Annotated in this window: 53 protein-coding genes (1 of these 53 running past the window's edge); 5 read left to right on the top strand and 48 right to left on the bottom strand. The window is 29.8% G+C overall.

Annotation, left to right across the window (positions count from 1 at the left end; translation table 11 throughout):
- From RWQ73_RS01475 to clpX, 9 genes are all read right to left on the bottom strand, one after another.
- On the bottom strand, positions 1-510 hold the 5' portion of the coding sequence (locus RWQ73_RS01475; RefSeq protein ID WP_314406362.1) for a thymidine kinase. 69 nt of this gene lie to the left of the window's left edge; 510 of the gene's 579 nt are visible here — the first part of the coding sequence; the start codon lies at positions 508-510; the stop codon falls past the left edge of the window.
- An 87-nt stretch (positions 511-597) separates the two neighbouring features.
- Positions 598-843 carry a type B 50S ribosomal protein L31 gene (locus tag RWQ73_RS01470; protein WP_314086282.1) on the bottom strand — a complete coding sequence of 82 codons (246 nt, stop codon included), beginning with the start codon at positions 841-843 and terminating at the stop codon, positions 598-600.
- Between the two features lie 249 nt (positions 844-1,092).
- Positions 1,093-1,929, bottom strand: a complete 837-nt coding sequence (locus tag RWQ73_RS01465; RefSeq protein WP_314406361.1) for an amino acid ABC transporter substrate-binding protein — start codon at positions 1,927-1,929, stop codon at positions 1,093-1,095.
- Between the two features lie 11 nt (positions 1,930-1,940).
- Positions 1,941-2,570, bottom strand: a complete 630-nt coding sequence (locus tag RWQ73_RS01460; protein ID WP_314406360.1) for an ATP-binding cassette domain-containing protein — start codon at positions 2,568-2,570, stop codon at positions 1,941-1,943.
- A 3-nt stretch (positions 2,571-2,573) separates the two neighbouring features.
- Positions 2,574-3,218: an amino acid ABC transporter permease gene (locus RWQ73_RS01455; protein ID WP_314406359.1), complete on the bottom strand. Its 645-nt coding sequence runs from the start codon at positions 3,216-3,218 to the stop codon at positions 2,574-2,576.
- 136 nt (positions 3,219-3,354) lie between these two features.
- Entirely contained in the window at positions 3,355-3,627 is a 273-nt protein-coding gene (gene rpsP, locus RWQ73_RS01450) for a 30S ribosomal protein S16 (RefSeq protein ID WP_314086294.1), read from the bottom strand.
- 458 nt (positions 3,628-4,085) lie between these two features.
- On the bottom strand, positions 4,086-4,682 hold the full coding sequence (yihA, locus tag RWQ73_RS01445) for a ribosome biogenesis GTP-binding protein YihA/YsxC (RefSeq protein WP_399540955.1): 597 nt from the start codon (positions 4,680-4,682) through the stop codon (positions 4,086-4,088).
- Between the two features lie 2 nt (positions 4,683-4,684).
- Complete coding sequence (lon, locus tag RWQ73_RS01440; protein WP_314406358.1) at positions 4,685-6,982, bottom strand: endopeptidase La; 2,298 nt, start codon at positions 6,980-6,982, stop codon at positions 4,685-4,687.
- Between the two features lie 22 nt (positions 6,983-7,004).
- On the bottom strand, positions 7,005-8,213 hold the full coding sequence (gene clpX / locus RWQ73_RS01435; RefSeq protein WP_314406357.1) for an ATP-dependent Clp protease ATP-binding subunit ClpX: 1,209 nt from the start codon (positions 8,211-8,213) through the stop codon (positions 7,005-7,007).
- A gap of 353 nt (positions 8,214-8,566) precedes the next feature.
- On the opposite strand from clpX, the gene RWQ73_RS01430 reads away from it, so the two are divergent.
- Positions 8,567-9,808: an aminotransferase class I/II-fold pyridoxal phosphate-dependent enzyme gene (locus tag RWQ73_RS01430; RefSeq protein WP_314406356.1), complete on the top strand. Its 1,242-nt coding sequence runs from the start codon at positions 8,567-8,569 to the stop codon at positions 9,806-9,808.
- A gap of 71 nt (positions 9,809-9,879) precedes the next feature.
- Here the strand turns inward: RWQ73_RS01430 and RWQ73_RS01425 are convergent, their stop codons facing one another.
- From RWQ73_RS01425 to RWQ73_RS01385, 9 genes are all read right to left on the bottom strand, one after another.
- Entirely contained in the window at positions 9,880-10,608 is a 729-nt protein-coding gene (locus RWQ73_RS01425) for a glutamine amidotransferase (RefSeq protein WP_314085560.1), read from the bottom strand.
- A 4-nt stretch (positions 10,609-10,612) separates the two neighbouring features.
- Positions 10,613-11,914 carry a Mur ligase family protein gene (locus tag RWQ73_RS01420; protein ID WP_314406355.1) on the bottom strand — a complete coding sequence of 434 codons (1,302 nt, stop codon included), beginning with the start codon at positions 11,912-11,914 and terminating at the stop codon, positions 10,613-10,615.
- An 11-nt stretch (positions 11,915-11,925) separates the two neighbouring features.
- Entirely contained in the window at positions 11,926-12,642 is a 717-nt protein-coding gene (locus tag RWQ73_RS01415; protein WP_314085564.1) for a response regulator transcription factor, read from the bottom strand.
- Positions 12,643-12,666: 24 nt separating this feature from the next.
- On the bottom strand, positions 12,667-13,398 hold the full coding sequence (locus tag RWQ73_RS01410; protein WP_314406354.1) for a pseudouridine synthase: 732 nt from the start codon (positions 13,396-13,398) through the stop codon (positions 12,667-12,669).
- Positions 13,399-13,407: 9 nt separating this feature from the next.
- Complete coding sequence (gene scpB, locus RWQ73_RS01405) at positions 13,408-13,956, bottom strand: SMC-Scp complex subunit ScpB (protein ID WP_314406353.1); 549 nt, start codon at positions 13,954-13,956, stop codon at positions 13,408-13,410.
- A 1-nt stretch (position 13,957) separates the two neighbouring features.
- Positions 13,958-14,659 (bottom strand): segregation/condensation protein A, encoded by a 702-nt coding sequence (locus RWQ73_RS01400; protein ID WP_314406352.1) that lies wholly within the window; start codon positions 14,657-14,659, stop codon positions 13,958-13,960.
- Between the two features lie 12 nt (positions 14,660-14,671).
- Entirely contained in the window at positions 14,672-15,571 is a 900-nt protein-coding gene (locus RWQ73_RS01395) for a tyrosine-type recombinase/integrase (RefSeq protein ID WP_314406351.1), read from the bottom strand.
- Positions 15,572-15,748: 177 nt separating this feature from the next.
- Entirely contained in the window at positions 15,749-16,453 is a 705-nt protein-coding gene (locus tag RWQ73_RS01390) for a YoaK family protein (RefSeq protein ID WP_314406350.1), read from the bottom strand.
- A gap of 27 nt (positions 16,454-16,480) precedes the next feature.
- Positions 16,481-17,365, bottom strand: a complete 885-nt coding sequence (locus tag RWQ73_RS01385; RefSeq protein WP_314406349.1) for an NUDIX hydrolase — start codon at positions 17,363-17,365, stop codon at positions 16,481-16,483.
- A gap of 246 nt (positions 17,366-17,611) precedes the next feature.
- On the opposite strand from RWQ73_RS01385, the gene RWQ73_RS01380 reads away from it, so the two are divergent.
- The 3 genes from RWQ73_RS01380 (at position 17,612) to RWQ73_RS01370 (ending at position 18,768) form a co-directional block, all read left to right on the top strand.
- The gene (locus tag RWQ73_RS01380; protein WP_314406348.1) at positions 17,612-17,803 is read left to right on the top strand and encodes a DUF2929 family protein; all 192 of its coding nucleotides are present in this window, start codon (positions 17,612-17,614) and stop codon (positions 17,801-17,803) included.
- A gap of 88 nt (positions 17,804-17,891) precedes the next feature.
- Positions 17,892-18,365: an 8-oxo-dGTP diphosphatase gene (locus RWQ73_RS01375; RefSeq protein ID WP_314406347.1), complete on the top strand. Its 474-nt coding sequence runs from the start codon at positions 17,892-17,894 to the stop codon at positions 18,363-18,365.
- 16 nt (positions 18,366-18,381) lie between these two features.
- Positions 18,382-18,768, top strand: a complete 387-nt coding sequence (locus RWQ73_RS01370; protein ID WP_314406346.1) for a thioesterase family protein — start codon at positions 18,382-18,384, stop codon at positions 18,766-18,768.
- An 83-nt stretch (positions 18,769-18,851) separates the two neighbouring features.
- Here the strand turns inward: RWQ73_RS01370 and codY are convergent, their stop codons facing one another.
- The 8 genes from codY to RWQ73_RS01330 all read right to left on the bottom strand — a co-directional run bounded on the left by codY (position 18,852) and on the right by RWQ73_RS01330 (position 27,582).
- Positions 18,852-19,634 carry a GTP-sensing pleiotropic transcriptional regulator CodY gene (gene codY / locus RWQ73_RS01365; RefSeq protein WP_314085583.1) on the bottom strand — a complete coding sequence of 261 codons (783 nt, stop codon included), beginning with the start codon at positions 19,632-19,634 and terminating at the stop codon, positions 18,852-18,854.
- Positions 19,635-19,713: 79 nt separating this feature from the next.
- On the bottom strand, positions 19,714-21,018 hold the full coding sequence (trmFO, locus tag RWQ73_RS01360; RefSeq protein ID WP_314406345.1) for an FADH(2)-oxidizing methylenetetrahydrofolate--tRNA-(uracil(54)-C(5))-methyltransferase TrmFO: 1,305 nt from the start codon (positions 21,016-21,018) through the stop codon (positions 19,714-19,716).
- A 20-nt stretch (positions 21,019-21,038) separates the two neighbouring features.
- Positions 21,039-22,289 (bottom strand): tRNA uracil 4-sulfurtransferase ThiI, encoded by a 1,251-nt coding sequence (thiI, locus tag RWQ73_RS01355; protein ID WP_314406344.1) that lies wholly within the window; start codon positions 22,287-22,289, stop codon positions 21,039-21,041.
- Positions 22,279-23,430 carry a cysteine desulfurase family protein gene (locus RWQ73_RS01350; RefSeq protein ID WP_314085588.1) on the bottom strand — a complete coding sequence of 384 codons (1,152 nt, stop codon included), beginning with the start codon at positions 23,428-23,430 and terminating at the stop codon, positions 22,279-22,281. The genes thiI and RWQ73_RS01350 overlap by 11 nt, the downstream gene beginning before the upstream one ends.
- A gap of 202 nt (positions 23,431-23,632) precedes the next feature.
- The gene (locus tag RWQ73_RS01345; RefSeq protein WP_314085590.1) at positions 23,633-24,064 is read right to left on the bottom strand and encodes a hypothetical protein; all 432 of its coding nucleotides are present in this window, start codon (positions 24,062-24,064) and stop codon (positions 23,633-23,635) included.
- A gap of 1 nt (position 24,065) precedes the next feature.
- Entirely contained in the window at positions 24,066-24,653 is a 588-nt protein-coding gene (locus RWQ73_RS01340; RefSeq protein WP_314406343.1) for a lysophospholipid acyltransferase family protein, read from the bottom strand.
- 19 nt (positions 24,654-24,672) lie between these two features.
- Positions 24,673-25,344 (bottom strand): (d)CMP kinase, encoded by a 672-nt coding sequence (cmk, locus tag RWQ73_RS01335; RefSeq protein ID WP_314406342.1) that lies wholly within the window; start codon positions 25,342-25,344, stop codon positions 24,673-24,675.
- 129 nt (positions 25,345-25,473) lie between these two features.
- On the bottom strand, positions 25,474-27,582 hold the full coding sequence (locus tag RWQ73_RS01330) for a DNA topoisomerase III (RefSeq protein WP_314406341.1): 2,109 nt from the start codon (positions 27,580-27,582) through the stop codon (positions 25,474-25,476).
- 166 nt (positions 27,583-27,748) lie between these two features.
- Between RWQ73_RS01330 and RWQ73_RS01325 the strand changes: the two genes are divergently transcribed.
- The gene (locus tag RWQ73_RS01325; RefSeq protein WP_314406340.1) at positions 27,749-28,207 is read left to right on the top strand and encodes a nucleoside 2-deoxyribosyltransferase; all 459 of its coding nucleotides are present in this window, start codon (positions 27,749-27,751) and stop codon (positions 28,205-28,207) included.
- Between the two features lie 76 nt (positions 28,208-28,283).
- Here the strand turns inward: RWQ73_RS01325 and RWQ73_RS01320 are convergent, their stop codons facing one another.
- From RWQ73_RS01320 to RWQ73_RS01215, 22 genes are all read right to left on the bottom strand, one after another.
- Positions 28,284-28,916 (bottom strand): ABC transporter ATP-binding protein, encoded by a 633-nt coding sequence (locus RWQ73_RS01320; protein WP_314406339.1) that lies wholly within the window; start codon positions 28,914-28,916, stop codon positions 28,284-28,286.
- Between the two features lie 13 nt (positions 28,917-28,929).
- A complete protein-coding gene (locus tag RWQ73_RS01315) occupies positions 28,930-30,189 on the bottom strand; it encodes an FtsX-like permease family protein (protein WP_314406338.1) in 1,260 nt (419 codons plus the stop codon).
- A 15-nt stretch (positions 30,190-30,204) separates the two neighbouring features.
- The gene (locus RWQ73_RS01310) at positions 30,205-31,590 is read right to left on the bottom strand and encodes an ABC transporter permease (RefSeq protein ID WP_314406337.1); all 1,386 of its coding nucleotides are present in this window, start codon (positions 31,588-31,590) and stop codon (positions 30,205-30,207) included.
- 243 nt (positions 31,591-31,833) lie between these two features.
- Positions 31,834-32,763, bottom strand: coding sequence for a helix-turn-helix transcriptional regulator (locus RWQ73_RS01305; RefSeq protein ID WP_314406336.1), 930 nt, complete (start codon positions 32,761-32,763; stop codon positions 31,834-31,836).
- Positions 32,764-34,458: 1,695 nt separating this feature from the next.
- Positions 34,459-35,385, bottom strand: coding sequence for a helix-turn-helix transcriptional regulator (locus RWQ73_RS01300; protein WP_314406335.1), 927 nt, complete (start codon positions 35,383-35,385; stop codon positions 34,459-34,461).
- 180 nt (positions 35,386-35,565) lie between these two features.
- Positions 35,566-36,495, bottom strand: coding sequence for a helix-turn-helix transcriptional regulator (locus RWQ73_RS01295; protein ID WP_314084219.1), 930 nt, complete (start codon positions 36,493-36,495; stop codon positions 35,566-35,568).
- 90 nt (positions 36,496-36,585) lie between these two features.
- A complete protein-coding gene (locus RWQ73_RS01290) occupies positions 36,586-37,512 on the bottom strand; it encodes a helix-turn-helix transcriptional regulator (RefSeq protein WP_314406334.1) in 927 nt (308 codons plus the stop codon).
- Between the two features lie 301 nt (positions 37,513-37,813).
- The gene (locus RWQ73_RS01285) at positions 37,814-39,100 is read right to left on the bottom strand and encodes an adenylosuccinate synthase (protein WP_314084215.1); all 1,287 of its coding nucleotides are present in this window, start codon (positions 39,098-39,100) and stop codon (positions 37,814-37,816) included.
- Positions 39,101-39,343: 243 nt separating this feature from the next.
- Complete coding sequence (locus tag RWQ73_RS01280; protein WP_314406333.1) at positions 39,344-40,999, bottom strand: formate--tetrahydrofolate ligase; 1,656 nt, start codon at positions 40,997-40,999, stop codon at positions 39,344-39,346.
- Positions 41,000-41,037: 38 nt separating this feature from the next.
- Complete coding sequence (gene purB, locus RWQ73_RS01275; RefSeq protein ID WP_314084211.1) at positions 41,038-42,342, bottom strand: adenylosuccinate lyase; 1,305 nt, start codon at positions 42,340-42,342, stop codon at positions 41,038-41,040.
- A 49-nt stretch (positions 42,343-42,391) separates the two neighbouring features.
- Positions 42,392-43,627 carry a phosphoribosylamine--glycine ligase gene (gene purD / locus RWQ73_RS01270; protein ID WP_314406376.1) on the bottom strand — a complete coding sequence of 412 codons (1,236 nt, stop codon included), beginning with the start codon at positions 43,625-43,627 and terminating at the stop codon, positions 42,392-42,394.
- 1 nt (position 43,628) lies between these two features.
- The gene (purH, locus tag RWQ73_RS01265) at positions 43,629-45,149 is read right to left on the bottom strand and encodes a bifunctional phosphoribosylaminoimidazolecarboxamide formyltransferase/IMP cyclohydrolase (protein ID WP_314406332.1); all 1,521 of its coding nucleotides are present in this window, start codon (positions 45,147-45,149) and stop codon (positions 43,629-43,631) included.
- A complete protein-coding gene (purN, locus tag RWQ73_RS01260) occupies positions 45,146-45,709 on the bottom strand; it encodes a phosphoribosylglycinamide formyltransferase (protein ID WP_314406331.1) in 564 nt (187 codons plus the stop codon). The genes purH and purN overlap by 4 nt, the downstream gene beginning before the upstream one ends.
- Complete coding sequence (purM, locus tag RWQ73_RS01255) at positions 45,706-46,710, bottom strand: phosphoribosylformylglycinamidine cyclo-ligase (RefSeq protein ID WP_314406329.1); 1,005 nt, start codon at positions 46,708-46,710, stop codon at positions 45,706-45,708. The genes purN and purM overlap by 4 nt, the downstream gene beginning before the upstream one ends.
- The gene (gene purF, locus RWQ73_RS01250; RefSeq protein WP_314406328.1) at positions 46,710-48,161 is read right to left on the bottom strand and encodes an amidophosphoribosyltransferase; all 1,452 of its coding nucleotides are present in this window, start codon (positions 48,159-48,161) and stop codon (positions 46,710-46,712) included. The genes purM and purF overlap by 1 nt, the downstream gene beginning before the upstream one ends.
- Positions 48,154-48,855 (bottom strand): phosphoribosylaminoimidazolesuccinocarboxamide synthase, encoded by a 702-nt coding sequence (gene purC, locus RWQ73_RS01245; RefSeq protein WP_314406327.1) that lies wholly within the window; start codon positions 48,853-48,855, stop codon positions 48,154-48,156. Before purC ends, purF begins: the two co-directional genes overlap by 8 nt.
- Positions 48,855-52,532 carry a phosphoribosylformylglycinamidine synthase gene (locus tag RWQ73_RS01240; RefSeq protein WP_314406326.1) on the bottom strand — a complete coding sequence of 1,226 codons (3,678 nt, stop codon included), beginning with the start codon at positions 52,530-52,532 and terminating at the stop codon, positions 48,855-48,857. Before RWQ73_RS01240 ends, purC begins: the two co-directional genes overlap by 1 nt.
- Positions 52,525-53,568: an ATP-grasp domain-containing protein gene (locus RWQ73_RS01235; RefSeq protein WP_314406325.1), complete on the bottom strand. Its 1,044-nt coding sequence runs from the start codon at positions 53,566-53,568 to the stop codon at positions 52,525-52,527. The genes RWQ73_RS01240 and RWQ73_RS01235 overlap by 8 nt, the downstream gene beginning before the upstream one ends.
- Positions 53,565-54,041 (bottom strand): 5-(carboxyamino)imidazole ribonucleotide mutase, encoded by a 477-nt coding sequence (purE, locus tag RWQ73_RS01230; RefSeq protein WP_314406324.1) that lies wholly within the window; start codon positions 54,039-54,041, stop codon positions 53,565-53,567. The genes RWQ73_RS01235 and purE overlap by 4 nt, the downstream gene beginning before the upstream one ends.
- Before the next feature lie 409 nt (positions 54,042-54,450).
- Positions 54,451-55,194: a DeoR/GlpR family DNA-binding transcription regulator gene (locus RWQ73_RS01225; RefSeq protein ID WP_314406323.1), complete on the bottom strand. Its 744-nt coding sequence runs from the start codon at positions 55,192-55,194 to the stop codon at positions 54,451-54,453.
- Between the two features lie 9 nt (positions 55,195-55,203).
- Positions 55,204-56,013 carry an HAD family hydrolase gene (locus RWQ73_RS01220; RefSeq protein ID WP_314406322.1) on the bottom strand — a complete coding sequence of 270 codons (810 nt, stop codon included), beginning with the start codon at positions 56,011-56,013 and terminating at the stop codon, positions 55,204-55,206.
- Positions 56,014-56,186: 173 nt separating this feature from the next.
- A complete protein-coding gene (locus RWQ73_RS01215; protein ID WP_314406321.1) occupies positions 56,187-57,560 on the bottom strand; it encodes a glycine--tRNA ligase in 1,374 nt (457 codons plus the stop codon).
- Positions 57,561-57,671 lie beyond the last annotated feature (111 nt).

Here is a 57,671-nt window from a genome sequence, read left to right as displayed (position 1 = left end):
TGGATCATCATACTTAGCAGGTTCTCCATTTATCAATCTTTGGCTTCTACTTGCTTCTTTACCACACTTATTACAAACTGCATGAAGTTTTGTAACCATTTCGCTAATAGCCATAATTTCTGGCATTGGATAAAATGGCTCGGCCTTAAAGTCCATATCTAATCCCGCAACAATAACACGAATTCCATTATCAGCAAGATTATTAATTACTTCAACAATTTTTTTGTCAAAAAATTGCACTTCATCAATACCTATAATATCATAATTTTTATTTTTTATATAGTCATAAATTTCTTCAGCTTTATCTATATTTACAGATTCATAAGTGTTACCATTATGAGTCGATACTTTATTTTCTTCATATCTATTATCAATAGACGGTTTGAATAAAAGTACACTTTGTTTAGCAATTACCCCACGTTTAATACGTCTTAATAATTCTTCTGATTTCCCAGAAAACATACTACCACAAATACATTCTATCCAACCAAATTTTCTATTTTCTACCATTTCTAATCCCCTTGGGCTTATATTATATACAATTACTAATAGAATAAAAACAGACAATCCAATAAAGATATGCCTGTTTTATTTTTCTTACTTGATACCGTATTTTTTGTTGAAACGTTCGATACGACCATCTGCTTGAGCGAATCTTTGACGCCCTGTGTAGAATGGGTGTGTATCTGAAGAGATCTCAACTTTTAATAATGGGTATGTATTTCCATCTTCCCACTCGATAGTTTCTTTAGATGGTTTAGTTGAACCACTTAAGAATTTGAAACCACTTGTAGTATCTAAGAATACAACTTTACGGTAATCTGGGTGAATTCCTTCTCTCATTATTATCGTCTCCTTCTGCCCTGAACGCTTTTAATACGAACAGAGTTATTTTTCAGTGAGTTAATCACATACCTATTTATTATAAATAATAATTAGGAAAAAATCAAGTACTTTTACTAATATTTGTAAACTTTTTTTGTTGACACCTATTACAACTATATTATACTTAAATGATTGAATTTCAAATAAAAATTCTATAAAAAGGAGGTTCACTACATTAAATTTTAATGATAGTCACCTCCTCATAACTTATTTACTTTTAACTTCTTTTGTTGCTACATCTTCTCCAAACCATTTCTTAGAAATTTCTTGGAATTTTCCTTCTTTATATAACTCATAAAAAGCGTCGTTAATCTTGTCGACAAGTGTTATATCTGCTTTTCTTGCGCCTACCGCAAAAGCTTCACTATCAAATCCAGCATCTAATATATTGAAATCTTCAAGTTTATTTTGTTGTTTTAAATAGTAATTCGCGTATACCCTGTCAATTAATAAGGCATCTATTCGGTCATTTTCTAGGTCTATTAAAGCTTCATTAAAACTCTCATATTGGGTAGCATCGTTATTTTTAACTATATTCTTAAGTACCTCAGGCTTTTCATTAAATGTATCATATCCTGAAGATCCATTTTGAGCTCCTAGTATTTTATCCTTCAATTCAGAAATAGATTTAATATTTTTTGATTTTTTTACAACAATAACTTGTTCATTAATCATATACTGTTTTGTGAATTGAACAACACTTTCTCTTTCTTCAGTTTTTGAATAACCATTCCAAATCAAATCAATGTTACCATTTTTTAATTCAGTTTCTTTTAAATCCCAGTTAATAGCTTGCCACTCAACTTTAATTCCATATTTTTCAAAAACTGCATTCGCTAAATCAATATCGAATCCTACATTTTTACCACTTTTATCTTGGAATCCCATCGGAACAAATGTATTATCAAAACCGATAATAATTTTCTTATCAGTTTGGAAATTATTCCAATTATCTTTTTTAGGTTTATCTTTTCCTCCTGATGCACAACCAGTGATTATTAGAACAGTCATAATTAGTGTAATAAGGAATTTCAATTTTCTCATATTTTCACCTCTTATCTTGGTTCTACTTTCAGAATATTATCTGCTATGTTCTCAGCAAACTGCAAATCGTGTGTTACGACAATCTGAGTTATACCTAGTTCTCTATTCTTCAAAATTAATTTTTCAACTTCCAATCTAAGTTCAGGGTCTAAAGCACTAGTAGGTTCATCATATCCTATTATTTTGGGTTCTATCATCATCGCACGAGCTAATGCAACACGTTGTCTTTGACCACCTGATAAAGAAATAGGATAATTATTAACCTGTTTTTCTAAACCAAGTTTCTCTAATAATTCTAATGCCTTTTTCTCAGCATCGTTTTTTTCCATACTCATTGTTTTTATTGGTGAAAGTACTAAATTTTCTAATACAGTAAGATGTGGAAAAAGTTGAAAATCTTGGAATACAAAACCTAACAGATTTCTTTTTTCCAATTCATCTATAGGAAGCGACTCACCATTATAAATAATTTCACCAGAATCTATTTTTTCAAGTCCAGCTAACATCCTTAATAAAGTAGTCTTACCACCACCAGAAGGCCCAACTATTGCTAAAATCTTATTTTCTTCAACTGTCAAATTGAAATCAGAGAGTATTTGTCGATCTTTAAATTTTTTACTAATATTTTTTAATTCTAACATAAGTTACCTCCCATCATAATTATAACGTTTTTCTACTCGTTTAGATATAATTGTTACAATACCAATTAATATTAAATAAATTGCACCCGCTACAAACATTGGTAATAGACTAGCATCTCTGTTCGCTGCTGTTCTACTAGCTAAAATCAAATCACTAATTCCCAAGGCATATACTAATGATGTATCCTTAACTAAACTCATTATTTCGTTAAATACACTAGGTAAGACAATTTTTATTACTTGTGGTAAAATCACATACCTAATAGTTTGAAACTGAGTAAATTTTAATACCTTTGCCGCTTCATATTGTCCTTTTGGTATAGAGTCAATACCTCCACGGAATATTTCAGCAAAGTACGCTGCATAATTTAAGGTGAATGCAATTATAGCTGCAGGTAATCTATCAAAACGTATTCCTACTGAAGGCAGTACATAATAGATAAAAATTAACTGTAATAATAACGGTGTTCCACGCATAATCCAAATATAAATATTAATAAAATAATTTAGTATCTTTATATTAAAACGCATTATGAATGCAACAAAAATACCTAATGGAATAGATAAAATTAGTACTAAGAAGAATACTTCTAAAGTTATTAATGCACCATTCAATAAACTAGGTAATATTTCAATTAAATATTCCATATATTATCCTCCTTTTTTATATTTTTTACTCCACTCTACAGCCATATAGTTGTGTTGTGTTTAGATTTTTTATATTATATTATAACACAATTTAAAACAAACAAAAACCCCTTATTTTACTAAGGGGCTAAATTTCTTATTTATTTAATTTTGATTCGTGGAATTTTTTCATAATTCCTTCTTTTGATAATAAACTTCTAACTGTGTCAGAAGGTTGAGCTCCATTACCTAACCATTTTAATGCTAACTCTTCATCGATTTTAACTTCTGCTGGTTCTTTAACAGCATTGTAAGTACCGATAGTTTCGATAGAACGTCCATCACGTGGAGATCTTGAATCAGCAACAACGATACGGTAGAAAGGTGATTTTTTAGCACCTAATCTTTTTAAACGGATTTTTACTGCCATGTTTGTACTCCTTATGTTTCAACTTTTTATTAATTTTATGTGTGTGTGTTTATGAAGTGTTTTAATGAAAAAGTTGAATCTATAACGCTAAGTTTTCTAAGCTAGATATTATTCTAACATTAAAATAAATGTATGTCAATAGTTTTTGGTGAAAAATGTCAACTTTTTTTGTTGACTCACCTAAACCTTATTATAACAAGTTTTCTTTAGTATGTAAAGATAAAATATTTATAAATAGTTCACCATATATCCTGTAAAGATAATCAAAAATAGGACTGAACCAAAAATCTAAATTCATAAACATTTTAAATGAGAAATCATAGATGTAGCGTTTTATTGATATCTACATACGTTTATAAAACTTTTTTATATCTAAAACACTTTGTGGGGATGACTCTACAAAATCAATTTTCTTCAAAATTATGATTTTAAGGTCATTCCCCACCACTTTTTTTATACTAATCTTCTAATACCTTAGCTATTTCTTTTAGAACCTGTTCTTTTCCTATCTTCGTAACAGAAGAAAATGGAATAATTGCCATATTATTTGTTAAGTCTAATTCACGCTTTATAATTCCTGTATTTTTAGCAAGTTCATTTTTAGATATTTTATCAATTTTTGTCATGACTATAACAAATGGAATTTCATAATAATTAAGAAATTCATTCATTTCTATGTCATCTTGAGACGGTTTATGTCTACTGTCTATTAAGTGTAAAACAAAACCTAGATTTTCACTATTAGTGAAATATTCTACAATCATATCATACAGTTTTTCTTTTTCTGGTTTAGATAACTTAGCATAACCATAACCTGGAACGTCCACTAAAACAACTTTATCATCTACATCAAAGAAATTCAATGTACGTGTTTTACCAGGTTTTGAAGATACACGTGCATAATTTTTTCTTTCTAATATTGTATTAATAAAAGATGATTTACCAACATTAGATCGACCACACATTGCAACTTCGGGTTTATCATGCTCGGGATATTGTTTTCTTGATACTGCACTAATAAGTAGATCAACATTATGTGTATTTAACTTTATCATTACTATTCTCCAAATACTATTTTAAACACTTCTTGAATATTATCAACTGTATGAATAGTTAATTTCTCAAGAACTTCTTCTGGAATATCAATTAGATCTTTCTTATTCTTAGTTGGAATAATTATAGTATTAATATTCATTTTCTCTGAACTTAAGATTTTTTCTTTAACTCCGCCTATTGGTAAAACTTTCCCATGTAATGTCATTTCACCAGTCATAGCAATATTATTATCAACAGCTTTTTTAGTAAGAGCTGAATATACTGAAGTAGTAATTGTTATACCCGCAGAAGGACCATCTTTAGGAACTGCACCTTCTGGAACATGTAGATGAATATCAATTTCTGAAAAATTAATATCTTCAATTCTTAGCTTTTCAGCATTTGAACGTAAGAACGAGATAGCCATTTGAGCTGATTCTTTCATTACATCTCCTAACTTACCAGTTAAGATAATTTTACCTGTACCTTTTGAAATACTCGTTTCAATTTCCAATGTATCTCCACCTACTACAGTATAAGCTAAACCATTAACTAATCCAACCTCAGGTTTTACATTCTTATCTTTAGCGCTATATTTTTCTGGACCAGCAAATTCTTCAAGATTATTAACGCCAACCTTGATTTTTTCTTCACCCTTAAGAACTTTTAAAGCTGCTTTTCTACAAACCGAACCAAATACACGCTCTAAATTCCTAACACCAGCCTCATAAGTGTATCCATTAATTATTTTATTAATAGCTTGCTTACTAAATGTAATTTGATTTTTCTTAAGTCCATTTTCTTTAATTTGACGTGGAATTAAATATTTAGCCGCAATATTTTCTTTTTCTTTAATTGTATAAGACTCAAGTTCAATAACCTCCATTCTATCTCTAAGAGGTGCAGGGATTAAACTTAAATTATTCGCAGTTGCAATAAATAAAACTTTAGATAAATCAAATGGAATATCCAAGTAATGATCCACAAACTCATTATTTTGAGCTGGATCTATAACTTCAAGCATAGCCGCAGCCGGATCACCTTTTATATCTGAAGCCATTTTATCAATCTCATCAAGAAGAATCACAGGATTCTTAGTTTTAATTTTTTTCAAAGATTGAATAATTTTTCCAGGTAGAGCCCCTAAATATGTTCTTCTATGTCCACGAATCTCTGCTTCATCATGTACTCCACCTAAAGAAATACGAACAAAGTTTCTTCCCATTGACGAAGCAATTGACTTCGCTAATGAGCTCTTACCAACCCCAGGAGGACCTGATAAACATAATATTGGAGACTTCATATCATCTCTTAATTTTTTTACAGCTAAGAATTCCAAAATTCTTTCTTTAATTTTTTCTAAACCATAATGGTCTTCATTAAGAATTTTTTCCGCGTTCTGTATATCAATCTCATCATCAGTTAATGTATTCCATGGTAAAGCTACTACTGTATCCAGGTAAGTTCTAATTATAGAATGTTCTGGACTCATCACCGGTGTTTTTTCTAATCGATCAACTTCTTTTAATAATACTGCTTTATCTTCTTCTGATAACTCAATAGCATTAATAGCCTGACGAATTTTCTCAATATCATCATCTTCAGGTGCAATTTGTTTCAATTCATCTTGCACTACTTTCATTTGTTCTCTTAAGAAATACTCTTTTTGTTGATTATCTATATTCGCACGGACTTTTTCATCTATTTCACGTTTATAACTATTACCAACTAAAAACGCTTCTAAACTTCTATTCAAGAAAATTGCTTTCTTCTCTAAATCTAATAAAAACAATACTCGTTGTTTTAGCATTTTATCGATTGGGAAGAACTTAATATTTTTATTTATAAACTTCTCTAAATCGTCAGTTTTGTAATAATCTATATCAAAGTTTTCTCTTTTTAAATAATTAAGAAAATTAGTTCTAATACTATTTAATAATCCAGTTTTATCAAAACCATTATCAACTATTTCTCTTATGTTAATATCTAAGTGCTCTACATGATTATTATTGTATACTCCACTTTTTACTTCTGCGATACCATAACATTGATATTCATATTTTTTATTTTTTTTATCAATAGTTAATTGTCCATAAGTTCCAAAGAAAACGTTAAAGCCATTACTATCGAATACATCTTCTTCAGAAAAAGAATCATCATAACTATCAATAGGTTTTCTTTTATAAGTCACAAAAACTGGAATCTTATCTTTTTTAACAGTCTTTATTGTTTTTAAAAATTTTTTGTCCGTTACATCTATTGTATAAGTATTAGACGGAAAGAATAAATCTCTATTCTCTAATAAATAATATTTTGTCAAAACGAACTCCTCTCTAACCTAATTATTTTAATGTTGGTTTTGTTTTATTAATTACATTGTCACGTGTTACTGTACATGTCTTAATATTTTTATTACTAGGAATTTCAAACATTACATCCAATAATAATTCTTCAATAATAGAACGTAATCCACGTGCACCTGTTTTTCTTTTAATCGATTCTTTAGCTATTTCTTCTAAAGCTTCTTGTTCAAATACTAATTTAACTCCATCTAATTTAAACAAATACTCATATTGTTTAACTACAGAATTCTTCGGCTCAGTTAGTACCCTAACTAGATCCTTCTCATCTAATTCTTCTAGATAACAAACAACTGGAATACGACCTATAAATTCTGGAATCATACCAAATTTAACTAAATCTTCATGTTTAACTTTAGAGATAATATCTTCATTATCATTCAGCTCATCACTTTTAGAAAAACCAATAACTTTTTCTCCAAGACGACGTTTAATAATTTCTTCAATTCCAGAAAAAGCTCCACCAATGATAAATAGTATATTCTTTGTATTAATCTTTATCATTTCTTCACCAGGATGTTTTCTACCTCCTTGTGGTGGTACACTAGCTACAGTCCCCTCTAAAATTTTCAGAAGTGCTTGCTGAACTCCTTCACCTGAAACATCACGAGTAATTGATACATTCTCACCTTTTTTAGCGATTTTATCAATTTCATCGATATAAATTATTCCTTGTTCTGCTCTTTCTATATCATAATTAGCACTTTGAATAAGTCTAAGTAAAATATTTTCAACATCTTCTCCCACATAACCTGCTTCAGTTAATGTAGTTGCATCAGAAATAGCAAATGGAACATCTAGCATTTTCGCCAGAGTTTGCGCTATTAATGTTTTCCCAGATCCAGTACTCCCTATTAACGCTATATTACTTTTTTGCAATTCTATATCATGATTTTCTTTTGCTATAATTCTTTTATAATGATTATAAACAGCTACTGCTACAGATTTTTTAGCTTTGTCTTGGCTAATTACATACTCATTCAAATGTTTCATAATTTTTTGAGGCTCTAATAACTTAAATACCGGTTTGTTTTTAGCATTTCTATATTCAATTTCTTCATCTATAATATCAGAGCATAAATCAACGCATTCATCACATATAAATACATCGTTTCCTGCAATCATTTTAAAAACTTCATTAGTATTTTTCCCACAAAATGAACATCTTACTTCATCTTTATTTTTAACCATAATTACACCTCACATTATTGAACTTTTCCTATATCTTATTATCTTTTTATTATCAAATCGATACAAAGCTCAAAAAGATACAAATAATTATACCATATTTCCACTCTATTTTCTAGCAAAGACCATTATAAAATATTTACTATAGAAAGATTTATAATACTATACAATGATAATCTAAAATACATACTTAAGCTTTAATTTTCAACAAAATTAAAACTTAAAATATTATATCTTATTCAATTTATATAATTTTATCTTTCATTATAATTTGATTATTAAATTTCTATGTTCTACCTTTAAGTAATTGATTTTTAGTGGTATAATTATTTTATACAATCAACAGGAGGGATAACATGTCATTTTTTTCAAAATTAGGGGAAAACATTATTTTACCTCAAGACGTCTTAATACAGTCTAAAGAAACATCAGCAGTTGTCGGTGCAATAAATGCTACTATTGGTATTGCCACAGCAAACAAAAAAGCTATGGCATTACCATCAATAAACAAAGTAATAACAGAAATTAGTAATTCAGAATATCTACCATATTCTCCTACACCAGGTTTACCTAAAATGAGAGAATTGTGGAAAGAAAAGATATTAGCTGATAATCCAACTATTAATAAAGATTATCTTTCTCTACCTATGGTAACAACTGGTATAACTCAAGGTATAGATATAGCAGCTAACTTATTTAGCGAAAAGAACGATGCATTGCTTCTACCTAGTCTATTTTGGCAAAACTATGCACAAATATATACTATAAAATTAGGTAACAACATCTATAAATATAATCAATTTGATGAAGAAAATAATTTTAGTATCGAAAACTTTAAAACAGCTCTTTATTCAATAAAAGAAGATAAAATTTCATTAATATTAAACTTTCCAAATAATCCTACAGGATATACGCCATCAGACGATGAGTTAACTAAATTGGTTGAAGTAATTAATATTTTCGCAAAAGAACATCCTAGTAAACAACTTATCATTGTTTCTGATGATGCTTACTTCGGACTATTCTTCGAAGACAATCACAAAACCCCTACTTTAAGCGCAACATACAAACTTGCTGAAAATTCAAACTGTTTAATTGTGAAATTAGATGGTATAACAAAAGAATTTTATAGTTGGGGCTTACGTGTCGGTTTTATCACATACTACACAAAAGACAACACATTAAGAAAAATATTATTAGAGAAAACTCAAGGTTTCTTAAGAAGTACGACATCGTCTCCTTCTAATTTATCACAGCAAATAGCTCTTAGATTGTTGGAAAACAAACAAGCACTTTTAGAAAAAGAAGAAAACGATAATATTATTCAAGAAAGATACAACGAGCTAAAATCAGCTATTTCTAAAGAAAATTTAGCTACATTAGTTACAGTACTTCCATTTAACTCTGGTTATTTCTTTACTATAAAATTACCAACAGCGATTAATGCTCATGAATTCAGACTGAAATTTTTAAATGAATATAAATATGGAGTCTATTCTATGGATGACGAATATATAAGAATTGCATTTTCATGTTTAGATAAAGAACTAATTCCAGAACTTATTAGTAAATTTAAAGAGTGTATTCAAAAATTTTAAAATAAAGAACGGGAAAACTCAAAAAACTGATTTCAAAGAAATCTATTTTGGTGAGTCAGCCCCGTTCTTATTTATTTTATAGTTCTTTTTAACAGTTCAACCATATGTTTATTTGCATTTAATTCTATATCGTCATTTAAATCAATAAAATCATATGAACCATATTTATTATCTAATGCAGCCTTAATTAAATAATCTGTAACATTAGGATTTTTTGGTAAAATTGGACCATGAAGATAAGTTCCAATTAAATTATTATAAAGAATACCTTCCTTTTTATCATCATCGTTATTACCATAACCAACCACTACATTTCCTAGCGTTTCATAATTATGATATGTTCTTCCACCATGATTTTCAAAACCAACAATATTCCCAAATTTTTCAGATTCAACAAGTATATTTCCAATAAGACGCGGCGCATCTTTTTTAGATTCAGTATAAAAATCTAGTATGTTTAAACCTGGCAATTTGTCACCATCAACAGTTTTGTAATATTCACCTAAAAACTGATAACCTCCACAAATAGTAAGTGCGGGAATTCCATCCTCAATTGCTGATTTGAATTCATTCTTTATTTTACTAAATTGTTCAGTAGCTATACACTGTTCTCTATCGGAACCGCCTCCTATAAAAAACATATCGCACTCAGACAACTTTACACCATCAGTAGATGTAATATTTTCAATCTCAAGATTAATTCCACGCCATTCACAGCGTTTCTTCAATGCAATAACATTTCCTATATCACCGTATAAATTTAATTTGTCAGGCATAAAATGATATAATTTCAAGTTCATAGAATTACTTCTCCAATTCACTTTGTGTTTCTACTAACGCTGTGTAGTTAGGAATAGCTATTGCATATTTTTCACTATAACTTTTAAGTTTAACTACAGCCTCTGAAATATCTTCAAAAACAACAACATTAGCATTGACTTCACTATATTTTAATCTTAACGCTAATTCTTTTGCTCTTTTTCCAGAACAAACTATATTCTTAATATTTTGATCTTTTAATATATTAAAATCTGTATCCCATATCCAAGAGATATCAAATCCATCAGCACCATTATCATTTAAAACTAATAAATAATTAATTTCATCCTTAATTGAATTAGCTATAGCTAAAGATGCATTTAATCCAGCTGGATTTTTAGCAAGGTTTAACAGTACTGTTCCACCACTAGGCATACTAATACTTTGCATACGCCCATTTGTCGGGCTATAACTTTCTAACCCAGCTTTTATTTTATCTTCTGACAATCCTAATTCCTTTAATAAAGAATATGCTGCAAGTAAATTATAAATATTATAATCCCCCGCCAACCTAGTTTCTAATTTAAAACCATTGTTAATGGTCATATTTATAAATGGTTCAACAGAAGCTTTTGACACTTCATATTTTGTATCTTGGTGTTTAAAATTACATTTAGAACAATGATAAAATCCTAATTGACTATAATGAACATGATCATAAATCAATTCCATCCCACAATTCGGACAAAATTTAGATTCAGATATTCCAAAATCTGCAAACTTATAAGCTTCTTTAGCTATACCAAAATAAATATTATCTTCACCATATTTTGAAAGTCGCGTCACGAAAGGATCATCACTATTTAAGATTAATTGGATATTTTTACCTTCAAGTTGCTCTCCAATTGTAGCAATTAACGTATCTATTTCACCAAAACGATCTATTTGATCTCTAAAAAAGTTATTAATAACAAACTTTGTTGGAGTAATATATTTCATAACTCTCTTAATAGAACCTTCATCAATTTCGATTACAGCTAATTTTGTATTATTTTTACCTTGGATAGCAAAAGTCGAAATAATGCCATCCAACATGTTTGCCCCTTCAAAATTATTTATAAAATCTTCTCCAGCACACTTTAATGTATGTCCAATAAGATTTGATGTTGTTGTTTTTCCATTAGTACCTGTAACAAAAACAATTTCATCAAAATTACTAGCTAATTTAGTTAGAACGTTATCATTTACTTTCCTTAATACCTTACCTGGTAAATCAGTTCCTTTTTTCCCTGCTAATCTACTTGCAGTTCTAGTTAATCTTGCTATATTTCTATAAAATGCTAACATACATTCTCCTTTTATAGACTATTTTGTGTTGTGTCAAATTTATATCCAATCCCCCAAACAGTCACTATCATCTGTGCAACCTTTGGAGAAATTTTATCGAATTTTTTTCTAACACGCTTAATATGTGTATCAACTGTTCTTAAATCGGAATAAAAATCATAATCCCAAACAGCTCTTAAAATCTCATTTCTTTTAAATGCTTTATCAGGCGACTTAGCTAAAAACAATAATAAATCAAATTCTTTCGGTGTTAGTAATACCTCACTATCATCAACGATTACCTTATGTGAATTTACATCGATAATTAAACCAGGAAATACAAGAACATCTTTTGCATAAAGTTCCGGAGTATAAAAGACACTACGCTTAGTACGTTGAAGAATAGCATTAATTCTAAGCATAAGTTCTCTCGGACTAAAAGGTTTTATAACATAATCATCAGCACCCAATTCAAAGCCTTCTACCCTACTTTGTTCATCCGCTTGAGCAGACATAATTATTACAGGTGTAGCTTTAGTTTTTCTAAGTTCTGACAAAATCGACTTTCCATTCAACATAGGCAATTGAACATCCAAAAGCACACAAGAATAATCCATATATTTCAATCTTTCTAATCCATCATGACCATTACTGGCTTCATCGACAATATATCCTTCTTTTTCAAGATACATAATTAATAATTTTCTTATTCTTTCTTCATCATCTATTATTAATACTCTTTCTGCCACTATCCATCACTTCCTTATTATTTACTACTTCTCACCATTCTTAGCTTTATTAATAAGTCTTTTCACTTCATGAATAGTAAGAGTTCTATATTCACCTTTTTTTAATCCTTCTAAAGTTAAATCTTCGATAGATTCACGTTTTAATTTCATAACTTCGTAACCCAATGCTTCAAACATTCTTCTTACTTGGCGATTTTTTCCTTCATGAATCGTTAATCTAACTAAAGTATTACCACTTTTATTTTTGTTTTTTACAATATTAACTTCTGCTTTGGCAGTTTTATAATTATCAATTCTAACTCCAGAACGAAGTATTCTTAAATGATTATCTTCAAGCTTCCCATTAATTTTAGCAACATAAGTCTTTTTGATTTTATGTTTAGGGTGAGTTATTAAATTAATGAATTCTCCATCATTAGACATAATAAGAGCTCCAGATGTATCATAGTCTAATCTACCAACCGGTACTACTCTTTCATTAACACTTTCAAAAAAGTCTTTTACACATGTTCTATCTTTTTCATCAGACATAGATGTGATTACTTTTTCTGGTTTATAAAATAGATAATATCTCTTATTTTCCTTTAATAAACGAACACCTTCGACAATAATAATATCACTTGATTCAGCTTTTACTCCTAATTCCTTAACAACTTCACCATTTACACTAACTTTACCATCAAGAATTAACTGTTCAGCCTTTCTTCTTGATGTATATCCTGATGCAGCTATCAATTTTTGCAGTCTTTCTGCCATATCGTCCTCCTAATTTTGTAAAAATTTATTAATTTCTTCATTACTAACAATCTCCGATTTAGGTAATTGTTCTAAACTTTCTAAGCCAAAAACATCTAAAAAAATATCAGTTGTTTCATACAATTTTGGTTTTCCAATAGTATCTAATGTCCTATTAGACACAATAAGCTCCTTACTAACAAGAGAGTGTAATATAGAATCACTACTTACACCCCTTATTTTATCGATTTGAACTTTTGTTATTGGTTGATTATAAGCGATAATTGCCAAAGTTTCTAAAGAGGCTTTAGACAACTTGACAAGATTCTTTGAAATAACAGCTTTTTTTATTACTTCTGCCATTTCATCTCTTAATAACATTTTATATGTTGAGCCAAATTTTTTTATAACTAATGAGTTATTAACCTTATTATATTCATCACAAAATACATTTAACATGTTTTCAGCTTCATGATTCTCAACTTCCATAAAAGTAGAAAAATATTCAACATTAAGTCCTTCTTCACCTTTCATAAAAAGTAAGGCCTCAATTATTTTTTTTATTTCATCTAACAACATATTAATTTTCCTTCGCTTTATATTCTAAAATGATTTCACTATCTTTGTCAACACATAGCAATTCCTGATCTTTAATCATCGCCAGTATCCCCATAAATACTAATACAATCTCATTTTTATGTGAATAAGATTTAATAAGGTCTATAAACGATATATTTTTCTTATGTTTTAACTTATTAACTAGGTCTTCTTTAACTTGTTCAAATGATACCTCTCTTCGATAGCTTACTAATGATATTTCATTTTCAGTATCATCAAAAGATCTAAGAATATTCTCCATAGCCCTTAATAATTTTGAAGAAGGCATTCTCATCATTTCAACACTACCCTCTACATCAATATTAACACTTTCTTTATCAAGAAATTGTGCTCTTATTTTTTGAAGATTATCAAGCTTTTCACTAAGTTCTTTATAATTTTTATAATCAAGAAGCTGTTGAACTAAATCTTCCTCGTCTTCTATCGTCTCATTTTCAAACTTAGGAAGTAAATTTTTACTTTTTATATGGAGCAACGTTGCTGCCATAACAATATACTCTTCCGCATTTTCTAAAGAAAATTCATCATTGTTATTAATATATTCCAAATAACTCTCTGTAAGTTTTGCAACAGGGATATTGTATATATCAATCTCCATTTTCTCTATTAAATGCAACAGTAAATCAAGAGGACCTTGAAAAACCTCTAAGTTAACATTATACATTTATTCATTCCTTTAATTAATCGTTTTTCTTGGATGATTCGTCATCATTCTTTTCGATTTATTTTTCTCTATACTTGAGAAATACAATTTTAGACTATGAATATTTTTTAAACCTAATAACTCTTGCACTTCTTCTGCAGGAACCTTATCCTCTAGTAAATGAATCGCAAGTGAATTTCTAAAATTCATAGTATTTAATTCTTTAGTAAATCCCAAATCTTGTTGACGTTTTTTAAATATTTTCCAAAAACCTTGGCGGCTAATTCCCTCACCATCATGATTTAAGAATAATTTACTATCATCTTTAATATTAGGATACTCTTTTTTCAATTCGACTATATAATTTTCTATAGCTTCAACTGATTCTCTATTCAAAGCAATAGTTCTATAGCCATCTTTTTTTCTATATTTCAAATATCCAATTGTAGTATTAACATCTTTTAGTTCTAAGTTAATACATTCAGTAGGTTTTATCCCTATAGAATACGATAATTCAAATATTGCCTTATCACGATATCCCATCAAATTCTTAGTTTTCACATCCAAAATTTTAGCAATTTCTTGACGTGAAAAAATAACAAGTTCCTGATGTTCTTCTTTATCAATATGAACATCAATATTTATTCTATTTGGAATTATCTTTTCAATCCACAAATACTCTACAAAAATATGAACTGTCGAAATAGTTCTAGATAATGTAGCTGAAGAATAATCTTTTTCTCTCAGATAATCAATATATCTAGATATAAACTCTTCATTAAGCCAAGAATAATCATTTATTGAGTATCCTCTTTCTGCTAAATATAAAAAGATTTTCTTTAAATCTCGATCGTAAGAATTAATTGTGTTTGAAGAAAATTCTTTTTTATTTAATAAATATTCGTTGAAATTGTTTAATACTGTTTCACTCATAAAAATACCCCCTTAGTATTAAAACTACCCTAAATTTTATTTCTATATTGATTATAACATCTATAAAACTTTATGTAAATGCATTTATAACAATTTTTATTTAAATATAAAAAAATTCCAAAACAGATTCAATTCATAAGTTAATGAATTCTAAAATCGCCTTGAAATTTTATTATTTTATATTTTTTTTCTAGAAAACTTATTGTGAATTGCTATAACAAAAAGTAAATTGACACAAATAATGAATAATGGTATCAGTATAGCTTTATGTAAGTAAAATTTAGACATTGCAGCACCTAAAAGAACCCCTGATAAAAATACCCCAATTACTACCGAATAGATAAATAACGGTACAGCACTCTCTTTCTTTTTCAAAACAATATACTTATATAGGTGTTCACTCATTGAACGTAAATTTCCTGTACAAAAAACACTAGCAAAAACTAAGTTATTAATTTTTCTAAAACCATCAAATTGTATCGCACAAATAAATGAAATTACTATTGGTCTTATATCTACACCAAAGAAATTATGTTTAAATATTATTAATAATAACGCTAAAATTTGAACAATTAATAACATATAAATATGTTTAAATATAGATAGTTCTTTATACCTCGTTTCAATTATCTTACTAACTAATACTCCTATAACAAATGATAATATAGGAACTGAATAGTGTATAACCTCTGGTACATTACCTTCAATTAAATCAATACCAACAAAAATCAAATTTCCAGTTTGTGCATTCGCAAAAATTCCATCACAATTTACAAAAGTGTATGCATCAAAAAAACCACCAACCGCTGTAAGCAATAAACAAAATATTAGCTGTTCATGAACTGGTAAATTTTTATTAAATAATGTATCTTTTAAATTCATATTTCTTATAATCATCTCCTTAAAAATTTAATCAAAAATTGTATTCCAGTTTTCAGGATTTTCATAACAATCAAAACACATTTTTAATTGATCAAATGTTGTTCTCGTAGTTGATAATTCTGGTAAATTATCTAAAGAATAAAAATCAGCACCTAAGGTTTCTGTATTGTCAACAAAACTATGATTAATATACTTACATAAAACAAAAATCTTCACCATACCAAAAGGAAAATTAACATGATGATGTTTGTTATAATCCAAAACTGCAATTATTTTTAAAGGCTCTACGATTGCACCTGCTTCTTCACTAGCTTCTTTTATCACATTTTCTCTAATACTCACGTTAACGTCTTGATAGCCACCAGGAAGTGCCCATTTACCATCTAATTGTTCCTTAACTAGAAGTATCTTATTATCTTTAATTATCGCCGCCCTTGTCTCTACTTTAGGAGTCTGATAACCTAATTCACCAGCAAAATCAATTCTAATCTTTTCAACTGGTATATTGTATTTATATGCTAACATCTCACACGCAATCTCTCTAATTCTTTCAGAGCGTTCTCTATCGAATTTATCTTTACTATAAGCAAGGCTACATTGAGCTAAAAATTGTAATTCTTGTGCCCATTTCATCCAAACTTCATTTCTATATATTCTAATTATATCTTCAACACGTTTTATAAAAATAGCATTTTTAACATCCAAAAAATCATATTCTTTACTTAGTATATAAACATTTATCAGAGTATCACTAAGTCTTGTTTTATCATCTGTCAAATATAGACTATTATTTTCTATAATATTATAATCACTTAAAAATTCATACTTAATGCCTTCTTCATTAAAGACATCAAAAAGTTTATCGGAAATTTTATTTTTCAAATTTATATCAATATATACTTTTTTATACATCAGCTACCTCCATATCCTTATATTATACCATATAAAGAAGTTATTTCTAGAATTATAGGAATTTATATATAATTCTACTGTAGTAAAGAAAGAACAATTTTAAATTTAATTATATTATTATTCTACACCTTTTCACAATCATTTAAAAGAAATTTATAATTAATATAAATCTCTATAAAAATCTTGCCAGTTTTCACCTTTAGTTGTATAATAGTAGTTGTAAGTAAAAATTAAGGAGTGATAACAATGAAATATATTATTTCACTAATCTGGTCATTTATATTTGCTTTTATTGTAGTATTTATCGTATCTTCAATTTTAGGAACTAACGGTGAAGTCAATACACTTCGTGATTGTGCAATATTATCTGTTATGTTTACTGGATTTGTTGCATTATTAGACGCAGTAGGTTTGGATAAAAAAAGAAAAGAAGACTAATATTTATTTAATAAAAAAGATTTACTGAAAGTAGGTAATGAGGTATGCCCTCTTTCCTACTTTTTCTTTAAATACAGGAGAAAAATATATGAATAATATACTAGCAACAATGTGCTATGTGGACAATGGTGAAAGCTTTTTAATGCTTAAAAGAACAAAAAAAGAAAATGACATCCATGAGGGATTAACTATTAGTGTTGGAGGAAAATTCGAAGCTGGAGAAAGCCCAGAAGATTGTGTCATAAGAGAGGTTAAAGAAGAGACAAATTTAGATATAATAAAACCAAGACTTCGAGGAATTATCACATTCCCTAATTTTGATGGAGAAAAAGATTGGTATACATATGTCTATACAGCATCAAACTATAAAGGTATTATTACAGATGACTGTAATGAGGGAGATTTAATCTGGGTCAAAAAATCTGAGATTCAAAATATTAAAACCTGGGAAGGAGATTATATTTTCTTGGACTGGCTAGTTCAAGAAAAGCCATTTTTCTCTGCCAAATTCAATTATAAAGATAATAAATTTATTGACTATGAAGTAACATTTTATGAATAATAAGGAGAATAATATTATGACTTTTGAAATTAATAAAGAATTTAAAGAAGAATATATTGTAAAAGAAAATCATAGTGCTAAAAATATGGGAAGCGGTGATCTAGAAGTTCTTGCAACACCGAGTCTAGTGGCTTTTATGGAAAATGCTGCTAAAAATCACTTAAATACATTATTAAGTGCTGATTACGGTAGTGTTGGAAGCAATATAAACATAAATCACATTGCTCCAACTCTTATTGGTAAAAAAATAACAATAATAGGAAAAATTATACAAGTAATTAAAGATAAAATTATTATTTTCTCTCTAGAAGCATTTGAGGATGATAAAAAAATTGGAGATGCTGAACACACTAGAGTTATTATAAATAATCAAAAATTTATTAGCAAATTAACTAATGCATAGCAGATAAAACAAAAATTTAATCTCACACAAAAAATAAAGGCCGTAAATTTTACAGCCTTTATTTTTTGCACAATTTTTCTTAATTAAAATTCATTAGAAAACATAAGTTCTAAGAAATATTCTTTAAGTACTTTGATATAAGTACCTTTCATACCCAATGATTTAGATTCAATAATCCCAGCACTTTCTAATTTTCTTAAAGCATTAACAATAACCGATCTAGTAATCCCTACTCTATCAGCAATTTTACTCGCTATAAGTAATCCTTCTGTTCCATCAAGCTCTCTAAAGATATGCTCGATTGCCTCTTTTTCAGAGAATGATAATGAGTTCAATGCCATATTGACCATATCTTTATCACGTGCTAAGTTTTTCTCTTTATCTTGTTTCTCATGTAATATTTCTATCCCTACTACTGTAGATGCATACTCAGCTAATACTAAATCATCATCTTTAAAATCATTATCCATTCTACCGATAACTAATGTACCTAAACGTTCTCCCCCACCTCTAATAGGTAGAATAACAGTATAGCTCTTCCCTTCAAAACGCTCATGTTCTTCCTCCGGGAAAATTGACAGTGGTTCCTGGAAAGGAATATTTACTTTAGTCGCATAAACTTTTAACGTTGCATCTAAATAAGCTTTCGGGACTTTTCTATCTTGAATAATTTTTTCCATACGCTCATTTGAATAATCAACGATTGAATCATATCCTAATATATTACCTTCAGTATCTAGAATATAAACTACTGAATCTAAAATTGGACTTAGACGCATTGCCATAGCTTCGAAGTCCACATTTTCATGGCGTCCTTCTTGTAAAATTGTACTAATTTTTCTTGTTTTTTGTAATAAACTTGCCATTAATTTTCTCCTTACAAAATACTTCCTAGATTATTATATCATTAATTTTAATAAATTGTAAGACTTTTTAAAAATTAATTTAATCAATTTTGAAATTTTCTAACATTTCTAATGATCTTTTAGCATATCTTTCGTATTTTTCCTTTTTATCTTTGATTCTTTCAGGAAGAGGTTTAATAATACCAAAATTTGCATTCATAGGTTGGAAATTTTTGCTTGTATTATCTACAATATAATTAGCCATTGCACCTATCATAGTTTCAGTTGGGAAGATAATTTCTCTATCTTCAGTATTATATAGTGCATTTAATGCTGCCACAATACCAGAAGCTGCACTTTCCACATAACCTTCTACTCCTGTCATTTGACCTGCGAAATAAATATTATTCTCTTCCTTTAATCTATACGTCTTTTCTAGTAATTGTGGAGAATTTAAGTATGTATTTCTATGCATTACACCATATCGTACAATATTAGCATTTTCAAGCCCAGGAATCATATTAATAATTCTTTTTTGTTCTCCCCATTTAAGGTGTGTTTGGAATCCAACAATATTGTATAATGTACCCTCACTATTATCTTGGCGCAATTGAACAACAGCATATGGACGTTTATCAGTTTTTGGATCTTCTAATCCTACTGGTTTCATCGGTCCAAATAATAGAGTTTTCTCTCCACGTTTTGCCATTTCCTCAAAAGGCATACATCCTTCAAAATAAATTTCCTTTTCAAATTCTTTTAACGGAGCTGCCTCAGCAGTTATTAATTCATTATAAAAATTAGTAAATTCCTCTTTTGTCATTGGACAGTTTAAATATGCCGCTTCTCCTTTATCATATCTTGATTTAAGATAAACTTTCTCCATATCAATTGAATCTTTTTCAATAATAGGTGCTGCTGCATCGTAGAAATATAAACCATCTTGTTTAGTATAGTTTCTAATATCTTGACTTAAAGCATCAGATGTAAGTGGTCCTGTCGCTACAATTACAGGTACTTCACCTTTAGGGATAGTTGGTAATTCCTCCCCTATTACATTTATATTAGGATGATTTTTTATAGTTTCTGTAATCATTTCAGAGAATTTATCTCTATCAACAGCTAATGCACCACCTGCTGGTACTTGTGTAGCATCTGCACATTTAATAATAATAGAATCTAACATTCTCATTTCTTCTTTCAAAAGACCTACAGCATTAGTTATATTATTAGCTCTTAATGAGTTAGAACACACTAATTCACCAAAATTTTGAGTTTTATGAGTTGGTGTCATTTTTTTCGGTCTCATTTCGTATAAATCTACTTTAACTCCACGTTTAGCTAGTTGCCATGCAGCCTCACTACCTGCCAACCCCGCTCCAATTACTATTACTTTTTTTTCCATTAAATATCTCACTTTCTATTTTATAATAATCCTGAAAAATCTTCAGTTTCATCTTTTTTAACTTCTTTTTCTCTCATGTCTTGAGTAACTACACGCCCATTTTTATCAAATAAATATGTTTGCACACTATCTAAAGTTTCAGCAATAAGTTCAGAGTAATCATCTCTTGCTTCATATGCTTTAATTTTATCCAGTCTTGGTTTCGTCTTAGGTGCTTTAGGTGTAAAAATTGTACAACAATCCTCAAATGGTAAATTCGAAATCTCTAATGTATCAATATCTTGAGCAATTTTTATAATATCTACCTTATCCATTGTTAACAATGGACGTAAAACTGGTAAATTTGTCACTTCATTAATACAGTTCATCGACTCAAGTGTTTGAGAAGCTACTTGCCCAAGAGATTCACCAGTAGCTATTGCCAAGCAACCTTCTTTTTTCGCTACTTCTTCTGCGATACGTAGCATAAATCTTCTTGTTGATGTCATTGTATAATTTGATGGCACTCGTTTTACTATTTCAGTTTGTAACTTTGTAAAGTTAACAACATGTAATTTAATCTTTCCTACTACTTCACTTAGCTTAATAGTTAAATCGAAAATCTTTTGCAAAGCTTCAGCTGAAGTAAACGGTGGTGATTGGAAATGAATCATCTCTACTTCTACACCTTTTACTTGCAGAGTATGAGCTGCAACAGGCGAATCAATTCCACCAGATAATAATAATAGTGCTTTAGAAGAAGTATTAACTGGGAAACCACCTACTCCTTTAATAAAATCAGTAAAGATAAAAATACCTTCACTTCTTACTTCTACATTTATAATGAAATCAGGTTGTTTAACATTCACCTTTAAATTTTTATAATTAATTAACACATGACTTCCAAAAACATTATTCAACTCATTTGTATTATGTGGGAAGTTTTTATTAGGACGCTTTGTTTGAATTTTAAATTTATATTCCTTATCTAACTTACTCTCCAATAATTTATCAATGACTTTTTTAGCTTCTTCTACATCTAATCCAGCTCTCAACACAGGAGAAAAATTATGAATACCTGGAACTTTCTTCAACCTATCCATAATTTTATATACATCTTCGTTATGATCTAAATGAATATACATTCTATCTCGTTTAGTTTGAACATGAAACCCTGTTAATCCTTGTAAATTATAACGAATATTTTTTGTAAGTTTTTTTAAAAACTCATTTCTATTTCCAGATTTTAACGTAAGTTCTCCGTACCTTACTATAATATGACTAAATTCCACTTTCAATTACCTCTTTAAATTTCTTATTGTATTCATCTATAAATACTTCTACAAATGTTTCAACATCTTTTTTAGTAGTCTCGTATGAAAAACTAACACGTATGCTACCTTCAATATTCTCTTTTGATAACCCTCTAGCAAATAATGCCTCATTTAAATGAAAAGTTTTTGAAGAACATGCACTAGTCGTTGAAACCATAACCTCTCTCTCATTCAAAGCATTAACTATCGCTTCTCCTTTTATCTTAGGTAAGCTGATATTAATAATCGAGTCAACAAAATCATCTCTTAATGGAGAATTTATAACAATATGCTTATACTTAGAAAATTCATCAACTATTAATTTTTTATATTCATGATGATTTTTTTTAGCATTATTAATCTTTTCTTGAGACAATCTTAAAGCTTTTGCTAAACTTACAGCAGCTGCAACATTAACCGTTCCAGAACGAAGACCATCTTCTTGCCCACCACCAAAAATAACATTATGGACAGTTCTTCTTGATTTTAGATATAAAACACCTATACCTTTTAAGCCATGAAACTTATGCGCAGAAATAGAATAACTATCAACTTTTGAAAGATTTATATCATCCTTTAATATTCCTTGTACACCATCAACATGAAAATGCACTTTTGGGTAGTCCTTAAGAATCTCAGAAATCTTGTCAATCGGTTGAATCGCTCCAAAAATATTGTTAACTTGCATCACACTTAATAAAATAGTCTCTTTTGTTAATAAAGTCTTCAAATGTTCTAAATCAATTAATCCATATTCATCTACATTTACATAATCTAATATAAAACCACGTCTTTCTAGTTCTCTAAATGATTCAAGAACAGACGGATGTTCAATTTTAGAAACTATAATTCTATTTCCGAAATCTTTCTTATGTTCTACACTTCCTAATAAGGCGATATTATTACTCTCTGTAGCACATGAAGTAAAAAATACTGAACCTTCGTCTACGCCTAAAATAGATGCCACCTGTGCTCTTGCTGCAGAAAGGAGTTTATTAGTAGTTTTCCCAAATTTATTGATACTTGCGGGATTACCAAAATATAAATTATTTACTTCTACAAATGCATTTAAAACTTCTTTATATGGTTTAGTCGTAGCACAATTATCTAAATATATCATACTATCTACCTTTCTATTTATTATTAATCAAACTTCTGTATTTAAAATAAACACAATTTAAACCACTTTAAAGTATATAACAAAACGAAGATTTTATCAATAGAAGTGGTCACTTCAATGGCTATTACGATATGTTAAAAATAAATAAGAGTACCTCAACAATATGATATAAACCATACTTCGAGATACTCCCGATTAAATATTATTCTTTATATTCGTTTCCTACAACATCTTTTAAGATTTGATCCCATTTTGGTAAATTACGATCTATACGTATCGCACGATCGCTGTCAGTACCAAGAATATTATGTGAACTCGTTCCGATAATTACTACCTCACCATCAACATAAAACTCGTATGAGAAGATAGTTTTAATTCCACTATGTTTTTCAATCCATGTTTTAATAAAAATATCTTGGTTATTAAATCTAATATTAGTTCTAATAGAGTATTTAACATCAATATCAGCATAATATAGATTATAATTAATTAGCGAATCAATATCAATACCTAATCCACTTAAATAATACTTTTTAGCCAAATTCATCCAATCATAGACATACTTATTATCTAAATAACCTGATTGATTAAAGAATTTTTTTTCTAATTTAAATTTTATTGTTTTTTCGTACACGTTACTTCTCCTTTGCGATTAACTCAGAGATTCTATCCATTAATATAGCAGTTATCTCATCATGAGTTTTTCCTTCTTCTTTTAAAGAAGCGGCATCAATCTCATCACCAATGACTATCTTTATACTAGAAAAAATTCTAAAATTTTTACTAGGAATTATTGCAAAAGGAATAATTTTTGTCTTTGCTCTAGTTGCAATAAACGATGCACCATTGTGAGACTCACCTAAATCCAACTCTTTAGAATGAGAACGAGTTCCTTCAGGGAAAATCCCTACAACTTCACCTTCCCTTAACAGTTTTATACTATTATTTATGGCTGTTCTATCAAAAGTACCCCTTTTAATTGGAATAGCTCCTGTAGCTTCTAATGCTTGTTTTACAAACACCATTTTAAACAACTCTTCTTTAGCAATAAAACGAATCTTCTTATCAAAAAACGCTGGGAATAATAACGGATCATGATTACTTAAATGATTTCCTGAAATCACAACACCTTTTGCATTTTCAATTTTTTCTTTATTAACAATAGTGACTTTATAAAAAACTTTATAAAAGAGTGCTAATAACATTCTAATAAAATTATACATAGATTTCACCTACCATTATTTATTTCACACTTTTTACTAATTCAGTCATTTTAGCAACAACTTCATCAATTGTCAAGCTAGTTGTATCTATTAATGTTGCTGATTCTACTTGTACCAATGGAGCAATATCTCTGTTCTCATCTTGCCAATCACGCGCTTTAATGTCTTCTTTGACTTTCTCAAAATCAACTTTCTCTATACCTTGACGTTCAAAATCTAAAACTCTTCTTCTTGCCCTTTCTTCCACTGATGCCGTTAAAAATATTTTCACATCAGCATTTGGTAAAACAACAGAAGCAATATCACGACCATCCATTATAATATTGTTACTACCTGCCAAATTCCTTTGAGTATCAATTAAGAATTCTCTGACTGCTGGAGATTTTGCAAAAAGAGAAGTGTATTGTGACACCTCAGTCGTACGTATCTTATCACTCACTTCTTCGTTATTAACATAGACATATTGAACCCCATCAATATATTCAACCCTAAATTGAACCGTACTCAACAATTCTTTTATTCTCTCTTCATCCAACTCAATTAGATTATTCGATAAAAAATTAAAAGTCAAAGCTCTATACATAGCTCCAGTATCAACATAATTAAATCCAAGCGATTTAGCAACCATTTTTGTTATTGTACTTTTTCCTGATCCTGCTGGCCCATCAACAGCCACTGAAACATATTTCATTATTTACCTCTCAGACAAATTTTCTCATTATTTATTATAGCATAGTCTCAATTTAAACACTAGATTTAAATCGAGAAAAATCATTTCAGTAACAAAATCAAACTCTAACAAAAAATCTCTAAAATTATACTATTTCAACTTTAATCCAGCTAAAGCTGATAATGCATTATTTTCTAATTTTTCCTGTTTCATATATTTCTTCATATCTACGCGACTTGCTTTGTCCTTTTTGCTAGATTTAATTCGTTTATCAACTTCCTTTTGTTTTAACGAATTACCGCATTGACAACGATAAGTTGCATTCTCACCGTTTCCAAATAAAGTCATCTTCTTATGACAAGTATCACAACGAAGATTTGTTAATCTACTTATTACTTTACGATTACGACAACTTGGGTTAGAACATTTTAGCATTTTAGTTCCTTTTTTATCAACCTCAAGCATAAAACTATCGCATTCTTCGCATTTCTTACCACTAATATTATCATGCTTAAACTTATCTTCACTGTCCTTAATTTCATTAATACATGATTTTGTATATTGTTTTACATCATTCAAGAACTTATCTTTAGAAAGTTTATTTCTTGCAATATTATCTAGTTGCTTCTCCCAAACCGCTGTTAAAGACGGACTCTTAAGATTTTTTGGAACTAGATTCAATAATTGCTTAGCTTTATTAGTAGTTCGAATTCTTCCATTATCCAAAATTAAATAATCATTTGTAAATAGCTTTTCTAATATATCCGCACGTGTTGCTACAGTTCCTATTCCATTCGTTTCTTTAAGAATTTTTCTTTCATTCTCATCATCAACAAACTCGAAAGGATTTTCCATCGCATATATTAGACTACCCTCAGTATAATAACTTGGCGGTGTTGTTTGTTTTTTATTATAAACTAATGATTCTAATTTATAACTACTATTTTGAAGATTAATAATTTTATCTTGCAATTCTTCTCTACTTAATTCTTTATAACCTTCTTGAATTACTTTTATACCTTTAGCAGAAAACACCTTATTTTCTATCATAAACGAATACGTTGTTTCCTCATATTTATACTCAGGTAATAAATTCTCTAAAAATCTCTTAGCTACTAAATTATAAATCTTAGTTTCCATCTCAGACATTGATATATAATTTGGTCTTTGTTCCGTTGGAATAATCGCATGGTGATCACTTACCTTAGCATTATTTATAATTTTCTTAGCATTTAAATCTTTAACTTTTAACAATTTCACAGTAGTTTCTTTAAAGTCTCCGCCAATAGCTTGAATTCTATCTCTTAATGTATTTTTCATATCACTAGTTAAGTATCTGCTATCTGTTCTAGGATATGTCAACACCTTATGCCTTTCGTATAAACTCTGCACAATATTTAGAGTTTGTTTCGGTGATATACCAAAAAGTGCGCTTGCCGTTTGCTGAATATCAGTTAAATTATACAATGGCTTAGGTGATGAAGATTTAGTTTTCTTTTGAACATCATTAAACTTAACGCCATTATTAATATTCTTCTTAACAAACTGCTCAGCTTTTTCCAAATTAAAATCACTATTACCGCAGCTAAACTTAACATTCTCTATTTGAGCTTCAAATGTATAATAATCTTTTGATTTGAATTGTTTAATCTTCTCTTCTCTTTCAAAAACCATCTGTAACGTTGGAGTTTGAACACGTCCACAGTTAAGTGAAGCATTATACTTTAAAGTCAACGCTCTCGACGCATTAATACCTACCAACCAGTCAGCATTAGCACGAGCAATCCCAGAATGATATAAACCTAGATATTCTTTACCATCTCTTAAATTTCTAAATCCATCTTTAATCGCCTTATCAGTAACAGAAGAAATCCAAAGTCTTTTTATATTTTTGTTACAGTTAGCTTTCTCGATAATATAACGAGCAACAAGTTCGCCCTCACGCCCAGCATCAGTCGCAATTATAACTTCATTAACATCTTTCCTATTTAAAGCATTTTCTACTACTTTATACTGTTTAAAAGTTTTCTTTATTATTTCTGTTTTCATAAATTTCGGAATCATAGGTAGATTCTCTAAATTCACATTGCTAAACTCTTTGTATTTATCAGGTGTTTGAAGTGTAATTAAATGACCCAATGCCCAAGTAACGACATATTTATCACCTTCTAAACACCCATTTTTATTACTTTTCGCCCCTAGATTCCTCGCAATATCACGAGCAACTGACGGCTTTTCACAAAGTACAACACTTTTCATCAATAAATTCCTCACATATATATTCTTTACTTCTATAAATATTATAATAGAAATAGTTTAAAATAACTAGTAAAACAAATAATCACTATCACTAAGTTGAAACTTTTGTTGTAAATTTATGTATGATTATATTATAATTTAAATAACAACTAAGGAGGACTATTCTATGAAACTTTATTTAGCAGGAGCTTTGTTTAACGAAGCTGAGATAGCACAACGTTTAAAAGAAGGAAAACTATTAAGTGAAAGATTCGGAGATAGATTATCTGTCTTTAATCCAATTGAACAACCTTTCAATGAAGATAAACAAACACTACCAACCCCACAAGATATTTTTAATGGAGATACATATGCTGTAGAAAACTGCGATATATTTTTAGCAGATGTTACTAACGAAGATAGCGGTGTAATGGTTGAATTAGGGATTGCCATTTCATTGAATAAAAAAATTATTGCCATAAATTCTGATATTAGATTAAAATCAGCAAATAAATACGAAATACCTAGCTATGCGATGAACCACTATGTACTAGGTGGAATCTTAAAACACGGAACACTTGTTTATAGCTTTGACGAAGCACTAAACGAACTTGATAAACTATTTTGTTTAAAAAATCACTTATAATTAATAAAATAAGCGAGAGCAACTTAAGAATTTTGATTTGAAATAATCAATTTCTTTAGCTAATCTCGCTTTTTACTTATTTAACTTTTAATTTTTTATCTTTTAATTCTAGTACCACATCCGCAGCATCCGCCAATAAATTACTATGAGTAACAACTATTACGCATTTATTATTCTCTACAGCTACTTGTTTTAATATACCTATAATTTCTTCTGCAGTATTCTCATCAAGATTGCCTGTCGGTTCATCTGCTAAAATTATTGGTGCTTCAGATACTAACGCTCTTGCAATAGCTACACGTTGTTGCTGCCCTCCAGAAAGCTTCATAACATTTCGATTAACATGTTCTTCTTCTAATCCAAGTTTTAATAGAATATCCTTACTTGCATTTTTTGAAACAAGTTTTAGATTTTCTAATGGAGTCAGATAATCAATTAAATTATAATTTTGAAACACTAAAGAAATATCTTTACGTCTATGTTCACTATAACCTATTTTTTCAATATTTGTATTATTGAATAATATCTCTCCACTTGAAGGGCTATCTAATCCAGCTAATAACGATAGTAAAGTTGATTTCCCAGATCCTGATTTACCTATTATCGCATAAAACTTCCCTACTTCAAAATTATAAGTAATTCCACTTAAAACTTTTGACTTACTATTATCATATAAGTAACTTACATTTTTCAATTTAAAAATCGACATTTATTATTCCTCACTAATTAATATTCGTTAAAATTTTCTTCGGTTTCATCTTCAAGATTGGCAATAATGCTACAACTACCGAAATAAACACTATAGCTATCATTACTATAACTAGATTAACAATATCTATTCCATTAACAGACATCTTCATTAATTCATCCGCTATTGATTTTGGTAGTTCCTCAGAAAATATACTTCCCACATTGCTCGCTAAATACTTGATAGTCGCTATCTCTATACCGAGTGCAATCATTAGACCAAATATTGTTACCAATATTACCTCAACTATAAATTGTAACACCAGGTTTACTTTACTAATTCCTAACGACAGTAAAATCCCAATTTCGTAGGTTCTTTCACGAACCCAAAACATTAATATTAATGATAGTATAACTACTCCAACTACAACACTACCTATTCTTATCATATTAGTTATTTTCGTTATACTCTCTACTGATGATATAACTAGCTCATAATTTTTATTTGATTTAGAGACCATTAAGTTATTTATTCCTAAATCCTCAACAGCTTTAATTACATCGTCTAACTTAGTCGGATCTTCAACTCCGTATTCTACTGAAGTTACTTTATTATTAGCTATTAAGTTTGATAATTCTTGACTTGATTTATAATCGATATAAACTGTATTTTCAATAAAATCTGAGCTTAAGCCACTAAAGGTATTAGTCTTTTCGCCAGAGTAGATTCCAACAATTTCTAACTCTAATGTTTTACCTTCTTGTGATAATTTAATTTTTTCACCTAAGTTAATATTATTTAATTCAGCAAATTTTTCATGAATCATGATTTTATTCTTATCATTTTCTTCAATATGTCTTCCCTTTTCCAATTTTAAAACTTCACTCTTAAAATCAATATTACTTTTAGAAGCGGTAATTCCATTCATCATTACTAAATTACTTTTATTTTTTATTTCGTCGTTTAAAGTAATATTTTGATTTTCTTGGACTACTTTTTTTCCTTCAACAGTAACTGATTTAGAAAAAATATGATTTTTCGTAGTTATTCCTTTTAATTCTTTAATTTTTTTCAAAGTATCCTTTTCTATTTCTTTATTAGATTTATCTGCACTTTCAATATTAAATCCAAAATTAACATCTTTATATAAATTTTTAGAAATATTGTTTACTGTAGTATTCAAAACACTACCACTTAATAAGAAAAATGATATTAGTGTCACTATTAAAAACAAACTACTACTTCTAACTTTTTTTCTAGTAATATAAAGATATGCCCTATTAAAAATACTCATCGATTTCTCCTTACATTAATTAATATCAGATAATAAATCTTTAGGTTTTCTATATGCTAATCTACTAGAAGCAATTCCTACAGCAATAACAATTATAGCAACACCAACAAGAACAACCGTCAGCATGTTATCCATACTAACACTTACATCTAAGGTAGTAATAATTTTATTTGCACCCTCTACTTCAGCATTAGCCCCTAGATTAACTCCATTAGCTTGACTTGAGATAGTTTTACTTACAGATTTAACAGATTGTTGTAATATTTGATTACCAATATTTTGGCTTATAGCACTTCCTACGAAATATGAAGCGATAAAACTTGGAATACTTATTAAAAGAACCTCAAGAATAAATTGTCCTATTATACTCGCTTTAGTCATACCAATCGCTAAACTTACACCGATTTCTTTTCTTCTACTATTTATCCATAAGAATAATATTAGCGACAGAATCACTATACTAAAGACTATTGTACTTAAGAATACACCATTAGTTAGACTATAAATTGTATCTAATGATTGTTGTAACGCTGGAAAGTTTTGATTACTCTTAACTAACATATACTGTTTCCAATTAATAGGAAGTTTTTTAGCATCATTTATAATACTATCAACTCTATCTTTTCCATCAACTAGGAAAGTTGCATCTTGATATATTTCTTTACCATCTTCATAGTTATATAAAGTTTTTGTTGTTTGAGTATCAGCTATAAAAATATTATCATATAGTTCCATATGACTAGAAGTAGCACCTTTGTTCTGACCTCCAAAAATACCAACTACAGTAACCTCAACCTCTTTATCAGATTTTTTCTCATTATCTGCGTCATTTGGATTACCTTTTAATTTAATCTTATCCCTAACTTTAACTTTATTTTTCTTAGCGAAACCTTCATGAATCAAAACAGAATTCTTATCATTCTCAGTTAGATGGCGTCCCTCTTGTAATTTTAACGTCTCTGCTGAGAATCTATCATCTACTGAAGAATCATTAGTTCCAGTTACAATAACCGTCTTAGAGAAAAGTTGTCTTTGTTTGTTGTTTTTCTCTTCTTGTTGATGATTCGCAAGTTTTAAAGGCTCTAAATCAATTAGATCCGCACTTACATTCATTCTTTTAACATATTTCTTTACTCCCGGAATATTCTTAATCTTCTCAATGTCCTCACCTATTAAATTACCTGCCCCCCTAGCAGTCCCTTGATTGGTCTTTCTATTTATTTCCATAGAAAAACTACTCGTTATATTTTGAAAAGTTTCTTTTGATAAAGCATCTGTTGATTTTTTAATTGAAATAGTACTTAAAATTAATGATGACATAGTAGCTAATATTAAAAAAATAACTAATGATTTAAAACTTTTTCTGATTATATATAACCATGCTTTTTTTATTATAGACATTTATTACACCTCTTCTATATTTATTTATCATTAATAATAAAATTATATTAATAACTTTTCTATTATCTTACTCATATAATAATACTTTTACTTAAAATGTAATTAATACGATTTAAAGCGTTTTATCAGTTTTTTATAAAATAATAATTCAAAACAACCAAAGAATCACTCTTTCTTGTTTTGAATTATTTCCATGTATTATATTTTTTATCCTCAGTTCAATTACCACTGAAACTAAATTATCTAAAACTCAAAATCAATCCCTGTATTATTTCGTTCATAAAAACTTCGAGCCAAAGTATCTCTAATATGCTTGTCTGATTGCATATTATATAAATCAATTTGTGCATCAATAATACGGATACATTTATTAGCCAATTCAACGCCCTCAGATTTATTCAATTTCAATTGTATTTGAGCTAAAATAAATGAAAATGCATTAATATGGAAATTGAAATGCGTTAATTTAGAATAATTATTTTTCAACAATTCAATTGCTTTAAGACATTTTTCCTCAGCCTCTTCTACATGACCTCTTCTAGAAAGCAGGGCTATAGCACTGTGTAATGCTAGTATAGCTCTTTCTCCTTTATCAACTGAAAACATATCACCAATACCAACTGGTTTTAGATTTTCATCGATAATTCTTCGGATAAACTCTACAGAAAGCTGACTCTCATCCAAAACTCTAAGCATCAAAGTTAGCGTCAACATTTCATTCTTAGAAAGCTTATTTAGACTTTGAAGATAATTGAAAACAATCTCTCGATTTTCTAATATAATTTTTGGAACCATTTTTTCTTGAAATATTCCTAGGTATTGCTCAATATATAAGCGAGTTGTCATAGAAACATTTCCGTTCTCCAACGTTTTTATAGCCAAAGTTTTTATAGCAGAATAATTCCCCTCTTTTTCCATAGTATTCGCTTCTTTTAAAAATCCAGATCGATCAACTTCCACTAATGGTAAATACTCAGCAAAATAATCTTGATAGCATATACCTATATTTTTTAATAACTGTTCAAAAACTTCTAAAGATACACTTGTTTCATCCGCCTCAAATCTAATAAGAGTTCTTGCAGATATTGCAGTACCAGCCGCATCTTTTAATTTAATCCCACGTTCCTCCCTAATACTCTTGAAGATTTTCCCATGAAAAGATTTGTTGTCCATAAAGTTTCCATCTCCTTTATTAGTGTCAAATATATTATAACATAAAATAAGTAATCAATGTTAAAAATCATCTTAAATTTATTACATTAATTACTTATTTATTACATTATTAATTTATATAAATCAAATTAAAAAAGAGTAACTGACAACACAACACAACACAGTTACTCTTTTTACGCCTATATCATACTCCGATTAGCTATTTAGTTTATAAACTTCAAAATTAATACTTTTTTTCTCATCATCATTATATTTTTTTCTTAATTATATTTAGGTACATAATACGGTTTTTCTCCAATTTTGTTAAAGTATAACTATACTTGACAACTTTTTCAATTAATAATTATACTCTTAGCTAACAAAATAATACATTTATTTTATAAACTTAAACTTTCTTCTCTAATTGGATATTACTAACTAGATTTCATTCTCCCTAGAATATTCAAATTAACGAAAAAACAACCAAAAGTGCTAATTGAATATCTATTTCTAGTGAATAATTATAAGTACGGACTCTTATAGACATTCACTATTATAGCATTCATTTTACATAAATTATTACCTAGTGTAAAAATTGTCACTTTACAATGAAATCCTCTGAATATTTCACTAAAAGTGACTACTGTGTCACTATTTATTTTAATAATATAATTAACCTATTTTAAAATTCTACTATTTTCCTACGATTCAACTATATTTTTATCATAATTATTTAAAAAAATACACTTTTTTTCTTATAAAAAAAGACTGTTTCCATCAAGCTACATCGTGTTAGTTTTCTGTCTAACCTTCTGTAGACTGATATATTTCAGTCTTTTTATATCATAAACCTTTTCTATTTTGTTGCGTTGTTTTAACCCTTTTATATAAATACCATATAAACTTCTAAACTTTCATTAAAAAACGTATTAAATTTGAAAATTAATAATACTATTTGTCATGCGAAAACGTGAGTTAATAATTTCTTACTATTTTCAAAACTAAATACTTTTTTAATTAAACCTTTTCTTAATTTCGTGTAACTATTATTCATAGCTTCTTCATCTTAAAATTATTTCTTACCGAAACATTTAATAATTTAAAATGACTGCTTATTTTTTAACAGTCTGTACGCCAATACACTAAAAGTTATTTTTGTTTCAAGATAGTTAATAATTTTAAAAATTCAGATGCTAATTAATAATAATATACTTCAGATAATAAAACATTCCTCCTTAATTTCTTTATACGTATATTTTACCATAGTTTTCTTTAGTTTACGTATTTTGCGAAGAAATTGTCATATTATGCACTATTTATATATTTTTGGTATTCATATTAAAAGAATTAATGACAAATCTGTCGTGTGAAATCAAAAAAATGTCAAGGATATGATATATATTCATGTTTTTTAAATAAAGAAAACATCTATTTCTTTTTTTTTCATAAATACTTTCCTTCATCTAAGTATTTAAGTAATAAATATACAACTATATTTATTTAACATAATTTTACCATATCAAATATTGATTTACATATTTTAGTATTAATCTGTCACATTCTTGAAAAATACAATACTATTTTTATATCATTTTTGAATTTTATGACAGATATGTCGTGTAATATCGTGACATTTATACTTTAAACAAAGAAAAGAGATTAGTTTGATATTATTTTTAACTAATCTCTTTAAATTATTATTAAATGCCTATAGGATTAAAAATCAAATTCAACACCTGTTTTATTTAATTCATTAAACTCTATATACCTTTTATCCCTTAGATTTTTTAAAGAATCATCACCTTCGTATTCAATTACACAATCTAGATATTTCATATAAGCATTAGCCATTTTTACACCCTCTATTTTATTTTGAGCTAAATATGTTTTAGTTAACATAACCTTCATAGCCCTTGCATATATAGGTGCATATACTCCTATAGATTTTCTATGGATTTCTATTGCCTTTTTACAATGTTTTTCGGCATCACTATAAAATTTATTTTTCAATAAAAATAAAGTACAAGATGCTATAATCTCTGAATACTGAACATCAAAAATTTCATCGTAACAATTTTTATATACAATATTATTAATACAATCTTCGATTATTCTATTTACAAATTCTCTAGGAAAATCTTCTAAAGAACTCTTATGCAATATAATTTTTAGTGCAATTATTTCATTCCAACCGAACTTTCCTATATTTTTTAAGTGAGCTATAATAATTTGTCTATTTTCTAACAGTAAATCAGACGTTTCATGTTTCCAATCACATATAGTTAAAAACTGTTCAACTAATACTCTTCCTGTAAGTGAGACATTATCATTTTTTAACCATTTTATACATTCTGAAACCACTTTAGATTTATTTGATTCTTCTACATATTTCATTAATTTTTCTATAAATATGTCATCTTTATTTTTGTAGTTCTCATGAAAATATTTATAGTAATCAAGATATCCCAAATCACAATTATCAAGTAATTTATCAAAAACTGCCAAAGTTATACTAGTCTCATCAGCTTCGAAACGCATTAATGTTCTTGTAGAGACTACCCCCTTTGCCACATCTTTTAATTTATGACCTCTTTCTTCTCTTAGCTTTTTAAATATTTTCCCGTGGATATTATTTTCGCTCATTTTTATCTCCTTACAAACAACTATAACATTATAATATTTAGCACAATAACCAAAATTTTTATATTTTTAATAAATTCATTTTTAATCGATACTTACTAAAATTTGTTCATATAACCCAATTTATTTAATTTAATATTTAATCACAGTACCAAACTATATTTTATATAAACTCGACCTAACTTAAAAATCAAAGCTAATACCTGTCTTATTCAATTCATAAAATTCCTTATGTAGCGCATCTCTACTAAGTTTATATTCAGATAAATCGTCAAACTCTATTACTGCTTCTAAATATTTCATATATTTATTTGCCATTTCAACACCCTCTACTTTATTCTGACTAAGATATATTTTAGGCAATAATACACCTTTAATATGTCTAATAAAGAGTATTACATACGGTAATGATCTTTTTTCATTAAGTATTTTCAAAGCTTTATTACAGTATTTTTCGGCTCTCTCAAGCTCTCCATTTCTAGTTAAAAAACCAACACCATTTATCAGTATGTCAATATAATATGTACCTAGAATTTGATCATATTGGTTTTCAGGAACCAAATACTCCATTCCCTCTTCAATTATTCTACTCACATAATCAATTGAAAAATCTTCTACTGTTGCAGTACTAAGTATTAATAAGAAAGCTAAGAGTTCATTAAGACTGAATCTTCCTATATTTTTTAGATGTTCTTTAACTATTCTTTCATTCTCTAATAATAATTCAGAATTACGTTCCCATCTAATTTTAAAAAGGAAAAACTCTATAAAAACTCTTAATTCAAAAGAAACTTCATCTCGTTTTAATAATTTTATCGACTCCGTAACTAAACCAGATCTATTCGATTCAGATAATAATTTCAAAAATTTTTCGGATAATATTTCAGTTTCACTTTTGTGATTTTTGTGAAGATATCCAAAATAATCAATATATCCAATACCACAATTATTTAACAATCTATCAAACGTCGCTAATGTTACACTTGTCTCATCAGCTTCAAAACGTATCAATGTTCTCGTTGATATTACATCACCTGCAACATCTTTTAATTTTAAACCTCTATCTTCTCTTATTCTCTTAAAAATATTTCCGTGAATATTAAACTCTTGCACTGTTTATCTCCTCTCTAAATATAATTAAATAAAAATTAATCTTTTAATTACACTAAGTAATTAGTATTATTATATAACATCTTAATATTACTAGAATTCAATATCAATACCTGTTTTATTTGCTTCACTAAAACTTTTATAAACAATGTCTCTTAAACGTTTATAATAAGCATCATCCGTAATTTCCGCAACAATGTTTTTATATTTTAAAACCTTATTAGCAAGAGCAATACCTTCTTTTTTATTTTGGCGTAAATATGCTATAGCTAAGATGCTCATTACGTCGGCATAATAATTTATTTTTTCTATTAACAATGGTTGTCCATCAAAAAGTTCAATTGCCTCCTTACATCTTTTTTCAACTAATTCATAATAACCATTTCTTGATAAAAATGCTAATGATGAAATTAATAAATTACAATATGCCCCACCAACGTATTGATTCAGATAATTCCTAACAGGAATATTTTGTAAACACTCTTCAATAATTCTATCAATATATTCAACTGAATACTCTTCTCGTGAAGCGGAATATATTAAAAATTTAAGTCCGGACATTTCATTCCAACCTAATTTATTAGTTGACTCAATTATCTCCCTAATTATTCTCTTATTATTATCAAATAATTCTCTATCTTCTTTCCAACCCACTGCTTGTATAGTCGATAAAATATCTAGTCTTTTTGATAGTTCAATATTTTTTTTCTTTAGTTCCTTTTTACATTCATTTACTATCTTTGATGGAGAACCAGATTGTAGATATTCATTAATTTTTTTTGAAAATTCAGAAGTTTCTATGTTAGCATTGTCATAGTAATATACTAAATAATCTAGAAACTCTATACCACAATTTTCCAATAATTTCTCAAAAACTGCAATTGAAATACTAGTTTCATCAGCTTCAAAGCGCATTAATGTTCTCGTAGAGATTACATCGCCTGCGACATCTTTTAACTTATATCCTCTCTCCTCTCTTAGTTTTTTAAAAATACTTCCATGCAAATTCTTCTCATTCATTCCTTATCTCCTAAACTTTAATATTAAGAATAATTTATACCTATTTTCTTCTATAAATAAATAAATTAAAGATTATTAAAATAGTCTTTTTTAATATATTTTACCATTAAATTAATACTTATTTTAATTACGTGACAAATACGTCATATTCTAATATATTCTCTTTATATCTATAAAAATAACTACTCTATGTGTCATATTCGTCACCTTGTGTCCTCTGTTTTTTTTATCTAATTTTTACAAAAATAAACTTCGAGGCATAATTCTCTACACCTCGAAGTTCATCTATATTTTTTTTATATTAATTCCATAAATCTTCTAGTAAGTGAGTTTGAGTTCTATCTGGTCCTGTAGAGAATACAGAGATTTTAACACCTACTAATTCTTCGATTTTTTCTAAATATTTTCTTGCATTTTCAGGAAGCTCATCCAGAGATGTTACGCCTGTAATATCTTCATCAAAGCCTGGTAATGTTTCATAGATTGGTTTACAATCTTTAATGATATTTTCATTTGCTGGGTATTCTGTAAGAATTTCACCTTTATAGTCATAAGCTGTACAGATTTTAATTTCTTTAAGACCAGAAAGTACATCTAGACAGTTTACTGACAGATTAGTCATTCCAGATACGCGAGCTGAGTGACGCATTACTACAGTATCGAACCATCCAATACGACGTGGACGTTTGGTTACAGTTCCATACTCATTACCGATTTCACGAATTCTAGAACCAATTTCATCGAATAATTCCGTTGGGAATGGTCCATCTCCTACACGAGAAGTATAAGCTTTTGAAATTCCTAATACTTTAAGACCATTTGTTGGTACGAATCCATTACCTACTGTGATTCCACCAGCAGATGGATTAGATGATGTAACATATGGGTATGTACCGTGATCGATGTCTAGCATTACCCCTTGTGCACCTTCAAATAAGATATTTTTATTTTCATTTTGTGCATCTTCTAGTACTTTAGAAGTATCAGTAACATATTGTGCTAATTGTTTTCCATATTCGAAATATTCATTGAAAATCTCTTCTACTGTGAATCCTTCAGTTTCATAGATTTTTTCGAATAGTTCATTTTTTTCTTTCAGATTTTGTTCTAATTTTTTCTTGAATAGATCAGCATCTAATAGATCGGCAATACGGATACCACAACGTTTATATTTATCTACATAACACGGTCCGATACCTTTTTTAGTAGTACCAATTTTGTTTTCTCCACGACGCGCTTCTTCGACCTCATCAAGTTTTAAGTGGTATGGTAATACTACGTGTGCTCTATTCGAGATTCTTAGACCATTACAAGTTACTCCACTTTCTTTAAGTCTATCGATTTCACTACAAATCCATTTAGGATCTACAACAAGACCATTTCCGATAATTGAAAGTTTTTCTTCATTAAAAATTCCAGATGGGATTAATTGAAGTTTGTAAGTTTTTCCATCGAACTTAATAGTATGTCCTGCGTTGTTACCCCCTTGATAACGAGCAATTACATCAGCACGCTCTGCTAAAAAGTCGGTAATTTTACCTTTACCTTCGTCTCCCCATTGTGAACCTACTACTACGATTATTGACATATGTTACGCCTCCTGAAAGCAAATATTTTTTCCATTAATAATTATATCATAAATACAGACGTTTACAACCATTTTTTATAAAAAACTAGAAATAATCGTACAATAAAGTATATTTTCACGGGTTGTTCACTTTTATGCGTTTCCATTAAAAACTATTATCAATACTATAAAAAACTCGAAAATTAGTTTATACCAATTCTCAAGTTTTTTATAACTATATTTTAATCTGTCGTATATTTTATATTAGAAGATTCCAACTATTGTTTCTGTTTCTTCATCAATATCAATATTTAATGCACTTGGTACTTTTGGAAGTCCTGGCATTGTTAGTACTTTATTCGCATAAGCTACTACGAATCCAGCACCACTACGTAATTTAATATCATTGATAGTAATGTTAAAGCCTGTAGGACGACCTTTGATTTTCGCATTATCTGTTAATGAAGCTGGTGTTTTCGCCATACATACCGGCAGGTGTTTAAATCCAAGTCTTTCGATTCTTTCGATTTCAGCTTTAACTTCATCAGATAAGTTAACTCCATCAGCCCCGTAAATTTCACGACATACTGTTTCGATTTTTTCAGCAATTGAAGCTTCATCTTTGTATAATAATTGTAGTTCTTTGTCATTTCCTTCTACAGCTTTTACTACTTTTTCTGCTAGGTCTACTCCACCAAGACCACCTTTTTCCCATACTTCTGTACGAGATAATTCTACGCCTTGTTCTTTTGCCCAGTTTTCTAAGAATGATAGTTCTTTTTCTGTATCAGTAACAAAGACATTTAAAGCTACCACTATCGGTAAATTGAATTTACGTAAGTTTTCGATGTGTTTTTCTAAGTTTTGAACACCTTTAGCTAATGCTTCTAAGTTTTCTTCTTTTAGATCTTTTTCTTCAATATCTCCGTGTAGTTTTAATGCTTTAACTGTTGCTACCACTACAGCGGCTTTTGGTTTAAGACCTGCTTTACGACATTTAATGTTTAAGAATTTCTCAGCTCCTAAGTCTGCTCCAAATCCTGCTTCTGTAATTACATAGTCAGCAAATTTTAATGCTGTTTTAGTAGCTAATATTGAGTTACATCCGTGTGCAATGTTTGCGAAAGGTCCACCGTGAATAATCGCTGGGTTATTTTCTAACGTTTGAACAATATTCGGTTTAATTGCATCTTTTAATAATGAAGTTATAACACCTTCAATTTTCAAATCTTTTAGGTAAACTGGCTCACCTTTTTTATTATAAGCTACAAGGATATTACTTAATTTTTCTTTAAGATCAGCAATACCTTCTGATAAACATAAGATAGCCATTACTTCACTAGCTACAGTAATATCGAATCCGTCAAGTCGTTCTAGGTCAGTTCCTGCATTAACTTTAACATGACGTAAATCACGCGCATTCATATCCATAACACGATTAAAGACAATTTTATCTATTTCTAATTCGTTTCCTTGGAATACGTGGTTGTTTACTAATACTGCGATTGCATTGTGTGCTGTAGTAATAGCGTGCATATCTCCAGTAAAATGTAAGTTTATGTCTTCCATCGGTACTACTTGAGCATATCCTCCACCGGCTGCTCCACCTTTTCTTCCTAATACAGGACCTAGAGATGGTTCACGTAGCGCTACACAAGATTTTTTCCCGATTTTATTTAATCCATCAGATAAACCGATAGTTACAGTACTTTTCCCTTCTCCACTTGATGTTGGGTTAATAGATGTAACTAATACTAGTTTTGCATCTTCATTAATATCTTTTTTAATATTTTTAGTTTGGATTTTTGCTTTGTGATTTCCGTATAATATTAAATCTTCTTCTTTTATCCCTAATTTACCTGCTACTTCAGCAATATGTTTCTTTTCACATTCATTTGAAATTTGAAAGTCTGACTTCATTTAATCTACCTCTTTTCTTTGGACTTTATTTTATTATTTTAATCTTCCAATCCTGGAATACGTTTGTATATTTTATCAATATTTACAAGGTGTACATTTAGATCGAAACAACTATCTAATACGTCTTTAGAAACTGTATTTTTTATAGTTTCATTTTCTTCTAGAAGTTCTCTAAATGGAATACCTTCGAACCATGATTTCATCGCTAATGGTTGTACTAAATCGTACGCTTCTTCACGTGAGAATGAGTATTTTTCAATAAGATTACTCATAGTTCTTTGAGCGAAGATTACACCATTAGTTGCATAAATATTTTTAATCATGTTATCAGTAAATACTGTTAGATTTTTCACAACATTAGTAAATCTATTTAACATATAATCTAATAATGTCGTTGCGTCACTACTTAAGATTCTTTCCGCACTTGAGTGAGAAATATCACGTTCATGCCATAGCGGAATATTTTCATAAGCTGCAAACATATATCCACGCATGATTCTAGCACATCCTGCCATGTTTTCACTTGAAATCGGATTACGTTTATGAGGCATTGCACTTGAACCTTTTTGATTTTTCGAGAAGAATTCTTCTGCTTCTCTTACTTCTGTACGTTGTAGGTGACGAATTTCCACCCCAATTTTTTCGATTGAACTTGCGATTAATGCTAAAGTTGCATAGTAATCAGCATGTCTATCACGTTGAAGAGTTTGTGTTGAAATGTTACTTGATTCAATTCCTAATTTAGCACAAACATAGTCTTGTACTTCTGGTGGAGTATTTGAGAATGTACCTACCGCACCAGATATTTTCCCAACTTCGATAATTTTTCTTACTTCATTGAAACGTTTGATATGACGATTAAATTCATCATAATATAGAGCAAATTTCAATCCAAAACTACTAATATCAGCGTGCACTCCGTGAGTACGTCCGATACAAGGTGTGAATTTATATTGTAATGCTTTTTCTTTTAATACTTCTTGAAAATTTAATAAATCTCTGTAAAGTATATCGTTAGCTTGTTTATATAAATATCCATAAGCAGTATCAACAACATCAGTAGATGTTAATCCATAGTGCACCCACTTTTTCTCATCACCTAAGTAACTCGAAACGTTACGTGTAAATGCTACTATATCATGTTTTGTTTCTTTTTCTAATTCTAAAATCCCTGGTAGGTCAAATTTTGCATTAGCGAATAATTTCTCAACATCTTCTTTTGGGACAACACCTAATGTACTCCAAGCTTCTGTTGCATAAAGCTCTACTTCTAAATATGCTTTAAAACGATTTTCATCGCTAAAGATATTACGCATTTCTTCTCTACTATATCTTTCAATCATTGCAATAATCTCCTGATGTTCTATTTTTCAATCGTTTTATCTAAAAATACTATAAAGATAAATGACCGATGTCTTTTCTGTAAAATAGTTCTTCACATTCTATTTTTACTATTTCATTATACACTTTTTTATATGCTTCTTGCAAGGTCTTTCCACTAGCGCAAACTAATAATACACGACCACCATTAATTACTATATCATCACCAATACGCTTAGTCCCCATATGGAATACTGGTGTAGTTACTTTATCTAATCCATTTATAACAGCACCTTTTTCACTGTGTTCAGGATATCCTTTCGCTGCCATTACAACACCGATAAAAGCATCTTCACTCCATTTTAACTCTACTTCTTTGCCATCTATAATATTGTTTGCTATTTCATATAAATCACTTTCTAATGATAGAAGTAATATTTCACTTTCTGGATCTCCAAAACGAACATTAAATTCGATAGTTTTTACGCCATCATGACATTTCATAAGACCAGCATATAGTATACCGTAAAATGGCATTCCTTCATCACTCATAGCATCGACCATAGGTTGAACTACATTTCTAACACCTTCATCAATGTCATCTTGAGTAATTTTCTTAAGTGGTAGATATGCTCCCATACCTCCAGTATTTAAACCTTCATCATTATCAAATGCTCGTTTGTGATCTTGAGCAATTTCCATTGGATAAACTTTTTTATCAGAAACAAAGCACATAAGCGAGAATTCTTCACCTTGTAAAAATTCTTCAATAACAACGCTAGATCCAGCTTTATTAAATTTTGCATTACACATCATTTCTTTAAGTTCAGACTGTGCTTCTTCTAGCGTATTTGCTATTATTACACCCTTACCTGCTGCTAGTCCGTCTGCTTTAAGTACAATAGGTGCTTTTTGCTTGCTTAAGTACTCTTTTGCCTGTTCATAATCATTGAAACTTTCATATTTTGCAGTCGGAATATTGTATTTTCTCATCATCATTTTCGAAAATACTTTACTTCCTTCTAGTTGTGCTGCAAGCTTAGATGGTCCGAAGGCACGGATACCTTCTTTTTGAAGCTCATCTACTAAACCATTAACTAATGGCACTTCAGGTCCAACGAATACAAGATCGATACCATTTGTTTTTGCGTAGCTTGGTATTTGGTCTTCTGTTAATACTACGCATACTCCAAATTCTTCAACTGCAGGGTTAATTCCTGCCATATGTACTTCGTGACCTTCTTTATGGAATTTATAAGCGATAGCGTGCTCTCTACCGCCGCTTCCTACTACTAATACTTTAGCCATATTAGTGTTTAAAGTGACGTATTTTACTGAAGACCATCGCCACACCTTTCTCATTACATGCATCTATACTTTCTTGATCTCGTATAGATCCTCCTGGTTGCACTATCACAGCTATACCATAATCAGCTGCAATATCAGCACTATCTCTCATCGGGAAGAATGCATCAGAAGCTAGCACTGCACCTCTTGCTTTTTCCCCTGCTTGTTCTAAAGCTATTTTACATGAACCTACTCTATTCATTTGACCAGCACCTATTCCTAGTGTTTGTCCATTTTTTACTACTACTATTGCGTTTGATTTAACATGTTTTACTACTTTTAAACCAAATTCAATATCTCTTTGTTGATTTTCATCAACTTTTTTCTCAGTTACACCTTCATATTCATCAGCAAGTTGATCGTTAAAATCTTGTACTAAGATTCCACCACGAACACTTTTAATTTGTTGTTCATGATTATTATTTTTTTCTGATAGTTTGTAGATACGTAGATTTTTCTTTTTAGTTAGTATCTCTAACGCTTCTTCTTCATAATCTGTTGCTAGTATAATTTCTAAAAAGATACTGTGCATTTTTTCAGCAGTTTCCTTATCTACTTTTCCATTTACTGCAACGATTCCTCCAAAAATTGATACAGGATCCGCTTCATATGCACGACTATATGCTTCAAATACAGAATTCCCTGTCGCTACACCACATGGATTCATATGTTTAACAGCAACACATGTAGTTTCATCAAACTCTGCAAGAATATCCAGTGCTGCAGATGCATCTTGAATATTATTGTATGACATTTCCTTACCATGAAGTTGCACAGCATTTTGTAAAGCATAGCTTTCATTATTATCTTGTACGTAGTGATATGCTTTTTGATGAGGGTTTTCCCCATAACGAAGACTATCTTGAAGTTTGTAAGATAATGTTAATTTTTCAGGTACTAAATTATCTTTTTTATTAAAGTAATTCGCAATTGCAGCATCGTAACTTGCAGTAGTATTAAATACTTTAATCGCTAAAGCACGACGTGTTTCATACGTTATTCCACCTTTTTCAAGCTCTTCTAGAACTTTTTCATAGTCATTAATATCAGTAACTACTGCTACATCATTAAAGTTTTTAGCAGCACTTCTTAGCATACTAGGACCACCGATATCAATATTTTCGATAATTTCCTCTTCACTAACTCCTTCTTTTTTTACAGTAGCTTCAAATGGATATAAGTTTACACAAACTAAGTCAATATATTCAATATTATTTTCAGCTACATGTTTATTATGAAGTTCATTACCACGTTTTGATAATAGACCTCCATGAATTTTAGGATGTAAAGTTTTTACACGTCCTTCTAAAATTTCTGGAAAATGTGTAACGTCCTCAATACTAATACAACTTACTCCGTTATTTTTCAAATGAGTATAAGTTCCACCTGTACTAATAACTTCGAAACCATGTTTTTCTAAACCTTTTGCAAATTCTACAATATTTGTTTTATCACTTACACTTATTAATGCTCTTTTCGTCATAGTGCCTCCTCAACTAACTTCAATATTACTTCTGGATATAATTTATGTTCTAGTTTATGTACTTTTTCAGTAACAGTTTCTAAAGTATCTCCATCTAAAACTTTAAATGATCTTTGAGCGATTACTTCTCCACCATCAAGTTCTTCATTTACATAATGAATACTAATTCCTATTTCTTTTTCGCCTGCATTAAAAGCTTGTTCGATAGCATCTTTCCCTTTAAATTTCGGTAAAAGAGATGGGTGAAGATTAAGAATAGTTTTTTTATATCTTTCTAAGAAAAATGGTGAAATAATTCTCATATATCCTGCCAAAAATATATAGTCTAAATCTTTAACTTTTTCTAATATTACACTTTCATATGCTTCTTTTGACTCAAAATCTTTTGCAGAGAATATAAATACTTTAATATTTCTATCATGTGCTTTTCTTATTACCGCTGCATTTTTTCTATCACATACTAAAAGCTCGATTGAAATTTTATCTTTTAATCTTTCATCATCAGCAATTTTCTCAAAATTACTTCCTGTTCCTGATGCAAATATCGCTACTTTCTTCATACTATTTTTATTCCACTTTCATCTGTTACTTCTCCAAGAACAAACGCATTATCAATTAATAATAAAGTTTTATCTACGTCTTCCTTGTTTACTATTAATACCATACCTACACCCATATTGAAGATATGATACATTTCTTCCTCATCAATCTTACCTTTTTCTTGTAGATACTTGAATACTTCTGGTACTACATATGAACCTTTATCAATTTTCATACCTAAACCATCTTTAAGAGCACGAGGTAAATTCTCATGGAATCCTCCTCCAGTAATATGAGCTATTCCTGCTACTTTTACCTCTTCTAAAACTTTTAGTACTTCTTTTACATAGATTTTAGTAGGTGTTAATAATGTTTTTCCTATTGTACTTCCATTAAATTCTTCATTTAGACTAATATTATTATCTTTCAAAATTTTTCTTACTAAAGAGAAGCCATTAGAATGTACGCCACTTGATGGAAGTCCAATTACTACTTGACCTGCTTTTGTGTTTTCTGTACTTAGTAATAGTTCTTTCTCCTGAGCTCCTACACAGAATCCAGCAATATCATATTCTCCGTCCTCATAAAACCCTGCCATCTCAGCAGTCTCTCCACCGACTATCGCACATCCTGCTTGAACACAACCTTCAGCAACACCTTCAACTATTGCTTCTACTTGTTCAGGGTAGTTTTTACCTACTGCTAGATAATCTAGGAAAAATAATGGAATAGCACCTTGAGCTAGTATATCGTTGGCACACATCGCTACAACATCGATACCTATAGTATTATGAATATCTAATTCGAATGCAAGTTTTAATTTAGTTCCGACACCGTCAGTTCCACTAACTAATACTGGATTTTTAAAGTTATAACTACTAAGGTCGAACGCTCCCCCAAAACCACCAATAGCAGACATCATTCCTAAGTTTTTTGTACGAGCTACGTGTTTTTTAATACGTTCTACACTTTCATAACCTGCTTGTAGGCTTACACCACTTTCTTCATACTTTTTACTCATTACATTCTACCTCTCTCTTTTAGAAATTGTTTTTGAATATCTGTCATTGAATTAACGTAGCTTTCTTCATAGTCATATAGACCCGCTGAATAATCTCCGTTATAACACTCCATACATAGTCCTGTATAAGGAGCATCATAATTTAAACCAATAGAATCTATCAATCCTTGTTCACTTAAAAAACCAAGTGAATCTGCTCCAATAATTTCACATATTTCTTCATTTGTTTTGTTTGCCGAAATAAGTTCTTCTGTAGTAGATATATCTATTCCATAAAAACTTGGGAACATAAGTGGTGGACAAGCAATTCTTACATGTACTTCTCTTGCTCCCGCTTCTTTTAGCAATTGAACTATTCTCTTACTAGTAGTTCCTCGTACAATCGAATCATCGACTAAGACAATACTCTTACCTTGAACTACACCTCTAACCGCAGATAGTTTCATCCTTACACCTTGCTCACGAAGTTCCTGCGTAGGTTGAATAAATGTACGAGCTACATATTGATTCTTAATTAGTCCCATTTCATATGGAAGTCCACTTTCTTCTGCATAACCACTAGCAGCTGATAAAGATGAGTTAGGAACCCCAATTACCATATCAGCATCTGGTGTAGGTTGTTCTTTAGCAAGAGCACGACCTGTTCTTTTTCTAGCACTATGTACGTTAATACCAGCAATGTTAGAGTCTGGTCTAGCAAAATATACGTACTCCATCGCAGCTATAGCTACTTGTGTATTTTCAGTATATTTTTCAATTCTAATACCTTTATCATTAATAGTAACTAACTCTCCCGCACCTACATTACACACAAACTCAGCACCGACTACATCTAGTGCACAAGTTTCACTCGCAGCAACGTACGCTCCATTTTTCATCTTACCTATCGCTAAAGGTCTAAAACTATTTGGATCTACCGCACCGTAAAGAGTTTTTTCAGTTAACACTAGATATGTAAATCCACCTTTTATAATATTTAAACTTTCTTTAAGCTGTTCTTTAAAAGTTTCTTTTTTACTTCTTCTAATAAGATGAATAAGTACTTCCGTATCTGAAGAAGAATGGAATATTGCACCTTGCTCTTCTAATTCTTTTTTTAGAGTTTTAGCATTAATCAAATTACCATTGTGACAAATACCAACACTCATATCGTAGAAATGAAATAAAAATGGTTGAATATTTTGAATACTATTGCTTCCACTAGTCGCATATCTAACATGACCAATAGCACTTTCTCCAACTAGTCTTTCCAGTTTTTCTTTATCACGAAACACCTCAGAAACCAAACCAAGGTCACGATGTCCTCTTAGTTTAGTACCTTCTTTAGAAACTATTCCAGCTCCTTCTTGCCCCCTATGTTGTAAACTATGTAAACCAAAGTACGTCACATTACTTGCTTCAGGATGTCCCCAAATACCAAATACTCCACATTCTTCATTAAGACTACGCATTTTTTAATCTCCTTAAAACTTCTTCATAAGCTTCCATTACTGACCCTAAATCTCTTCTAAATCTGTCTTTATCTAATTTTTCATTTGTATCTTTATCCCAAAGACGACATGTATCTGGAGAAATCTCATCAGCTAAGATAATTTCACCATCTTTAGTTTTTCCGAATTCAATTTTGAAATCGACTAGTACTAAGTTTGCAGCTAAGTACAATTTTTGTAATAGTTCGTTGATTTTTAAAGCTTGATTTCTGATATTTTCTAACTCTTCTTCTGTAACGATTTCTAATGCCACCGCATGATCATTATTAATTAGTGGATCATTTAGTTCGTCATTTTTATAACTTAACTCAAAGACTGGTTTTTTTAATTTTTTCCCTTCTTCAAGTCCATATTTTTTCGCCATAGACCCTGCTACTATATTACGTACAATTACTTCTAAAGGTACTATAGTTACGTGTTTACAAATTTGGTCTGTTTCATTAACTTTTCTAATAAAGTGTGTTTTTACACCTTGTTTTTCTAAGTATTCGAAGATTAATGAAGTAATTGTATTATTGAATACTCCTTTTCCTTCAAACTCTTCTTTTTTTACACCGTTGAAGGCAGTAGCACTATTTTTATAATGCACATATATTTCATCATTATTTTCACATTCGAACAGTTGTTTAGCTTTTCCTTCGTATAAAAGTTTCATTATTTTTTTCCCCCTTTGAAGTAATTCACTCCATTTTTGAATATATCTTGTTTTACTTTTATTGTATTTGTTTTATATAATGTAGCTCCGTATCTTTCGCTGTGTCCCATTTTTCCTAGGATAAGTCCATCTTCACTAACTAATCCCTCTGTAGCTAGAACAGATCCGTTAGGATTGAAGCGACCATTTAATGTAGCATTACCATCGAAATCACTATATTGGAAAGCTACAAGATGTTTAAATTTGTTAATATTAAGTCCTACTACTTTACCTTCACCATGACTGAACACTACTTCATGTTGATCACCAATGTTAAAATCTTGTAACCAAGGCGAGTTTGTATTAGCTACACGAGTAAAGGCTGTAGTTGAAATATGCTCATAACTATCATTTCTGTATAGTGTTAGATCGTCTTCTTCCAACTCTCTAACCTCTCCATAAGGTAGCAATCCTGATTTAAGCAATGCTTGGAATCCGTTACACACACCTAAGATTAATTTTTTCTGAGCAAGGTGTTTATGAATTGCATCTTTAACTTTTTCATTTTTTAAGAAGTTTACAATGTATTTAGCACTTCCATCTGGTTCATCTCCACTCGAGAATCCTCCTGGGAACATAATTATATGAGACTGTTCGATAGCTTTAGTGAACTCTTCTATCGATTGTTCAATATCATTTTCGCGAGTATTTCTAATAACTACTGTAATTGGTGTAGCACCAGCTTCTATAAATGCTTTTTCACTATCATACTCACAGTTTGTACCTGGGAATACTGGGATAACTACTTTTACATCTTCTACATATTCTGGATAATATTTTTTCTCTTTATATTCTGTATGAAGATTTTCAACATTACCTTTATCTTCATTTTGATATAATGGATAAACTTTATTTAATGTTTTTGTGTATGCTTCGTAAATATCTTTATGCATAAACACTTCATTATTAATTATTATTCTTTCACTAACTTTTCCTAGTTTTTCAAACGGTAGTTCAACCGTCGCTTCTACTACAAGAGACGCTGGATCAAAGTTAAGAATGTTTTCTTTTTCAACTTCAAAACCAAGATCATTACCTAGTGACATTTTCACTAATGAAGCAGCTATGCTTCCTTCTTCTTGTACATATGCAGATACTATCTTACCTTCTTTAATATACTTATGAACAAGTTCGTAATTTTCTAAAGTTTTCTTAATGTCTGGATATCCTTTTTCATCTTTTTCTACAGGAACATAGTATAATTTATTGCCAACTTGTTTTAATTCTGGAGTTATTACATCAGCTATTTTTACAGGTGTACAAGCAAATGAAATTAATGTTTCAACTACATTTAAGTCATTGAAAGTTCCTGACATACTATCCTTACCACCGATACTTGGTCTACCAATTTCTTTTTGAGCATAAATACTTCCTAATAAACTTTGAGTAACTTTACCCCATTTAGTACTATCAGTTCCTAATTTTTCGAAGTATTCTTGGAATGAGAAGTATAAGCTATCTTTATTTCCACCTACCGCGTATACTTTTGCTACTGATTCTAACACGGCATAAATAGACGATAGGAATGGTGAGTAGTACGAAATTTTTGGAATAAATCCATAAGTTAATATTGTCGCTGTATCACTAGTTTTATGTAATGTTGGTAAGGCTTGAACACTTGCTTGAATCGGTGTAAGTTTATGTTTACCAGCAAAAGGCATAAGTACTGTAGTAACACCAATTGAAGAGTCAAATTTTTGAGCAAGACCTTTTTGACAAGTTACATTTAACTCACCTAATTCACTTAAGATATTTTCGCGAGTAACTTCTTTATTTAAGAATGGATTAGCTGCAGTATTATCTTTCATCGTTACTGATGATCTTTGACGAACACCACTTGTTTCTAAGAAATCAGCACTCATATCAACAACTTTCACATCGTTGTAATACATCTCTAAGCGACGTCTATTAGTTACATTTGCAACATGGGCATATTCAATATTTTCTTTCTCACATTCACGAACAAACGCTTCGTAGTCTTTTTTATCAATAGCTACAGCCATACGTTCTTGAGATTCACTCGTAGCTAATTCTGTCGCATTTAAACCTTGATATTTAGTAAGAACTTTTTCTAAGTGAATTTCAATACCGTCAGAAAGTTCACCGATAGCTACACAAACACCACCAGCACCGAAGTCATTACATTTTTTAACAAGTCGTGTAACTTCTGGTTTTCTAAATAAACGTTGTAACTTGCGTTCTTCTGGAGCATTACCTTTTTGAACTTGGCTAGACATAGTATTTAATGAATCATTAGTATGTTCTACACTTGAACCACTCGCACCTTGAATACCATCACGACCAGTTCTACCACCTATCATTACAACTATATCACCATCGACAAGAGTTTCACGTTTATAATCTCCGTCCTTAACAGCTCCGACTACAGCTCCAACTTCCATATGTTTAGCTACATAACTATCATCATATAATTCACGAACAAAAGTAGTCGCAAGACCTATTTGGTTACCATAAGATGAGTTACCGTGTGCAGTTCCTTTAGCTATATCTATTTGAGGAAGTTTATGTTTTAAAGTATCTTCACGTTTTTGTAATACATTACCACTTCCTGAAATACGCATAGCTTGATATACGTAACTACGTCCTGATAGTGGGTCTCTAATAGCTCCCCCTATACAAGTACTAGCTCCCCCGAATGGTTCGATTTCACTTGGGTGGTTATGAGTTTCATTTTTGAATTGGATTAACCAACGTTCTTTTTCACCATTATTCTCTATAGTAGTAAAGAATGAACATGCATTAATTTCTTCACTTACTTCAATATTTTCATCTTTTAATACTTTCACATGATATTTCCCGATAATACTCGCCATATCCATAAGCGTGATAGGTTTATCATTACGATCAAGTTCACTACGAACGTTTAAATAATAATCAAATGCATCTTGCATCTCTTTTTGGAAAAGTTCTGACTCAATTTTAACTTCATCTAACACAGTTTCAAATGTAGTGTGTCGGCAGTGATCACTCCAGTAACAGTCAAGTACATAGATTTCAGTTTCAGTTGGTACGCGACCTTCTTTTTTGAAATAATCTTGAATAAACACTAAGTCTTCAATATTCATCGCTAGAGAAAATTCTTTTTTAAGTCCAAGTAACGCATCTTTGTCAAACTCTAAGAATCCAGCTAAATCTTTTAGTGGTTTTGGAGTAGAATCTAGTGTAAAGTCAAGAATTGATAAATCTTTTTTACGAGCTTCAATAGGATTTACTAAGTAGCTTTCTACAAGTTCTAGTTGTTCATCTGTTAATTGTTTATTAAAAAGAACTAGCTTACCACTTCGTACAGTTGCTTTACTTTTTGAGTTAAGCAATCTTATGCTTTCTTTTGCGCTGTCAGCTCTTTGATCATATTGAGCAGGTAGGACTTCATAAGCGAAATACTTCCCGTCATTAAGCTCAACATCTTCAAATACTTCATCAACAACAATCTCAGAAAACACAGAAGTTTTAGCTAGTTCATAAGTTTCTTCATCAATGTTAAAGACGTCATAAATTACATACAACTCTACAGAGTCAAGTCCTAGATTAAATTCTAAGTTTAAGTTATCTCTTAGCTGTAATTCTTCCTTATTATATCCATTGCGTTTTTTTACAAAAATTCGTTTATTAGTCATGTTCTCCTCCTAAATTTACATCACCGTAAAAATTAATATGTCCTATTTTTCTATCTTGGCGCGGTTCTTTTTCATATAAGTGTAAGTAACCACCTTTGTTTTTATATACATCTATAAAATACTCTAAATCTTGACCAAGTATGTTATAAAGTGTCGTTTCTTTATTCTCTATCTTACCGACTTTCAAACCGCATATAGCTTCAATATGAGCTCTAAATTGACTCTTCGTTGCACTCTGCATCGTTATATGACCTGAATTGTGAACTCGTGGTGCTATTTCATTAAAAATCACCTTACCTTCACTTATAAAGAACTCAACAGTAAGTACTCCATAATAGTCAAAATTACTAAGAATTCGTTTCGTATATTCTATAGCTAAATCTTCTTGTTCTTTAGTTGCTGTAGTAGGTACTTTCGAACGATACAAGATATTATTTCTATGTTCATTTTCTACTACTGCGACGATATTTACCTCATCTTTATCTTTCACCGCAACTACCGAGATTTCTTTATCAAGTTTAACGAACTCTTCTAATAAAGTATGTGGTTCTACTTCTTCACTAGAATTTATCTTTTTCTGACCTTTTCCATCATAACCAAAACGTACAGTTTTCATTAAATATGGTTTTGTTATTTCTACATTAGTATCATCTTCAATATATATATAATCTACTGTTGGAATATCTAGTTTTCTAGCAAATTCTTTTTCAAAATATCTATGCTGAGTAGTTCTTAACACTTCTGCACTTTGGACAATGTTATACCTTTTCTCTAATTTTTCTAAAGAAGCGGCATCAATATTCTCAAATTCAAAAGTAATGACATCACACATTGAACATAACTTTTCAACACTTGCGAAATCATTGTACTCCGCTTGAATAAAGACATCGCTAAAAATTTTGGCACAACAGCTGTCACTAGGATCCAGAACAGCAATTTTATACCCCATCTCCTTAGCACTCATAGCGAGCATTCTTCCTAATTGACCACCACCAATTATTCCAATAGTTTTTCCTGGTAAAATTGTCTTAATCATAGTTTCATCTCTTCCAATACTATTCTTTCTTGTTCTTTTTTGAATTGTTCGTATTTATCAGCATACTTTTCATTAGTAATTCCTAGTATTGATAAAGCACTAATAGCAGCATTTTTTGCACCAGCTACACCTATTGCCATAGTTAAGACCGGGACACCTGCAGGCATTTGAACTATCGAATACAATGAATCGACTCCACTAAGAACACTTGATTTAATCGGAACACCAATCACTGGTAATGTCGTCATAGAAGCAACCATACCTGGAAGATGTGCTGCTCCTCCCGCCGCCGCTATAATTAAAGAATATCCATTACTTCTCGCATTTTTTGAGAATTCAACTAATAAATCAGGCGTTCTATGAGCACTTACTACTTTTTTATCAAAAGGAATTTCGAATTCTTCTAATAACTTACAAGTTTCTTCCATCGTTGTATAATCCGACTTCGAACCCATAATCACCGCAACTTTCATACTTTAAGCTCCTTTTTTTATTTAAATGTACGTTTTTTAGTTTTTATTTTCTTATTTTTGAAAACATCGTACGTCTACTCTTCAAATTATACTACTAGTTTAAATATTAATCAAGTATAAACACAAGGGAAATCGGATGTTTTAAAATAAATTTATTTTTTTAAATGTAAATCAGGAACTTTTCTCAATATTTTTTATAATTAGCTCAATTTTAATGATAAAAAACAGACTTTTTATTCCCTTGAAATATCAAACATAATAATATCACCTGTCCACTTCTTAACTTTTCTGATCTTATACATAGAAAAAGAACCAACTCTTAAATCCATAAAAGTTGATTCCGATATTTTCCTAATAAATTAATTTCATACACGTCATAATAATTAAAAATAAATTTATAAGGACATAGTTAATATATTATTTGAATATCTTTACCTAATAACTCCATAATTTCATCTGATGGTTTTTTATCGGTAATAAAATAATCAAAATTACTTATTTTATCGAGTATAAAATTTGCATCTTTATCAAATTTTGATATTTCTGCAACTAGGACTTTAATTTTCGCATTTTCTAACGCTAATTTTTTTACAACTACATCTTCATAATCATCTAATGTTATTAAACCTTCCTTAATACCAGCCGCACCCGTAAATACTATATCGAAACTAATAGATTTTAAGATATCAATATCTCTACCATAATAAAATCTTTGTTTCTTATAAAATTCTCCACCTAATAGATGAAAATCAACATTTTCTTTCTCACTTACAGTAATTGCTACATCTAAAGAATGAGAATAAAGTTTTGTATTCCTAGGTAAATCTTCCACGATTTTAGTTGTAATTGTTGAAGCATCTACGAAATATACCCCTTCTTCTTTCAACAATCTTTGCGCTTTTAACGCTATCTGCGCCTTAGAAGGCGTTAATTCTCTCAGTCTTTCTTTATACGAACTTATATTGGCTCTATCTTTAGGTAATATTAATCCACCATGAGTTCTTTGGACATCTTGGCGTTCACCTAAAATTTGAAAATCACGTCTTATAGTATCCCTCGATACTCCTAAGTATTCCACTACTTCCTTAGCAGATACCTGTCCTTTTTTATTTAGTAATTCTAGTATTTTTTCTAATCTCTGTGCTTGATACATTTTTTCACCTTATATCTTTTTGACAAAATTTTTAATAGCATAAGCTACACCATCTTCATTGTTTGATTTTGTAACATAATCAGCATACTTTTTCACATCATCAGTAGCATTATCCATAACAACTGAGTAACCTACAGTTTCAAACATCGGAATATCATTTTGACCATCACCAAATGCCGCTAATTCATTTTTATTTAGATTTTCAAGTTTACTAATATATTCTATACCTTTTGATTTTTTAGCATTTAAATGCGTGATTTCTAAATATCCACTAAGCGATCTTTGGATTGTTAATTCCTCTTTAGAAAATTCTTTTTCTATATAATCTGCAATTTCATCAAAGATTTCTTTATCATATTCTATAAAGGAAACTTTAAAAATATCTTTTTCTTCTTTAAAATATTCATTAAAATCGACAACATTAACATCGACATGTACTATTTTATATTCTACTAAGATACCTTCATTTTTCTTATCGGTATTCCAATTCACCTCATCGTATAAACTAATACTTGTATTTGGGAATTTATTTCTTACATCTAACACAAGTTTCTTGGCTAATGAAAAATCAATCGGTTCTCTATGCAATATTGTTATATCTTTACCTTTCTTCTCGAAAATTAATCCCCCATTAAATGATACATGAACACCATCAATTTCTAACGAATCAATTGTTTTTTTCAATTTTTGCGGAGAGCGTGCCGACACTAGAGTAAAAGGTAATCCACTTTTCCTTATAGCACCTATATTAACTTCGCTTATTTCTCCATTACTATTAAGAACTGTTCCATCCATATCCGAAAATAAATGTTTAATCATAAGTTTCCTCCGAGCGTAATTATCTGTATTTTTATATTAACACAAAATTTAAGTTTTTTCAAGTGTATTTAAGTATTTATAATTATTTTTAAGTGGTGTTAAGTTGTTTTGATAAGTTAATTTAAGCGAAAACAAATAAACACCCAGAACTATCGTTCTGAGTGTTTATTCAATTAGAATTTAATTTTTTCTTCGATGTATTGTTTTAATTCAGCAATTGGAATACGAGTTTGTTCCATTGTATCTCTATCACGAACAGTTACCATTCCATCATTTTCTGATTCGAAGTCGTAAGTGATACAGAATGGAGTACCAACTTCATCTTGTCTTCTATATCTCTTACCGATTGATCCAGTTTCATCGAAATCAACCATAAAGTCCGCTGCTAATTGTTGATATACTTCTACCGCTTTATCACTTAATTTTTTAGAAAGTGGCAGTACCGCTGCTTTAAATGGAGCAAGAGCTGGATGGAATTTTAAAACTGTACGAGTATCATTTTCTCCAACCTCTTCCTCATTGTATGCATCACATAAGAATGCTAGAAGAACACGGTCAACCCCTACTGATGGTTCAATACAGTATGGAATGAATTTTTCATTTGTACTTAAATCTTGATAAGTTAAATCTTGACCTGAGTGTTCCATATGTTGTTTTAAATCGTAATCTGTTCTTGAAGCAATACCCCAAAGTTCTCCCCACCCGAACGGGAATTTGAACTCGATGTCAGTAGTTGCGTTAGAATAGTGAGATAATTCTTCTTGATCGTGGTCACGAAGACGGATATTTTCTTTAGTCATACCTAAGTCTAGTAAGAATTTCTCACAGTTATTTTTCCAAGTAGTATGCCAATCTAATTCTGTTCCTGGCTCACAGAAGAATTCTAATTCCATTTGTTCGAATTCACGAGTACGGAAGATAAAGTTACCTGGTGTAATTTCATTACGGAATGATTTTCCGATTTGTCCAATACCGAATGGTAATTTTTTACGCATACTACGTTGAACATTTTTGAAGTTTACAAAGATACCTTGTGCTGTTTCTGGACGCAGGTAAATTTGGCTCGTAGAGTTTTCTACTACACCTTGGTTAGTTTTAAACATAAGATTGAATTGACGAATGTTAGTGTAGTCATGGCTACCACATTCTGGACATTTAATGTTTTCACGGTCGATAATAGCTTCTAGTTCTTCGAATGGAAGACCATCTACTACCACATCCTCATTTTTTTCATTGAAATAAAATTCCTCGATAAGTTTGTCAGCACGAAGACGTGATTTACAAACTTTACAGTCCATCATAGGATCACTGAAGTTACCTACGTGTCCTGATGCTTCCCAAGTACGTGGGTTCATAAAGATTGCCGCATCCAGCCCTACGTTATAAGGTGATTCTTGAATGAATTTTTTCCACCATGCTTTTTTTACGTTATTTTTTAATTCTACACCTAGTGGACCATAATCCCAAGTGTTAGCTAATCCACCATAAATTTCAGATCCCTGAAATACGAATCCTCTATTTTTTGCAAGAGATAAAATTTTCTCCATTGTTTTTTCCTCCTAATTATTAAAATATAAAAAGCCCTAGACATGCCGTAGCACATCTAGGGACGAAATAATTTCCGCGGTTCCACCCTGATTAGTAAAAACTCAACTTTA

The sequence above is a fragment of the uncultured Gemella sp. genome, from assembly GCF_963525875.1.
In the GTDB taxonomy this organism is placed as follows: Bacteria; Bacillota; Bacilli; order Staphylococcales; family Gemellaceae; genus Gemella.
This window is presented reverse-complemented; position numbering and strand designations above follow the sequence as displayed.

Coding starts and splice junctions, on each gene's coding strand:
- RWQ73_RS01470 (WP_314086282.1), bottom strand. CDS start 843: ATGAGAGAAGGAATTCACCCAGATTACCGTAAAGTTGTATTCTTAGAT.
- RWQ73_RS01465 (WP_314406361.1), bottom strand. CDS start 1,929: ATGAGAAAATTGAAATTCCTTATTACACTAATTATGACTGTTCTAATA.
- RWQ73_RS01460 (WP_314406360.1), bottom strand. CDS start 2,570: ATGTTAGAATTAAAAAATATTAGTAAAAAATTTAAAGATCGACAAATA.
- RWQ73_RS01455 (WP_314406359.1), bottom strand. CDS start 3,218: ATGGAATATTTAATTGAAATATTACCTAGTTTATTGAATGGTGCATTA.
- rpsP (WP_314086294.1), bottom strand. CDS start 3,627: ATGGCAGTAAAAATCCGTTTAAAAAGATTAGGTGCTAAAAAATCACCT.
- yihA (WP_399540955.1), bottom strand. CDS start 4,682: ATGATAAAGTTAAATACACATAATGTTGATCTACTTATTAGTGCAGTA.
- clpX (WP_314406357.1), bottom strand. CDS start 8,213: ATGGTTAAAAATAAAGATGAAGTAAGATGTTCATTTTGTGGGAAAAAT.
- RWQ73_RS01430 (WP_314406356.1), top strand. CDS start 8,567: ATGTCATTTTTTTCAAAATTAGGGGAAAACATTATTTTACCTCAAGAC.
- RWQ73_RS01425 (WP_314085560.1), bottom strand. CDS start 10,608: ATGAACTTGAAATTATATCATTTTATGCCTGACAAATTAAATTTATAC.
- RWQ73_RS01420 (WP_314406355.1), bottom strand. CDS start 11,914: ATGTTAGCATTTTATAGAAATATAGCAAGATTAACTAGAACTGCAAGT.
- RWQ73_RS01410 (WP_314406354.1), bottom strand. CDS start 13,398: ATGGCAGAAAGACTGCAAAAATTGATAGCTGCATCAGGATATACATCA.
- scpB (WP_314406353.1), bottom strand. CDS start 13,956: ATGTTGTTAGATGAAATAAAAAAAATAATTGAGGCCTTACTTTTTATG.
- RWQ73_RS01400 (WP_314406352.1), bottom strand. CDS start 14,659: ATGTATAATGTTAACTTAGAGGTTTTTCAAGGTCCTCTTGATTTACTG.
- RWQ73_RS01395 (WP_314406351.1), bottom strand. CDS start 15,571: ATGAGTGAAACAGTATTAAACAATTTCAACGAATATTTATTAAATAAA.
- RWQ73_RS01390 (WP_314406350.1), bottom strand. CDS start 16,453: ATGAATTTAAAAGATACATTATTTAATAAAAATTTACCAGTTCATGAA.
- RWQ73_RS01385 (WP_314406349.1), bottom strand. CDS start 17,365: ATGTATAAAAAAGTATATATTGATATAAATTTGAAAAATAAAATTTCC.
- RWQ73_RS01380 (WP_314406348.1), top strand. CDS start 17,612: ATGAAATATATTATTTCACTAATCTGGTCATTTATATTTGCTTTTATT.
- RWQ73_RS01375 (WP_314406347.1), top strand. CDS start 17,892: ATGAATAATATACTAGCAACAATGTGCTATGTGGACAATGGTGAAAGC.
- RWQ73_RS01370 (WP_314406346.1), top strand. CDS start 18,382: ATGACTTTTGAAATTAATAAAGAATTTAAAGAAGAATATATTGTAAAA.
- codY (WP_314085583.1), bottom strand. CDS start 19,634: ATGGCAAGTTTATTACAAAAAACAAGAAAAATTAGTACAATTTTACAA.
- trmFO (WP_314406345.1), bottom strand. CDS start 21,018: ATGGAAAAAAAAGTAATAGTAATTGGAGCGGGGTTGGCAGGTAGTGAG.
- RWQ73_RS01350 (WP_314085588.1), bottom strand. CDS start 23,430: ATGATATATTTAGATAATTGTGCTACGACTAAACCATATAAAGAAGTT.
- RWQ73_RS01340 (WP_314406343.1), bottom strand. CDS start 24,653: ATGTATAATTTTATTAGAATGTTATTAGCACTCTTTTATAAAGTTTTT.
- cmk (WP_314406342.1), bottom strand. CDS start 25,344: ATGAAATATGTTTCAGTGGCTGTTGATGGGCCAGCAGGATCAGGAAAA.
- RWQ73_RS01330 (WP_314406341.1), bottom strand. CDS start 27,582: ATGAAAAGTGTTGTACTTTGTGAAAAGCCGTCAGTTGCTCGTGATATT.
- RWQ73_RS01325 (WP_314406340.1), top strand. CDS start 27,749: ATGAAACTTTATTTAGCAGGAGCTTTGTTTAACGAAGCTGAGATAGCA.
- RWQ73_RS01320 (WP_314406339.1), bottom strand. CDS start 28,916: ATGTCGATTTTTAAATTGAAAAATGTAAGTTACTTATATGATAATAGT.
- RWQ73_RS01315 (WP_314406338.1), bottom strand. CDS start 30,189: ATGAGTATTTTTAATAGGGCATATCTTTATATTACTAGAAAAAAAGTT.
- RWQ73_RS01310 (WP_314406337.1), bottom strand. CDS start 31,590: ATGTCTATAATAAAAAAAGCATGGTTATATATAATCAGAAAAAGTTTT.
- RWQ73_RS01305 (WP_314406336.1), bottom strand. CDS start 32,763: ATGGACAACAAATCTTTTCATGGGAAAATCTTCAAGAGTATTAGGGAG.
- RWQ73_RS01300 (WP_314406335.1), bottom strand. CDS start 35,385: ATGAGCGAAAATAATATCCACGGGAAAATATTTAAAAAGCTAAGAGAA.
- RWQ73_RS01290 (WP_314406334.1), bottom strand. CDS start 37,512: ATGAATGAGAAGAATTTGCATGGAAGTATTTTTAAAAAACTAAGAGAG.
- RWQ73_RS01285 (WP_314084215.1), bottom strand. CDS start 39,100: ATGTCAATAATCGTAGTAGTAGGTTCACAATGGGGAGACGAAGGTAAA.
- RWQ73_RS01280 (WP_314406333.1), bottom strand. CDS start 40,999: ATGAAGTCAGACTTTCAAATTTCAAATGAATGTGAAAAGAAACATATT.
- purB (WP_314084211.1), bottom strand. CDS start 42,342: ATGATTGAAAGATATAGTAGAGAAGAAATGCGTAATATCTTTAGCGAT.
- purD (WP_314406376.1), bottom strand. CDS start 43,627: ATGGCTAAAGTATTAGTAGTAGGAAGCGGCGGTAGAGAGCACGCTATC.
- purH (WP_314406332.1), bottom strand. CDS start 45,149: ATGACGAAAAGAGCATTAATAAGTGTAAGTGATAAAACAAATATTGTA.
- purN (WP_314406331.1), bottom strand. CDS start 45,709: ATGAAGAAAGTAGCGATATTTGCATCAGGAACAGGAAGTAATTTTGAG.
- purM (WP_314406329.1), bottom strand. CDS start 46,710: ATGAGTAAAAAGTATGAAGAAAGTGGTGTAAGCCTACAAGCAGGTTAT.
- purF (WP_314406328.1), bottom strand. CDS start 48,161: ATGCGTAGTCTTAATGAAGAATGTGGAGTATTTGGTATTTGGGGACAT.
- purC (WP_314406327.1), bottom strand. CDS start 48,855: ATGAAACTTTTATACGAAGGAAAAGCTAAACAACTGTTCGAATGTGAA.
- RWQ73_RS01240 (WP_314406326.1), bottom strand. CDS start 52,532: ATGACTAATAAACGAATTTTTGTAAAAAAACGCAATGGATATAATAAG.
- RWQ73_RS01235 (WP_314406325.1), bottom strand. CDS start 53,568: ATGATTAAGACAATTTTACCAGGAAAAACTATTGGAATAATTGGTGGT.
- purE (WP_314406324.1), bottom strand. CDS start 54,041: ATGAAAGTTGCGGTGATTATGGGTTCGAAGTCGGATTATACAACGATG.
- RWQ73_RS01225 (WP_314406323.1), bottom strand. CDS start 55,194: ATGTATCAAGCACAGAGATTAGAAAAAATACTAGAATTACTAAATAAA.
- RWQ73_RS01220 (WP_314406322.1), bottom strand. CDS start 56,013: ATGATTAAACATTTATTTTCGGATATGGATGGAACAGTTCTTAATAGT.
- RWQ73_RS01215 (WP_314406321.1), bottom strand. CDS start 57,560: ATGGAGAAAATTTTATCTCTTGCAAAAAATAGAGGATTCGTATTTCAG.